The organism is Bacillus sp. JJ1474, assembly GCF_036965225.1.
Lineage (GTDB): Bacteria > Bacillota > Bacilli > Bacillales > Cytobacillaceae > Cytobacillus.
The window spans coordinates 9099-55407 of the sequence record NZ_JBALPC010000028.1; the positions used below are offsets into that span (position 1 = coordinate 9099).

The 46309-nt window shown below is 37.8% G+C and carries 48 protein-coding genes and 1 pseudogene; 13 read left to right on the forward strand and 36 right to left on the reverse strand.

Going from position 1 to position 46309, the window contains the following annotated elements; translation table 11 throughout:
- Positions 1–513: 513 nt before the first annotated feature.
- Positions 514–1473, forward strand: a complete 960-nt coding sequence (locus V7164_RS04240) for a DMT family transporter (RefSeq protein WP_335345777.1) — start codon at positions 514–516, stop codon at positions 1471–1473.
- 539 nt (positions 1474–2012) lie between these two features.
- Here the strand turns inward: V7164_RS04240 and V7164_RS04245 are convergent.
- From V7164_RS04245 to V7164_RS04255, 3 genes and pseudogenes are all read right to left on the reverse strand, one after another.
- Positions 2013–3218 (reverse strand): Ger(x)C family spore germination protein, encoded by a 1206-nt coding sequence (locus tag V7164_RS04245; RefSeq protein WP_335353472.1) that lies wholly within the window; start codon positions 3216–3218, stop codon positions 2013–2015.
- Positions 3211–4317, reverse strand: coding sequence for a GerAB/ArcD/ProY family transporter (locus V7164_RS04250; protein WP_335353473.1), 1107 nt, complete (start codon positions 4315–4317; stop codon positions 3211–3213). The genes V7164_RS04245 and V7164_RS04250 overlap by 8 nt, the downstream gene beginning before the upstream one ends.
- Positions 4314–5979, reverse strand: a pseudogene (locus V7164_RS04255) (spore germination protein). Before V7164_RS04255 ends, V7164_RS04250 begins: the two are co-directional and overlap by 4 nt.
- A 576-nt stretch (positions 5980–6555) precedes the next feature.
- On the opposite strand from V7164_RS04255, the gene V7164_RS04260 reads away from it, so the two are divergent.
- Positions 6556–7053 carry an SRPBCC family protein gene (locus V7164_RS04260; RefSeq protein ID WP_335353474.1) on the forward strand — a complete coding sequence of 166 codons (498 nt, stop codon included), beginning with the start codon at positions 6556–6558 and terminating at the stop codon, positions 7051–7053.
- An 81-nt stretch (positions 7054–7134) separates the two neighbouring features.
- Here the strand turns inward: V7164_RS04260 and V7164_RS04265 are convergent, their stop codons facing one another.
- The 4 genes from V7164_RS04265 to V7164_RS04280 form a co-directional block, all read right to left on the reverse strand.
- Positions 7135–8334 (reverse strand): MFS transporter, encoded by a 1200-nt coding sequence (locus V7164_RS04265; protein WP_335353475.1) that lies wholly within the window; start codon positions 8332–8334, stop codon positions 7135–7137.
- 172 nt (positions 8335–8506) lie between these two features.
- Positions 8507–8782 (reverse strand): DUF2277 domain-containing protein, encoded by a 276-nt coding sequence (locus V7164_RS04270; RefSeq protein ID WP_335353476.1) that lies wholly within the window; start codon positions 8780–8782, stop codon positions 8507–8509.
- Between the two features lie 528 nt (positions 8783–9310).
- On the reverse strand, positions 9311–9520 hold the full coding sequence (locus tag V7164_RS04275) for a hypothetical protein (RefSeq protein ID WP_335353477.1): 210 nt from the start codon (positions 9518–9520) through the stop codon (positions 9311–9313).
- A gap of 214 nt (positions 9521–9734) precedes the next feature.
- Entirely contained in the window at positions 9735–10964 is a 1230-nt protein-coding gene (locus V7164_RS04280) for an MFS transporter (protein WP_335353488.1), read from the reverse strand.
- A 462-nt stretch (positions 10965–11426) separates the two neighbouring features.
- Between V7164_RS04280 and V7164_RS04285 the strand changes: the two genes are divergently transcribed.
- Positions 11427–11855, forward strand: a complete 429-nt coding sequence (locus V7164_RS04285) for an SRPBCC family protein (RefSeq protein ID WP_335353478.1) — start codon at positions 11427–11429, stop codon at positions 11853–11855.
- Positions 11855–12193, forward strand: a complete 339-nt coding sequence (locus tag V7164_RS04290) for an ArsR/SmtB family transcription factor (RefSeq protein WP_335353479.1) — start codon at positions 11855–11857, stop codon at positions 12191–12193. Before V7164_RS04285 ends, V7164_RS04290 begins: the two co-directional genes overlap by 1 nt.
- 55 nt (positions 12194–12248) lie before the next feature.
- On the opposite strand, the gene V7164_RS04295 is transcribed toward V7164_RS04290, so the two are convergent.
- From V7164_RS04295 to V7164_RS04355, 13 genes are all read right to left on the reverse strand, one after another.
- A complete protein-coding gene (locus V7164_RS04295) occupies positions 12249–13241 on the reverse strand; it encodes an ABC transporter ATP-binding protein (protein ID WP_335343819.1) in 993 nt (330 codons plus the stop codon).
- A 12-nt stretch (positions 13242–13253) separates the two neighbouring features.
- A complete protein-coding gene (locus V7164_RS04300; protein WP_335343818.1) occupies positions 13254–14216 on the reverse strand; it encodes an ABC transporter ATP-binding protein in 963 nt (320 codons plus the stop codon).
- A gap of 9 nt (positions 14217–14225) precedes the next feature.
- Positions 14226–15152 carry an ABC transporter permease gene (locus tag V7164_RS04305; protein ID WP_335343817.1) on the reverse strand — a complete coding sequence of 309 codons (927 nt, stop codon included), beginning with the start codon at positions 15150–15152 and terminating at the stop codon, positions 14226–14228.
- Between the two features lie 17 nt (positions 15153–15169).
- A complete protein-coding gene (locus tag V7164_RS04310; protein ID WP_335343816.1) occupies positions 15170–16087 on the reverse strand; it encodes an ABC transporter permease in 918 nt (305 codons plus the stop codon).
- 214 nt (positions 16088–16301) lie between these two features.
- A complete protein-coding gene (locus tag V7164_RS04315; RefSeq protein WP_335343815.1) occupies positions 16302–17870 on the reverse strand; it encodes an ABC transporter substrate-binding protein in 1569 nt (522 codons plus the stop codon).
- Positions 17867–19078 carry a M20 metallopeptidase family protein gene (locus V7164_RS04320; protein WP_335343814.1) on the reverse strand — a complete coding sequence of 404 codons (1212 nt, stop codon included), beginning with the start codon at positions 19076–19078 and terminating at the stop codon, positions 17867–17869. Before V7164_RS04320 ends, V7164_RS04315 begins: the two co-directional genes overlap by 4 nt.
- A gap of 144 nt (positions 19079–19222) precedes the next feature.
- Complete coding sequence (locus V7164_RS04325; RefSeq protein WP_335353480.1) at positions 19223–20404, reverse strand: M20 family metallopeptidase; 1182 nt, start codon at positions 20402–20404, stop codon at positions 19223–19225.
- A 230-nt stretch (positions 20405–20634) separates the two neighbouring features.
- Complete coding sequence (locus V7164_RS04330; RefSeq protein ID WP_335344595.1) at positions 20635–21396, reverse strand: MerR family transcriptional regulator; 762 nt, start codon at positions 21394–21396, stop codon at positions 20635–20637.
- A 115-nt stretch (positions 21397–21511) separates the two neighbouring features.
- On the reverse strand, positions 21512–22801 hold the full coding sequence (locus tag V7164_RS04335; protein ID WP_335344594.1) for a polysaccharide deacetylase family protein: 1290 nt from the start codon (positions 22799–22801) through the stop codon (positions 21512–21514).
- A 239-nt stretch (positions 22802–23040) separates the two neighbouring features.
- Positions 23041–23691 carry a TetR/AcrR family transcriptional regulator gene (locus V7164_RS04340; protein WP_335344593.1) on the reverse strand — a complete coding sequence of 217 codons (651 nt, stop codon included), beginning with the start codon at positions 23689–23691 and terminating at the stop codon, positions 23041–23043.
- An 18-nt stretch (positions 23692–23709) separates the two neighbouring features.
- Positions 23710–24507, reverse strand: coding sequence for an ABC transporter permease subunit (locus V7164_RS04345; RefSeq protein ID WP_335344592.1), 798 nt, complete (start codon positions 24505–24507; stop codon positions 23710–23712).
- Between the two features lie 14 nt (positions 24508–24521).
- Positions 24522–25394 (reverse strand): ABC transporter ATP-binding protein, encoded by an 873-nt coding sequence (locus V7164_RS04350; protein WP_335344591.1) that lies wholly within the window; start codon positions 25392–25394, stop codon positions 24522–24524.
- 176 nt (positions 25395–25570) lie between these two features.
- Entirely contained in the window at positions 25571–26869 is a 1299-nt protein-coding gene (locus V7164_RS04355; protein ID WP_335353489.1) for a HAMP domain-containing sensor histidine kinase, read from the reverse strand.
- A 280-nt stretch (positions 26870–27149) separates the two neighbouring features.
- On the opposite strand from V7164_RS04355, the gene V7164_RS04360 reads away from it, so the two are divergent.
- Genes V7164_RS04360 through V7164_RS04370 form a run of 3 tightly spaced genes read left to right on the forward strand, consistent with a single transcriptional unit; the run spans position 27150 to position 28963 of the window.
- Positions 27150–27710: an IMEF encapsulin system ferritin-like cargo protein gene (locus V7164_RS04360; RefSeq protein WP_335344590.1), complete on the forward strand. Its 561-nt coding sequence runs from the start codon at positions 27150–27152 to the stop codon at positions 27708–27710.
- A 20-nt stretch (positions 27711–27730) separates the two neighbouring features.
- On the forward strand, positions 27731–28570 hold the full coding sequence (locus tag V7164_RS04365) for a family 1 encapsulin nanocompartment shell protein (RefSeq protein ID WP_335344589.1): 840 nt from the start codon (positions 27731–27733) through the stop codon (positions 28568–28570).
- Positions 28571–28582: 12 nt separating this feature from the next.
- Positions 28583–28963 (forward strand): 2Fe-2S iron-sulfur cluster-binding protein, encoded by a 381-nt coding sequence (locus V7164_RS04370; RefSeq protein WP_335344588.1) that lies wholly within the window; start codon positions 28583–28585, stop codon positions 28961–28963.
- A gap of 35 nt (positions 28964–28998) precedes the next feature.
- Here the strand turns inward: V7164_RS04370 and V7164_RS04375 are convergent, their stop codons facing one another.
- From V7164_RS04375 to V7164_RS04420, 10 genes are all read right to left on the reverse strand, one after another.
- Positions 28999–29472: a hypothetical protein gene (locus V7164_RS04375; RefSeq protein ID WP_335344587.1), complete on the reverse strand. Its 474-nt coding sequence runs from the start codon at positions 29470–29472 to the stop codon at positions 28999–29001.
- Positions 29473–29772: 300 nt separating this feature from the next.
- Positions 29773–30549, reverse strand: a complete 777-nt coding sequence (locus tag V7164_RS04380) for a sulfite exporter TauE/SafE family protein (protein ID WP_335344586.1) — start codon at positions 30547–30549, stop codon at positions 29773–29775.
- Between the two features lie 48 nt (positions 30550–30597).
- On the reverse strand, positions 30598–30828 hold the full coding sequence (locus V7164_RS04385) for a sulfurtransferase TusA family protein (protein WP_335344585.1): 231 nt from the start codon (positions 30826–30828) through the stop codon (positions 30598–30600).
- A 58-nt stretch (positions 30829–30886) separates the two neighbouring features.
- Positions 30887–31999, reverse strand: coding sequence for an MBL fold metallo-hydrolase (locus V7164_RS04390; protein WP_335344598.1), 1113 nt, complete (start codon positions 31997–31999; stop codon positions 30887–30889).
- 428 nt (positions 32000–32427) lie between these two features.
- Positions 32428–33012 (reverse strand): sulfurtransferase TusA family protein, encoded by a 585-nt coding sequence (locus V7164_RS04395; protein WP_335344597.1) that lies wholly within the window; start codon positions 33010–33012, stop codon positions 32428–32430.
- 50 nt (positions 33013–33062) lie between these two features.
- Positions 33063–33359, reverse strand: a complete 297-nt coding sequence (locus V7164_RS04400) for a rhodanese-like domain-containing protein (protein WP_335344584.1) — start codon at positions 33357–33359, stop codon at positions 33063–33065.
- A gap of 20 nt (positions 33360–33379) precedes the next feature.
- The gene (locus V7164_RS04405; protein ID WP_335353481.1) at positions 33380–33859 is read right to left on the reverse strand and encodes a DsrE/DsrF/DrsH-like family protein; all 480 of its coding nucleotides are present in this window, start codon (positions 33857–33859) and stop codon (positions 33380–33382) included.
- An 86-nt stretch (positions 33860–33945) separates the two neighbouring features.
- Positions 33946–34209: a metal-sensitive transcriptional regulator gene (locus V7164_RS04410; protein WP_335344582.1), complete on the reverse strand. Its 264-nt coding sequence runs from the start codon at positions 34207–34209 to the stop codon at positions 33946–33948.
- Positions 34210–34223: 14 nt separating this feature from the next.
- Positions 34224–34571: a hypothetical protein gene (locus V7164_RS04415; protein ID WP_335344581.1), complete on the reverse strand. Its 348-nt coding sequence runs from the start codon at positions 34569–34571 to the stop codon at positions 34224–34226.
- A gap of 118 nt (positions 34572–34689) precedes the next feature.
- Positions 34690–35736 (reverse strand): YeiH family protein, encoded by a 1047-nt coding sequence (locus tag V7164_RS04420; protein WP_335344580.1) that lies wholly within the window; start codon positions 35734–35736, stop codon positions 34690–34692.
- A 119-nt stretch (positions 35737–35855) separates the two neighbouring features.
- Here V7164_RS04420 and V7164_RS04425 point away from each other — a divergent pair, with 119 nt between their 5' ends.
- The 5 genes from V7164_RS04425 (at position 35856) to V7164_RS04445 (ending at position 41455) form a co-directional block, all read left to right on the forward strand.
- Positions 35856–36743 carry a LysR family transcriptional regulator gene (locus tag V7164_RS04425; RefSeq protein ID WP_335344579.1) on the forward strand — a complete coding sequence of 296 codons (888 nt, stop codon included), beginning with the start codon at positions 35856–35858 and terminating at the stop codon, positions 36741–36743.
- Positions 36744–36908: 165 nt separating this feature from the next.
- A complete protein-coding gene (locus V7164_RS04430; RefSeq protein WP_335353490.1) occupies positions 36909–37496 on the forward strand; it encodes a TetR/AcrR family transcriptional regulator in 588 nt (195 codons plus the stop codon).
- A 103-nt stretch (positions 37497–37599) separates the two neighbouring features.
- Positions 37600–39711 (forward strand): MMPL family transporter, encoded by a 2112-nt coding sequence (locus V7164_RS04435; protein ID WP_335353482.1) that lies wholly within the window; start codon positions 37600–37602, stop codon positions 39709–39711.
- A 138-nt stretch (positions 39712–39849) separates the two neighbouring features.
- On the forward strand, positions 39850–40476 hold the full coding sequence (locus V7164_RS04440; protein ID WP_335353483.1) for a TVP38/TMEM64 family protein: 627 nt from the start codon (positions 39850–39852) through the stop codon (positions 40474–40476).
- 127 nt (positions 40477–40603) lie between these two features.
- Positions 40604–41455, forward strand: coding sequence for a metallophosphoesterase (locus tag V7164_RS04445; RefSeq protein ID WP_335344311.1), 852 nt, complete (start codon positions 40604–40606; stop codon positions 41453–41455).
- 43 nt (positions 41456–41498) lie between these two features.
- Here V7164_RS04445 and V7164_RS04450 read toward each other — a convergent pair whose 3' ends face one another.
- The 3 genes from V7164_RS04450 to V7164_RS04460 all read right to left on the reverse strand — a co-directional run bounded on the left by V7164_RS04450 (position 41499) and on the right by V7164_RS04460 (position 43404).
- Positions 41499–42056: a YkoP family protein gene (locus tag V7164_RS04450; RefSeq protein ID WP_335344310.1), complete on the reverse strand. Its 558-nt coding sequence runs from the start codon at positions 42054–42056 to the stop codon at positions 41499–41501.
- A gap of 99 nt (positions 42057–42155) precedes the next feature.
- Positions 42156–42617 carry a hypothetical protein gene (locus V7164_RS04455; RefSeq protein ID WP_335344309.1) on the reverse strand — a complete coding sequence of 154 codons (462 nt, stop codon included), beginning with the start codon at positions 42615–42617 and terminating at the stop codon, positions 42156–42158.
- An 82-nt stretch (positions 42618–42699) separates the two neighbouring features.
- Entirely contained in the window at positions 42700–43404 is a 705-nt protein-coding gene (locus V7164_RS04460; protein WP_335344308.1) for a DUF421 domain-containing protein, read from the reverse strand.
- A gap of 255 nt (positions 43405–43659) precedes the next feature.
- Between V7164_RS04460 and V7164_RS04465 the strand changes: the two genes are divergently transcribed.
- Positions 43660–44427, forward strand: coding sequence for an alpha/beta fold hydrolase (locus V7164_RS04465; RefSeq protein ID WP_335344307.1), 768 nt, complete (start codon positions 43660–43662; stop codon positions 44425–44427).
- 69 nt (positions 44428–44496) lie between these two features.
- Here V7164_RS04465 and V7164_RS04470 read toward each other — a convergent pair whose 3' ends face one another.
- The 3 genes from V7164_RS04470 to V7164_RS04480 form a co-directional block, all read right to left on the reverse strand.
- Entirely contained in the window at positions 44497–45093 is a 597-nt protein-coding gene (locus tag V7164_RS04470; protein WP_335353484.1) for a cell wall hydrolase, read from the reverse strand.
- 460 nt (positions 45094–45553) lie between these two features.
- Positions 45554–45760 (reverse strand): copper chaperone CopZ, encoded by a 207-nt coding sequence (gene copZ, locus V7164_RS04475; RefSeq protein WP_335344305.1) that lies wholly within the window; start codon positions 45758–45760, stop codon positions 45554–45556.
- 14 nt (positions 45761–45774) lie between these two features.
- The gene (locus V7164_RS04480) at positions 45775–46122 is read right to left on the reverse strand and encodes a metal-sensitive transcriptional regulator (protein WP_335344304.1); all 348 of its coding nucleotides are present in this window, start codon (positions 46120–46122) and stop codon (positions 45775–45777) included.
- Positions 46123–46309 lie beyond the last annotated feature (187 nt).

Genomic DNA, 46309 nt, shown 5'->3' on the forward strand with positions numbered 1-46309 from the left:
TGATGACCGTTGACGGCAATTTTCGATGCAGACGGGCACCTAACAAGGAGATTGATGACCATTGACGGCAATTTTCGGTGCAGACGGGCACCTATCAGGGTGATTGATGACCGTTGACGGCTAATTCCCATGCAGACGGGCATCTAACGGGGCGATTGATGACCGTGATGAGCTATTTTTTCTCGAGACGGGCTCAATATGATGATCTAATGACTACCAATAGCAAATATTAGATAAAAAACCTGTTTTCCTAACCTTACATTAATCTGCCATAAAAAGCAGTTGCATATTTCACTTTTGTATTACAAAGTTTACGCGCCTACCTAAGGTGAAATTTCCTATTTTTTACTTAAATCAAACTTCGTTAAAAATTGCTGAGTATTTTTCAAAAAACGTGTCCCGCTATTCCTTATTGACTAAATTGAAGGCACACTGTAAGATACATCTAAAAATTCAATCTAAATTAACTGATAATCTAGTAGAATGAATGATACATGATTGCGAGGAAAATTTATGAGTTCCAGTAATGCTTTATTAATAAATTCACGAAAAAAGGGGATCATCCTAGTCCTTATCGGGGCTCTCCTGTGGGGAGTTTCCGGTACCGTTGCCCAGTTTCTTTTTCAGCATCAAGGTTTTAGTCCCGAGTGGCTCGTAGTAACAAGGCTATTAATATCTGGAACTCTTTTACTAGGCATCGCATATAAAAAAGAGAAACATAGAATCTGGGCTATATGGAGGGTTAAGCATGATGCTTTCAGTATTATCCTCTTTGGAATCCTTGGAATGCTGGCTGTTCAGTACACATTTTTCGCGGCCATCCACCACGGAAATGCAGCGACCGCTACGGTTCTTCAATATTTAGCTCCAGTATTGATTATGTGCTATTCGGCCTTTCGTTCGAAACGAATGCCTACTCTAATGGAAGGTTTCGCGTTAATACTTGCCATTACCGGCACGTTTTTGCTTGTAACGAGAGGGAGTCTCCATACACTTTCTATATCTGGTCTAGCCCTTTTTTGGGGTCTGACCTCAGCTGTTGCTTTAGCCTATTATACGCTTCAGCCTCTTAAGCTTCTTGCTAATTGGGGATCCGCCATCGTGGTAGGCTGGGGAATGTTAATTGGCGGCATTTTCTTTAGCTTCATTCATCCTCCATGGGTTTTCGTGGGAGAGTGGTCTTTGCCGTCTATTTTTGGAGTTGTATTTATTGTAGCTTTTGGAACAATTATTGCGTTTTATTGCTATTTAGAAAGTTTAAAGTATATTAGTGCTTCAGATACGAGTTTACTTGCCTGTGCAGAGCCATTAACAGCCGCATTCTTAGCCATCGTTTGGCTTCATGTTACATTCGGCTATGCCGAATGGCTCGGAACTATTTGTATTTTGAGTACGATTGCGCTACTGTCGGTTAAAAAAGAAAAAAGACCTGTGCAGGTGATGGAGAATGTGAAATATAATGTTCATCAATAATAGTAAGGACCGACCATATTTGGGCGTTTTTTTTTGTTGGACAGCTTCCGCACTTCCTTCAAAAACCTGTCCAATAAACCCAACTTGTTGGACAGCTTCCGCACTTCCTTCAAAAACCTGTCCAATAAATCCAACTTGTTGGACAGCTTCAGCACTTTCTTCAAAAACCTGTCCAATAAACCAGACTTCTTGGATAGCTTCAGCACTTTCCCCAAAAACCCGTCCAATAAACCAGACTTCTTGGATAGCTTCAGCACTTTCCCCAAAAACCCGTCCAATAAACTAATTCCTAAGATAATGAAATCACAATACCTATCCATCGAACCTGTTGTTTCCTTTTATTTCTTTCGTATATACACAAACTGCCTTTTTGACGGTTACCCCTTTCTTTTCCACGGAGGATCGGCTCGATCGTGTAAAGTTCGGTTGAGTTTGTATATCCCCCAAGGAATAACCGATGTCATGGCGGCAAGGAGGATTGTAGGAATGGATGGAATTCTATCGATGATTACGTTCCACATTCTTGTATTCTCTCCTTTCTATTTTACTGTTTCAATGGAAGCACCGATTTGTCTTATCTTGAATTTGACCTGAACGTCAATTTTACTTTTTTCAAAGTAGTTCTTCCCTCTGTCCCAATCTTTTTCGAGCTTTGTCCAAGTTTGGTGATGCTCCTCTTTTAAATGACTTCCTAAACCAAGGACATCAGCCTTATACTCTTTTTGGACTTTTTCAATCGTTTGAAGAATAATTTGTTCGATTTCCTTGGATGTTTCTTCTTCAAACGTGGCTATTGTTGATGGGTTTGCTAATTTTTGATTTCCGAATGATTCACCAACATTCCCTTCTGCTTCTAATTCGATTATAAATTGAATTTGGTCTAAGTCTGAAACACTCGCTTTCATGTTACTTTTACCACTTTTAATTTCAACAGTTACAAACTGGTCATCCATCACAAGATCTATTGATGCACTTTTAACCTCGCCTATGATAAAGTTTAAACCCAATGTTTCTCTTTCATTTAAGGTTCCTATCATTTTTAGATCCTCTGAGTTAAAAACAGCTGCTCCAGAAATCCTTGCATCCTTTTCATTTACAAAAATTCTTGGAACGACAAAGCTCTTTCCTTTTAATAAATCGCTATGAATTTCGCCTATATTTGTAAATGGTAAAAACCTAGCTGATTTTTTAACATTTTCACTGATAGAATTAATAAACATAATAGGAAGTTTTTCGTTTTGTGCATTTATTTCCAACGCCCTTTTAGCCTCCCCTTCCGTAATTACTACCTTTGCCGCCCTCCGCATTTCATGATCACGAACAAAAATATCTAAGGCATCATAAAGATATCCCTTTTGGGTAAGCTCTTCGGAAAGCAGGATAACCTTTAGATGCTGCATATATGGAATGCGGCTTGTTTCAGAAGCCATTTGTCTTGTTATTTGAAAAATGGTTTTTCCTTCTGAAGTAAGATTAAGGTATGGTTTATCGCCAGACGCTCCATTGTTTGTTTGCTTGCCTCCACTTGAATTTCCTTGAATATTCCCGGGTACTACAAATTGATAGGTCAACCGATAATTTTCTTTTCGCTTACCTTCAATTTTTATATCACTCTCTTGATCATTAGCAGTATCAATAGCAGCACCAATTACAAAGCCCCTCTCTTCAATTTCAACCCTATCCCAACAGCCAGCCAATAATAATACAAGGACCGTAACCAACAGACTTTTTCCTATTTTACCCATCCGCTCTCACCCCGCGAATCGTAGCAATGACAAGTAAAACGAATGGGATGACTGTACTAAATATGATCCCCGCATAGCCAATCCATTCCCCAAAAGCAGAAATCTCAAGAAAGTTTTGCGGAGTCATGGCAATGATAAAAATCAATGGCGATATGATAAAAATTAGTATCATTCGATCTGCCTTTTTAAAAATAGAACTTAACGCTAATAGGGTAATATCTAAAGCCATGGCAGCTGTGCTAAACAGGGTCATTACCCAAATGGTGAAAAATATAGATTCAAATCTTTCAAAGAACCCTCCTGGTATTTCAACCACCTTTGCTAATTCTGCTGTTGGATATAACGTGTTAGCTGCCACTTCCACCCCAAACACACCAATGACGAATACAAATACGAGTAAATATAAAAACAGCGGGATGCTCATTCCAATCATAGCTGCCTTTTTTGTATTTTTTGGATTATTTATATAAGTGTTGTAAAATAAGAGAATTTCAAAGCCTAAGAATGAAAAAACTGTTTCCTTTGACCCTTTTAAAATGTCCTTCCAGCCTGTAATAAAAAATGGCTTTATATGTTTATAATCAAAAAAACCAATATTCATTATGATCAAAATAAGAACGATAAGTAATACTACAGGCATGAACATGAGATTCACACGGAGAAGAACTGCACTTGAATCTGAAACAGCATAGATAACAACTAATAAAAAGACAAAACAAATGACTTCAACAGGAGTCCGATCAAATAAGTATAATTTGGAAATGTCAGCAACTCCTCTCGTCTCATAACTAACAAAGAGCATCGTGAACATTGAAAATAATAAGGTCAGGATTGTTGCAACTGGTTTATTAATGATTAGAGACGTAAACTCATGGAAATTCTTCTTTGGAAATCTAGCGAGCAATGTGGCTAATACCCCTACAAAACAAATAGCAGTAACTCCCCCTAACACAATAGATATCCAACCATCTATTGAATTTGTGGCTTTTACAATTGTCCGAGGGAGGGTAAGGACGCCAAATCCAATGACCATATTTGCAACTGCCATCATAACTTCTTTTCTGCCAACTTCTCTGTCACCATATTCAAAGGATTTCATGATTGCTCATCCCCTTTATTTGCTCGAGTGTCATCCTCTGTCTGTAAATATTGCGGCCTTTTTGTCAACAGTGTAATAGGAGCACGAAAAACGATATCCTTCCAATCATCCTTAAATGTCGGCGAATACGGAGCAGAATATGGGATTCCAAAACTCGTTAATCTAGCGATATGAGTGCTAATCATAATATAAACAAGAACTATGCCGTAAAGTCCGAAGAATCCCGCTGCAAGCATTGTGCCGAATCTCAGTATCCTAAACGCAATACCCGCACTGTAGGATGGAATGGCAAAAGAAGAAATAGCTGTAACAGCAACAACCATGATCATAATGGGACTTACGATACCAGCTTGTACGGCTGCATCCAATTACTAAACCTCCGACAATTCCAATCGTTTGGCCAATTGGTTTTGGCAGCCGAACCCCTGCCTCTCGGAGCAGCTCCAATGTTGCTTCCATCATAAATGCCTCGATAATTGCCGGGAAAGGGACACCTTCTCTAGAAGCAGCAATTGAAAAAGCTAATTTTGAAGGGATCATCCCTTGATGGAATGACACCAAGGAAATATAGATAGCCGGTAAAAAAATCGCAAAAAAAGCGGCAAAAAATCTTAGTATTCTCAGCAATGACCCGATAAACCAACGTTCATAATAATCTTCTGGAGATTGAAAGAGTGACACTAAGGTCGTTGGGGCAATTAAAACAAAAGGGGTACCATCTAATAGGATCGCCACCTTCCCTTGTAAGAGGGCGCTTGTTGTCTTATCTGGTCTCTCAGTGTGAAGCACTTGTGGAAAAGGAGACAAAAAGCTATCCTCAATCCACTGCTCAATTGTTCCACTTTCAGGAGCATCATCAATATCGATTGCCTTTAGCCTTCTCTTCACTTCAGCCAGAATATCCGTATGAACAATCCCTTCAACATAGCATACGATCAGATCTTTTTTTGATCGCCTGCCAACCTTATAAGATTCGAAGCGAAGATTTGGATCCCGTATATGCCTGCGGATCAGCATTGTATTAGTCCGAATATTTTCGTTGAATCCTTCCCTTGGTCCTCTTACTAATGATTCAGTTGCTGGTTCTTCTATTGATCGTTTCTCCCATCCCTTGCTCCCAACAATCAATACTTTATTCGTGCCGTTAACTAGTAATGCTGTGTCCCCGGACAAGATAGCCAACATCACCTGATCAAATGTATCTGCAGTCTGAAGTCCATCATTAGATATAACCCCATTCTTCAGTTCTTTTAAAATATCTTCTCCAGATGTTGGAATGTCCTCTTTCACATTTGGAATGCCAAGTTGAATATTTTTAATAATTTGGTTATTTATGATGTCTTTATCTACTAATCCATCAATACAAACGATGGCACACCTATGTTCACTATTACCTAAAGTGAAAACTCTTTGTATGAGATCATCCGGTGAGTTTAATAACCTTTTAATGCTGTCAAGATTTGCCTGGAGATTTGAGTAAATCGTACTTGGAATATCTCCTTGCTTATGATCAGTAAGCTTCCTTTGACTTTTGAATGGTTTTTTAAATAATTGCCTAAACATGCCGATGTCCTCCATGGAAAACAAAAAGGGATATACTCCCTCGTTGTGGAAAGATAAACATATCTTCCCCAGGAAAAACAAGGATATGTGGAATTTCATACACTTAGTACTTTGGAAGGATAACAAAAGGACAGTCCATAGATTTGAACTGTCCTTTTTTACTATATTAAAATGTTCAAAGCCCTTCTTTACCTTTTTTCAACATGTAGGCATCGCCGAGGAATTATGTTTAATCATGCTTTGGTCGTAAGTGGCAAACGAAGATGACTATGAATGGATAAGTTCCCCATCCTGTTCGTATAAATTTTAGTCAAGGAATATTATATTAATAAATCGTGGTGTAAAGATGAATACTAAATTATTAAGTGCTCTTGCCGAGCCAAATCGATTAAGGATTGTTGAATCCTTAGAGACGGCCCGCTTTCCATGAAGAAATTGCAGACCGCTTCAGATTCACTAGCTATTGGCATCTAAACATTAAGTGGGCATTATAAATCAGGTGGGGTGGAATTTTATGCTGAAGCAAATCATTGAATCTATAAGCTCCATCCAGAACCCTTTAGGCATTTAACATTTAGTTAGAACAGTATCGTGAAATCTGGGAAGAAAATCTCAAAAGTTTGGAACCTCATCTAAAAGAACTGCAAAATAAAACACAATCATTGGAGGAATAAAATGTTTACAATAACCGAAATCACTCATACATTCAACGCTCCTCGTGAGCTTGTATTTAAAGCATTTACCGAATCAGAACATTTGCAGAACTGGTGGGCCCCAAAAGGATGGACTTTTGAGATTTCTAAGTTTGAGCTTCGCCAGGATGGTGTCTTTCATTACAGTCAGACATCTCCTGACGGTAACGTAATGTGGGTCAAATTTATTTATCATGAAATAAATGCTCCAGAGAAACTCGTTTATACTTCTTTCTTTTCTGATGAGATTGGTAACATCGTACGTGCTCCTTTTAACAACAACTGGCCTCTAAAAATTAGCAATACTTTTACATTTACTGAGTTTGAAGGAAAAACAATTCTTACGATGATTGGGACTCCTGTATCTCCAACTGAGGAAGAAATTAAAACTTACGAGGAGATGCAAGAAATAGTTCATGAGGGCTTTTCAGGAACCTTCGTTCAACTGGCTAATTACCTATCAAATATTTCAAGAAACTAAAATAGGTCGATATAGAACAAAGTGAAAAGTCCTCTATTCAATGATATGTTTATTTAACTGTTAATTTAAGAAAATCATTTCCTATATCACCTTATGATTTACCAGTTTATTATTTTGAGCTAACCGTTTCTGCCAAACAATTGTTACTAACATTGTCAAAACTAAGAAAAATAGACCCATAATGAATGGATAGATTATATTAACATCATATAACATTCCGGCCAGTGTTGGCCCGAGAACATTCCCGATACTCATGTAAGCATTATTCATTCCCATTGCGAAGCCTTGTTCATTCCCAGCCATTTTGGAGATAAGGGTATTTAGGACGGGACGAAGAACAGAAGTGGCAAGGAAGATTAAAAGAGTAATCCCAAAGAAAAGTGCATATGAAGACGCAAACAAAGAGAGAAGGAAACCAATTGCTGCTACTCCTAAAAAAATATTTAGGACAACACCTTCTCCATAAAGACTAACGATCCGATCAACTACGAAAAGCTGCACAATGACGCTTACAATACCCGTAGATGTTACCATCATCGCAATTTGCTGCGGAGTTGCACCAAATTGATTATCAACAAATAGACCAAGAACTGATTCGAATGCCATTAATCCAAAACTCATTACGAGCGTTATAATCAACGGAATAAAGTAAGGCATCTTCACAGATCGAATCATTTTTCTAGCCATGGATTCTTCATCTTCGGAAAAATCCTTTATTTCTGATGTTTTACTTTCCTTTAGGATATAGATGGAAAATAATACGGCAACAAGTGATACAAGTGCAGAAATCAAAAGTGGAACCTTTAATCCAAAATCCGCCAAAAAACCGCCTACGCCCGGGCCAATAACAATACCTAGTGACATTGAGGCTGATACTAAGCTATTTCCTTTTGCTCGTTGATCCAACGTAGTAATATCCGCTATATAAGCAAAAATAGCCGGTACGAGCAATGCTGCGCCAATGCCTCCAATGATTCGAGAAGTATATAGCCACCAAATAGAATCAAAACCATAAAATACAAACATTGAAAGCGTCAGCCCTATTAAACCATAAATAATCATCTTTCTGCGTCCGTATTGATCAGCCCATTTCCCTGCAATCGGAGAAAAGATTAATTGTGCTCCTGCAAATAGTGCAATCATTAAACCCGCGGCTGTACCACCTTGATTAATGGATTCTAAATACGCAGGCAAAATTGGGATAATAATCCCAAAACTTCCAATAGCAATGAACATATTTATCATCAATATCAATATTTTTTTCCGTTGTTCTGCATTCATGATTGTTACCCTCTCATTCTCTATTACATGTCAACCTAATAATTAACTTCACTTATTACCTGAGTTGATTCACCTTGGAAAGAACTTTTCTGCTATTCAAGACAAATAATAATTTTTACATTAATACTAGGCAATTGTCAATAATCCGATATCCTTTTTATGATCAGCCAAACTAGCTTGTTGTTCCAAATCGCTTAGCGTTTCTGGCTCGAGCACGTTCCGCTTCGATTTCACGATTGCGCGGGTCGGCACTCGTTTCAAGGGAGCAAAATAATTCCCTAGAAATTCTTGCTACCTCATTAACCGCACGATTAAACGCTTCATCGTTCACCTTTGACGGTTTGTTAAAGCCTGTTATCTTTCTTACGTACTGAAGAGCTGCTGCGTAAATTTCTTCTTCGGTAGCTGGGGGATCAAAATTAAATAAGGTTTTAATATTTCTGCACATAAGTTTCTCCTCTTTCTTTCATTAATAACTACTTCCCATTCTACAAATGGCGATGAATATCCTTTTATTCTCAAAATGCATTATTTAGAAAGGAACTGATCCGAGTAGTAATTCGTTCCGCAAATGGGGGCTTTGAAATGCAGCTAAAATAGCAAAAACGCCCAGATCATGTGCTCGGAGCGTTGATTTATTCAATACTTCACTATTACTTTGCAAAAGTTTAACGGACTCCCATTCCGCTATTTACTTAAAATCCCCCAACTTCCAAATGTGAACGAACACCAGTGCCGTTAATCGATGAAAATCATACAAAATTAACACTTTTGAACCTTATTAACGGAACCTTAGTCCGATAAGACTATGAAATAAAGGTGATTTTGTGAAATAGCGGAACCACAGTCCAAAATTTTCCTCAACCTGAACAATTCGATGAATTTACTACTTCTATTTCCATATTAAATTTAAGGTTAGATTCTACCTTGTCTGGGACCAGACACCACATGACAAAACTAAGCAAAGGCGGAACTTCTACTCCTGCTCTCGATTCGCCGTCTGATCCATAGCATCATCGGCACCTTCGCCCGCCTTGTTGCCTAGTGCACCGCCAGCAATAGCGCCCGCAACTGTGCCAAGCGGACCTAACACAGAACCCACTGCAGCACCAGCAGCAGCACCGGCTCCCGTTCCAAGTGCCTCACCAGCATCGATGTCATTACGATTTCGCTTTTCGTCTGCCAATTATTTCACCTCCATGTTTGGGAAGTGCTATTGCTTTCACAATTAAACACATCCCTCAAATGTATTTTGCACTTCAATTTGTACTATTAATTAAAAATCATCTAATTAACTTCTGGTAAGTTTAGTCACTAAACTTTTCGCATTGATTTGAGCCAAAGTGTACTTGTTAAATTGAAAGAACGCTTCAAATTTGAAGCGTTCTTTCTATCTTCATTTATTCCTTTGCTAACATTCCTTGTGCCGGAGCTTTCATATTGTAAATTGGCAAAATGACGAGAAGGCCAATAACAAATAGAACAGCTGCAAACTCGAACATCGTAACAATCGATGTCATTTCTTTTAGGATACCTGCCAAACTCATTGTTATTACCATAGCCCCACTGAAAAGCGGACTTAATGTTCCATTAACTCTTCCAATGAATTCAGATTGGGTATTTTGAAGGATTAGCGTATTAATCCCAATTTGGATGCATGGAAAGAATAAACCGTTCACAAATTCTGCTCCAAGCGTAAGCGGTAAATTAGTAGAGAAACCAATCACACTCATCCCTACAGCATTTGCTAGCATACCAATGACCAATAGTTTTTGCGGCGGAACAGACTTTGAGAACATAACTGAGATCGCTCCACCTACTATCATCCCGATTCCGTTTGCCATTAATAGCCATTGTAAGCTTTCTTTTGCTAATTCCAATCGTTCTGTCACGAGAAAAATGGATAAAGGGTGGATCAACCCAATCGCAAGCCCTGCAGCCATAAAACAAAGTCCAAGAAGCTTCAATTCCTTTTTGGCAAGAACATAACGAATTCCGCTTTTCATTTCTTCCATTAAAGTCGATTCTTTCTTTTCGCTTTCCATCGAATGGTCAGCTGGAATAAAGGCTAGCATGACTGCGGAAAGGAGGAACGCAACGCCAGTAATGGCAATGGACACATCTATTCCAAATTGCTGGAATACAAACGTTCCAAGCACAGGTCCAAAGACCATGAAAACGGCAAAAATCGTTTGGTAGATGGACATGGCCGATTGGATCAATTTTTCATCCAAGTGCATTTTAAATAATTTCATTCCTGACGGCTGGGAAAATTGCGATAAAATGGCTGAAATTAATGTAGCGAAGAAAATGATTTTCCAGGAGCCGATCACTAGAGTGATTAATACGGCAAATACGGAAACCGCACTTAATATATCACACCAAATCATCGTTCTCTTTGGCCGCCAGCGATCGGCGAATGTCCCGCCAATAAAGGAGAAAATAAAGATTGGAGCAAACTCGGCAACAGATATCATCGAAACGGCAAAGGCATCTCCATTTGTTTTTTCCATGACGAATAGAAGAACAGCAAAATTTCGAACCCAAATTCCGATTTGAAGGAATAAGGATGATAGAAAAATAGCCTGAACAAAACGGTTTTTAAATAATTGTGACATAACATTCCTCATTTCTAGTAGTGAGAGGTAGGATAGGAGGAAAAAGGCGAAAGCACCGATTTCTTGTTTGAAACCCCTTTTCAATAATTACTTAAAGACGCAAAAGACTCCCATCCGCCATGTTTGGATAGGAGTTCATCTAAAACCATAGAAAAAGACATAGTACGGCTGTACTACTGCAACGATCATCTTTTTTCTATAAAAGTATAGACTAATCCCATTCAAATATGACTTCGCAATTTACGAATGTACGTTTGAAAACAGGATTAGTAGATCATCGCCCTATGGTCACCCTCTCGTGTAATGTGTTAATATCGTACACAATTTCATTCTAGGTTTCAAGCACTTATTTAATTTTTTTACAAAAAAAGGGTAAATTATTTACAAAAGACAGTTCTTGACATGAAACCAAATGGTTTTATATAATTCAAAAAGAGAAACCAAATGGTTTTATATTAACTAGAAAGAAGGATTATGACTATGCAAACTAAAGTAGCGGATATTAAGAAGACTATTGTATTTGAAGCGCCCATTCAAAAAGTATGGGAAGCCGTATCAACAGCAGAAGGCATTGCATCTTGGTTCATGCCAAATGACTTCCAGCTAGAGGTAGGCCATGAATTTCATATACAATCTCCATTCGGGCCATCTCCGTGTAAAGTATTGGAAATTAATGCTCCGAATCATTTATCTTTTTCTTGGGATACAGATGGCTGGTTTGTTTCTTTCGATTTAAAGGATTTAGGAGATAAAACTGAATTTACAATGGTTCATGGCGGCTGGAAACAAACAGATGAAATTGTACCTAAAGCCGGAAGAAGTGCAGCCGAAATCCGCGATACAATGAACGGCGGCTGGGAGGCGCTTGTTAAACAAAAACTACGCAAAGTTGTGGAAGGGTAATGTCAGCTTTACAAAAGTATGATGTTTTCCAGGCGATTGCCGATCCAACTCGCAGAGAAGTGCTTAAGTTATTGGCAGAAAAAGAACGGCCCATTTCAGAAATTACTGCCCATTTCTCCATGAGCCGAACGGCAATTGCAAAGCATCTACACGTGTTGTCAGAAGCAGAACTTGTAAGCGGGCAAAAAGTAGGTCGAGAAAAGCGCTATAGTCTGCAGCCCGAATCGTTCACAGAATTAAAACAATGGCTCGCCTACTTCGATCAGTTCTGGGATAATAAGCTATCGATGCTAAAATATCTCGTTGAAGGTCAAGAGAATGAGCGCGGGCACGATTGAGGCAAAAAACCCGATTCTTTTAAAACAGAATCGGGTTTATGCATGATTATTCAATCTATTTTTTCAAAGGGAAATGACAGGCTGCAAAATGTCCATCGAGATGTTCCATTAGTTCAGGTTCCTTTTGCTTGCAAAGATCTGTTGCATACGGACACCTAGTATGAAAAGTACAGCCGCTTGGCGGATTTGCAGGGCTTGGCAAATCTCCTGTTAGCCTAATTTGCTTCTTCTGAAACTCTGGATTTGGTCTTGGTATAGCAGACAGCAGAGCCTCGGTATACGGGTGTGAAGTATTTTCAAATAAGGAATCACGGCTTGCAATTTCAACAATTTTCCCTAGATACATAACTGCAATTCGATCACTAATATGTTTTACAGCTGGTAAACCATGTGCAATAAATATATATGTTAGGTTGTATTTCTTCTGTAAATCCTTTAAAAGATTTAAGATTTGAGATTGGATTGAAACATCAAGTGCAGAAACTGGCTCATCACAAACGATCAATTTAGGATTTAATGCCAAAGCACGGGCAATTCCAATCCGCTGTCTTTGACCTCCACTAAACTCATGTGGGTACCTATTATAATGATGTTCGCCAAGACCAACGACCTCAAGTAATTCTATCACCTTTTGCTTAATCTCTTGACTTGAAGAATAAACCTTATGAACCTTTAATGGTTCACCTATTAACTGCCCAACAGTCATCCTTGGATTGAGGGATGAAAATGGATCTTGAAAAATAATCTGAAGATCGCGGCGAATTTTTCTAATTTGTTCTTTATTCAGGTCATTTAAGTTCTGATTATTAAACCAAATTTCGCCTTCAGTAGGTTCTAAAAGTTTCATAATCATTTGTCCTGTTGTAGATTTTCCACAACCAGACTCTCCTACAATACCAAGTGTTTCACCTTGTTTCACAAAGAAGTTAAGGCCATCAACAGCACGGACTGTTGTTTTTTCACTTGAAAAGAATCCTTTGCTTGAGATGAAATGTTTTTTCAGCCCTTTGACTTCAAGAAGTATTTTCTCTTCAGTATTTACCGACATGCCATAACCTCCTTACGTATTAAAACAGCGTTTTTTATGAACTTCGTTTATTTGTTCCAATTTTGGCTTACTTAATTTACATTGTTCTGTTGCTAATGGGCAACGAGGATGGAAAGCACATCCTGTAGGCATTTGAAGAGGATTAGGTACAGAACCGGTAATCGAATCTAAATATTCCTGCTGGACTTCAAGCTTTGGAATGGAGTTAATTAAGCCTTCTGTATATGGATGCTTCGGATTTGCAAAGATTTCTTTAACTGGCGCTTCTTCCACTACTTCCCCTGCATACATAACAACTACTTTATCAGCCATTTCAGCTACCACACCTAGATCATGAGTAATCAGAATCATACCTGTATTTGACTCTTCTTTTAATTCCTTCATTAAATCTAAAATTTGTGCCTGAATCGTCACATCTAGTGCAGTAGTTGGCTCATCAGCAATCAATAATTTCGGATTACAAGAAAGTGCCATGGCAATCATTACCCTTTGCCTCATTCCACCTGAAAGCTGATGAGGGAAATTATTGACTACTTTTTCCGCATTTGGAATCCCAACTCGGTTTAGCATGTCAATGCTTTTTTCCTTTGCTTCATTTTTAGAAAGATTTTGGTGGACTCGAAATACTTCGCTCATCTGATTTCCAATTGTAAAGACTGGATTCAATGAAGTCATCGGCTCTTGGAAGATCATAGCAATTTCATTTCCGCGAATTTTCCGTAGCTGCTTTTTATTTATAGTTGTTAAATCCTTATCTTCAAAACCAATTTTACCGCCTGTAATCTTGCCTGGAGAAGAAATCAACCCTAGAATCGATAATGATGTTACACTTTTTCCACAGCCAGATTCACCAACGACAGCCACGGTTTCTCCTTTATCTACCGAGAATGTTACGTTATTTACTGAATTAACTATGCCGCCTTCAGTTTTGAATTGTACTTGTAGTTCTTGAATGTCTAATAGTTTAGTTGTCACAAAACCACCCTACCCCTTCTTCGCTTTCAAACGAGGATCAAGTGTGTCTCGCAGCCAGTCACCTAGGAAAATGATTCCCAGGACCGTAATTGTAATGGCTATGCCTGGGAATGTTGCGATCCACCAGCTTGTAGCTAAATATTCTCTTCCGTCACTTAACATTAGTCCCCATGAAACATCAGGAGGCTGTATGCCTAATCCTAAAAAGCTTAATGAGGCTTCCAAAATGATTGTAGAGGCGACATTTAGAGTAGCAATGACAATAAAGGATGAAATAATATTTGGCAAAATATAAGTCGCTATGATTCGGCTATCCTTTGCTCCGATTGCCTTAGCTGAACGAACAAAGTCCCTTGCCTTAATGCTTAATGTTTCACTTCGTACCATTCTTGCATAAGTGACCCAAGTAATTCCGCCTAATACAAGAATTAATGTTGGTAGACTTGGACCCAAAATCGCTAAAACAATTAACATAAATAGAATATTCGGGATTGCCAAAAAGGAATCTACTAATCTCATGATGATTGTATCTACAATTCCACCGTAATAACCAGATATTAACCCCATTACCATTCCGATCAAGCCCGCTAATAAAACGGCTGAAAATCCTACTAATAATGAAACCCTTGATCCATAGAGAATTCTGCTCAAAATATCTCTGCCAAGGTTATCTGTCCCCAAAAGATGGCCAGCGACAGCGCCATCCATCCAAAAAGGGGGTTTCAGCCTGTTTGCTACATTTGTGACCGCAGGATCAAATGGTGCAAGGAGAGGTGCAAAAATTGCTCCTATTACAACTAGAATCACAATTAGTAATCCTACTGTTCCTGTTTTACTTTTTAACAATTGGGATAAAAACTTTGAAAATCTTCCTACTTCTTTAGTTTTACTTAGATTTGAAGCGTTTATTTTTTCCATATGAGTTGGTAAAGACATGAAATCCCCCCTATACTTTAATCATATTTAATTCTTGGATCTAGAAAACGATAAGCTAAATCGGCTAATAAATTACTGAAAATAACAAACAATGCAATGATAAATGTTGCTGCTTGAACTACTGCCATGTCACGGGCATTCACTGATTGTATTAAAAGCTGACCCATTCCCGGCCACGCAAATACAGTCTCAGTAATAAGTGTTCCTCCAATTAAAGTTGAAGTTTGCAAGGCCATAATCGTAATAACAGGAATTAAGGCATTACGCAGCCCATGCTTATTAATAACGATTGCTTCAACCAAGCCCTTTGCTCTAGCCGTTCGAATATAGTCTTGTCCCAAGATATCAAGCATGCTTGAACGAATTAATCTGGTCATCTGTGCTGCTATTCCAGCTCCTAAAGTTATAGCTGGCAAAACAAGATGAGCCATCGTTCCTCTTCCTGACACTGGGAACATGCCTAAAGTAACTGAGAATAATAAAATAAGCATGATTCCTAACCAGAAGTTAGGCATTGCTTTTCCAAGCACAGAGCCACCTGTAATAAATAAATCCAAGAAAGAATTTCTTCTTGTTGCAGATAAAATTCCTAACGGGACAGAAATAATGATCGCTACTACCATAGAGGCAGTTGCCAATTCTAATGTCGCAGGCAAACGATCCAGAATGATAGGAAGTGCTGCCTCTTGATATTTAAATGAATTTCCAAAATCCCCTTGAACAAGATTACTTATAAAAACTCCATATTGCACAAGGAGAGGTTTGTCTAAGCCTAGTGCACGGGTTAATTCTTCGCGTTCTTCTTCTGTAGCATCCATTGGTAATGCTAATGTAACAGGATCACCCGTTACATTAACGAGTATAAAAACAATTAATGTAATTAAAAACAGAACAGGTATGATCTGTAATATTTGTTTGAATAGAAATTTCTTCATCCTTTCACCTCATTGTAAATGGTAAATATCGTATTGCCTGTAGACGGCGTTTTAGTAAAAGGTCTAATATATGTGGCGCATTCTTCAGATGTAAGTCCCTGACTATAACAATTTGTTTAAATTAGTCACTCACTGAATGTAGTTTGAGGTTACTTTATTAATATTGATAAGGGAAAAGGTCCCATTAACGAGACCTTTTCACTAGACAAGTTTATTATTTGACTACTTCAACATCATCTACAACATACCATTCATCAATGTGTGTCTCATATGTTAGCTTGTCACTCATTCCAAGGAATTGGTCTAGTGTGTATAAATAAACACGAGGGCGTTCTTCTGCCACGATTTCTTGAACTTGTTTATATTGCTCAGCACGTGCCTCTTCATTCATATTATACATCGCTTCATCTAAAAGCTTTTCAATCTCAGGGTTCTTATAGTCCGTTTCACCTGCAGTAATGGCAGGGTGAACTTGTCCTAAAGGATTGGAAGCATCACCTAAAGAATTTGCAAAGCCAACCATGTACACTTCTTTAAACGTTTTTCCACTCACGTTTTCTAAAAACTTACTCCATTCTAATGGTTCAAGAGTTACGTTGACGCCCACTTCCGCTAACATCGCTTGGATTAATTCAGCGGATTCCTTATCCTTTAAATAACGTCCATTTGAAACACTTAATGTAAGATCAAGCCCTTTTTCATACCCTGCTTCTTTTAATAATTTCTTCGCTTTTTCAGGATCAAATAAACTTTTCCCATATAAATCTTCATTCCCGCCAAATGAATATGGAGTTACTCCCGTTCTCGTCGGTGTTCCTGCTCCTCCATAAATTGTGTCAATGATCAATTGTTTATCGATGGCTAAATCAATGGCTTCCCTTACTCGAGGATCAGCTGTTGCATTTCCATCAGTTAAGCGGAGAACCAGCTGCATGATACGATGTGTTGGTCCTGATACCATTTGTGTGCCTTCATTATTTTTTACTCGCTCCCAATCACTTGGAGGGATATTTACCGCCATATCTACACCACCCGTTAGAAGCTCCGCTACACGGGTAGAATCTTCAGGGATAATACGGAAAACAACTTTTTCCCATTTCGGATCATATTTATGATACTCAGCAAATTTTTCAAGCACGATACGATCATCTTTTTTCCATTCAACAAATTTATACGGTCCTGCACCTACTGGATTTTTCAAGAAATGCTCCCAGCCGTTTTCTTCGATATATTTTGCAGGCAAGATCCCAGATCCTTGTCTGGATACACGATTAAGCAATACTGGGTCTGGCCCATTTGTAATAACTTGAAACGTATGATCATCAATTACTTTTACTTCTTTAATTTGTTTAAAATATTTATTTTCTAATAATGATGTATCAGTTGCAGCGCGCTCTAATGAAAATTTCACATCATTAGAAGTCACCGGGTCACCATTGTGGAATTTTGCCTTTGGATTTAAGGTGAACTCCCAAGTTAATTCGTCAATATTTTTCCAAGAGTCAGCTAAATCAGGAACAAATTCACCATCACGATTCTTCTCAATTAAGGAATCAAACATATTCACATGGATAGCTTGTGTTTGTGTTGCTTGGTGGTTATGAACATCAAAACTCGCCACATCAGCACTAACTGCGATGGTTAAATCCTTATCACTATTTTCAGTACCCTTACTTCCTTTTGAGCCATTGGCAGTTGAGGCATTATCACCATTACTGCAGCCCGCAATAATAACCATTAAAACCATTAAAACTATAAAACTAGCATTTCTAAGCTTTTTCATGATTGTCCTCCATTATGTTGTTTTGTTTCATTATTAAGAAAATTTAGAGCCAACTGAACTAATGCAGCAGATCCTAGCGGCAATATTTCATCATTAATATCAAATAGCGGATGATGGAGCGGATAGCTTCCATCCTTACTCGCTCCCAATCGGAAAAATACGCCTGGTATATGTTTTGTATAATAGGAAAAATCTTCTCCGCCCATCGATGGTTTAATATAATTAAAGTTTGAATCACCAACTAATTCCTTAGCGGTTTGATCAAGCAAATCAACCATTTGGTCATCATTGATTACACTTGGGTAACCCATGTCGTAATTAAATTCATAATTTGCACCAAAGGCTTCTGTTACACCTTTAATAATACTTTCCATTTTATTCGGCATCGCTTCCCTTACTTCGGGGTTTAAAGTTCTGACAGTTCCAATAAAAGTAACCTCTGGAGCTATAATATTGTAAGCACTGCCGCCCTCAATTTTCCCAATGGTTAATACCGCAGGATCTAACGGATCAATTTGTCTGCTTACAACATGCTGCAATGCTGAAATTACTTCACTTGCTACAGTAATAGAGTCAACAGTTTGATGTGGTCTAGCAGCATGACCGCCTACTCCAATTATTTTTACCTCAAACGTATCAGCTGCAGCCATTGCCTGATTCCGAACTACAGCTAGAGTTCCAGATGGCAGCATAGGATCTATATGTAACCCTGCAATTCTATTAACTGTCGGATTAGATAACACCCCATCCTCAATCATTGCCGGAGCTCCGCCTAATCCCTCTTCAGCAGGTTGGAAAATAAATTTAATGTTCCCCTTCTCTGGTCCTCCCATTTCAGCCAAAACTTTCGCGGCTCCCATAAGCATACTCGTGTGAGCATCATGACCACAGGCATGAGCCTTTCCCGGAACCTTTGAACGATAATCGACTGTTTTCCGATCTTCCATCGGTAAAGCATCCATATCTGCTCTTAATGCAATCGTAGGGCCTTCGCTTTTCCCTTTTATCAATCCAACAACACCAGTTTTTCCGATATTTCTTGTTGTTTCGATTCCTAAAGACTCTAAATGTTCGGCAACAATTTTTGATGTTCTAACTTCTTCAAAACCCAATTCTGGATGCTGGTGAAAATCGCGTCTCCATGTTATTAACTGATTTTTAAGCTCATAGGCTTTTTCAAGAATTTCTGATTTCATTGAAGTTCCCATAGCCAAAATTACCCCCTACTTACTTTTTAATATAATTTTATAAATATATTAAAATTTTTTCTCTTTATTAAAATTGTCTGTCTTTTTAATAGTATTACTATAATACGTTAATGCGTTAATAGTCAAACAATTTTTTTAATATAATTATTCCGACTTATTAAGATAGTCTAATGAGACCATTGCTAATGTCTTCGCAGCAACAAGCATAGCTCTTTCATCAATATCAAACTTAGGATGGTGATGCGGAAAGTTAGCACTAATATCCGCCTTCCCTGCACATGTATAGAAAAATGAACCAGGCACATGCTTTAAGTAGTAAGAAAAGTCCTCTCCACCCATGATTGGTGTAATCTCAAACACATTTTCAGGCGCAATCACTTTATTTGCTGCTTCTACAACAAGATTTGTTTCATTCGGATGATTCCATAGTGATGGGTAGCCACGGGTATATGTATATTCACACGATCCACCTGCCGACATACAAATCCCTTTAGCAATATTTCCAATCTCTTCTTCAATTTTAGTTCGTACTGTTTCATCAAAAGTTCTAACGGTTCCCTCAATAACTGCCCTATCTGAAATGACATTAAAGGCATTTCCCGCATGAAATGACCCTACCGTTACAACTGCAGTGTCTAGTGGATTCAACTTGCGGCTTACAATATTTTGTAGATTAGCAACAATCTGGCTACCTAGTACTATTGCATCTACCGTTTCGTGCGGATATGCACCATGCCCGCCTTTTCCGATCACGTTAATGCTGAATTTATCAGGAGCTGCCATCATATATCCAGATCGATAGCCAATTTTTCCATTCGGAATCGTTGACCTAACATGCGTACCAAAAATCGCATCAACGTTTTCAAGGCAGCCGTCTTCAATCATGGCAATTGCCCCTCCTGGAAGTACCTCTTCTGCATGCTGATGAATAAATACAATATTTCCTGCAATTTCTTCTTTCACACTAGTTAATGCTCTTGCCAAGACAAGCAGGCTCGCAGTATGCGCATCATGTCCACACGCATGCATGACTCCTTCAACTTTTGATTTATATTCAACTTGTTTCTCATCTTGTATGGGCAGGGCATCAAAGTCTGCTCTTAAAGCAACTGTTTTTCCCGGCTTTCCGCCTCTTAATGTTGAAACTACACCTCTCCCTCCAACCCCTGTCTTAACTTCTAATCCTAGTTCTTTATGAAACTCGGCAATCTTATTAGGGGTTCTTACCTCTTTAAATGAAAGTTCTGGATGCATATGAAAATCTCGGCGAATTTGTACCATTAAAGGATAGTCACTTTCAAGAATACGGAATATTTCGTTTTTCATAAAAACCTCCTTAAAACATTGATAAACTTTTCACATTCAGAAAGTAAAAATAAAAAATGCTCCTTAATTAGCAAGCATTCTTTAGAAACATGACCATTAATTACTTTTTTATTATTATTTGAATATAAAGATATCACTTTTATCACATTGACGCAATAAAGTTTTGTTATTTTTCTAAAAAGTTATTTTTAAATAATTAACAAAAAAGTCTGACAATGAATCCATTCTCTTTACTTTATCCCCGTATAAATGTAGATAGCATCCCTTAAAAACTCAGCTGTGCCTGGCTGCTCCTTATCGTAATATGCCGTAAATCTCTCATCATCCACATACATTTGGGCAAGACCCGCATGCGCTTCCTTACTGTATTCTTTCCAATAATAGCATAGCCATTGTTTATGCAAATCTGCTGCTTTTTGGGCTAGGTCACCTGCTGGATCTCCTATTGCGAACGCTGCTGCTAAAGTAGCGGTAACCTCATTTGCCAGATTTGTGACCTTTTCATAGTCCTCTTCTGTCATATTCATGAGCTTTGCATTAGATTGATCGATTGTATCATTGCCATACTTTTCTCGCATTTCCTTCCCATATTTCTTCTCGTTATCCTCAATCATTTTCTTCTTAAATCCACTAAATTTTTCTTTATCCGTCATTTGAATTCTCCCTTCTGTTTGTTCAATGGTTTTCTCCACATTAGTAATTAAGGCATCTAGCTGTTTTCTTTTTTCCAGGAGTTTTTCGCGATGCTCTCTTAGTGCATGGGCCCCATCAAAGGCTGGTGATGTTATGATGTTTTTTATATCGTCCAAACTCACATCTAATTCCCTGTAAAAAAGTATCTGCTGCAATCTATCAACCTCTGACTTCCCGTAAATCCGATATCCTGATGAATTCATTCTTGCCGGCTTTAGAATGCCAATTTCATCATAATATCGTAATGTCCGGGTACTGACCCCAGCTAATTTTGCCAATCCCTGCACCGTATATTCCATTCGCAAAACCTCCTCTTAAATTAAATTTACACCTTGACGCAACGTTAAGGTCAATAGCTTTTTTCAAAAAGAAAAACCCTTACCGAATATCGAGGTAATGGGCCCATTCAAACACCTATTTATAAGCTTTTACATGTAATAATGTTTCCAAGTCAACAATTTCAAATCCCTGTTCCAGCAATGCTTCAATTATATATGGAAGAGCTCTTTGAGTCTCCGTCTTATCAGAATCAGAGTGCATGAGAATAATATCGCCATTTCGAACATTTTCCACCACATTGTTTGTAATGTTTTCGGCTTCCTTTTGTGACCAATCCAGCGTATCAATGGACCAAAGTATAATCGAATAGCCTTTTTCTTGCGCAACAGCAGCAACTTGGTCATTCGTTTCCCCATATGGTGACCGGAGAATTGCCGGCTCTTTGCCTATTACCGACTTTATCGCTTCTCCTGCTTTATCCATTTCCATTCGAATCTCTTCAATATTCAGCCGAGTTAAGTCTAAATGATTATAGCTATGGCTTAAGATCAAGTTTCCTTTCTCAAAAGCATCCTTTACCACATCTGGGTGCTTCACAACTTCTTTCCCTAAAAAGAAGAAGCTGCCTGGTACCTGATATTCATCTAATATATCAATAATGGCTGGAGTGACAGTTTCATCAGGCCCATCATCGAAGGTTAACGCAACCATTTTTCTATTGGGACCATTTATATAGACATTTTTCTGCTCGTGCGAAAAAAGGACGATTTGCTCTCGCCAATTTTTCATTTTTCTCCAAGCTGCAGCCGTCAATTGATTCGATGCCCCTTTAATATCGAGAGAATACTCATTATCTGCTTGACTTTTTACCATAGCTCTTTGCGGATTAAAAACAGATATGTGATTGACTCCAGTTTTATTTTTCGGAATCACAAATTTTAATTCAATGTTTTCTTTTAAAATGTAAACATAAATTTTCTCATTACTAAGCTCTCTTATATCCGATGGCTCACCAAATGCTTCTTCCAAATGTTCAAGTGTAACTTCATTTAAATTCTTCCTATAGGAACGGACATCAAAGATTTCATCCTGCATATTAAACCCTAGTACGACATTTTTATTATGATAGGAAGCATAGGAACCGTAGCCTGCTTTGTCTACTTTGTCGGGTTCTCCCCATTGGGCTTTAACCTGCTCTATATTGCTATTCAATACATTAAATGGACTATCAATGATCATCCCAGTTTGAGCCTTTTCCAGCACTTCATCCAAATTTATTGCGGAAGGCTTTACCTCTTTTGGTTGTAAGGCATTCTCTTTTTGATGGATATTTTCAGGTGGGGGGTTCTTTACAAAATTACAAGCGGATATGACAAAGAGCAAAGATAAATATACTGTGAGCTTTATGATATTCTGCATCGTCATAGAACATACCCCCTGGATCTATTAATGCCTTATAAAGTGAAACTTCAATCAGTGGGGGTTTACCTTCATCCCCCACTGATTGTTAGTTGAACCAATCGGGCCTTTACGGGCTGTTGATCCCCCACTGAGTAATTTTTTGTTTTACTCAACTTCTTGAAGTGGGTGTCTTACAGCCCGTTAATCTGCGATAAATAGTCTATTTATACAGAACCGCTGGGCCAATTGCAACATTTTATCTTTTATTTATATACCCCATTTTTCACAATTTCTAGGTAATCATTTAACTCCTGAGCAAGGGGATCTGGCTCTGTGAAAAAGTCATAAAGCTTATTTTTATAGAGTGCTTGATATTTATTTCCTAATTGATCACCAATAAACATCGTCATATTAATAACTGTATCAACAGAAATTCCTTCTCTTAGCTTATCTATATGAATAAGCTCTTTAAGATAAATATGCTCCAGCATGAATTCCTTTTGATAAGTTTCAAAATGTTTATTAAGAATGTCCTGCATTTCCTTACTCATTGCAACAGGGGGATTTAATAAGGCATCAGTGATAAGCAGCGTTTCCTGCATAAAGGGCGCAATGATTTCATGCTTCAATAGAAAAATTTCTTTTACCCTTTCAAAAAAGTCATCTGATTTCACCTTTCTTAGTGCTTCCATTGTTATTTCGGTAAGGAGATCGACACAATAACTTACCAGATAAATATATAAATTTTTCTTGCTTTTAAAATAATGAAAAAGAATCCCCTTTGAAATGCCTGCTCTGCTCGTAATCGTATCGGTAGACGCTTTTTCAAAGCCATTTTTTACAAATTCCTCAATCGCCACTTTTAAAATTAGATCCTTTTTCTCCTGTGGCTGCTTTTCAAAAACTGAATACAAGAATGAGCACCTACTTTTTTAGACTGAAATATCCTTCTTTTTATATATCATAAATGAGACGATGATACTAATAAGGATAATTGCTCCCATTAGTAGCAAGAAAATTGATTCAATAATATGTTCATTAATTATATTAGCTGCGTCAACATATTTAAACGGGCTGAAATATTTAAGGATATCCAAATCCTCGGATAAACCTGACATGATATTGATAAAGTAAGAAACAATCACAACCGCTAGTGATATCGATAGGACGTTCCTTGTTTTTCTCAAAATCGAAGAGAACATAAAGGCTAGCGCAGCAAAAGTTACATGCAATAACAGAGTTGATATGGTCAGCAATGCAAAAGTGCTCCACGGGATCGCTTCTTCTTTAGCAAACTGAAAGCCAATGATACTCGATATCGTGGATACGATGTTTAAGATTACTATATTGACAATCACAGCCATAAGCTTCTCCGCTACAATTTGGCTTCTTGACACAGGCTTAGATAGTAAAAATTCAATCGTTTTTTCATTTTCTTCTTTGGCAAGAATGTTTGAGGCGAGCATTGCTGCATAAATACTTCCTAAAAGAGTCGTCATCATGTAGACCTCAATGCCGTAAAAACCAATTAATGTTCCCAGATTAAGCCGGTCCATCCCAAACATTTGCTTCATGGATTCTGGATAGGCATCAAACAAAGCCTGAATTGACTTCTGCCCCTCGGCAAACTGAGGAAAAATGCTCAATAGCCAGATAATTAATCCCGCAAGCACCAAGCTCCAAATGATGAGTGACTTTTGCCCGCGTCTAAACTCCCTTTTAAAAATCATTGATCTCCCTCCCTCTATTCATAATAGTGCATGAATACTTCTTCAAGAGTCGGCTCTTCTATAAGCACATCTTGAACAGGTAAATCAATAAGATGCTGAAGAAGTGCTTTAATCTCCCCGCTATAAAGCAGAGTTACTTCTTTTCCATTTACTTCTCGTTTTAATATCCCATCCACTGTAAAAGAAAACTGTTCAGACTGTTCAAATGTAATCGTAATATTTTTCACTTTATTTTTCGTCAGATGTTCAATCGTTTCAACTGCCACGAGCTTACCTTCTTTAATAATCGCCACTCGATCACACATTTTCTGAACTTCACTTAAAATATGGGAGGAGAAAAAGATGGTCGCCCCCTTATCCCTCTCTTCTGCAAGGAGCTCGAAAAAGTGATTCTGAATTAAAGGATCAAGCCCGCTCGTTGGTTCATCTAAAATGATCAGCTTTGGTTCATGAAGCAAGGCTTGCACTATTCCTACTTTTTTGCGATTTCCAAAAGAGAGGTCTTCAATTTTCCGATTGATATCAAGATCAAGTCTAGCAGCCAAATCCTTCATTCTGGTGCTGTTAAAATTTCCATGAAAACGTGCCGAGTATATTAATAAATCAACAACCTTCATATCATCATAATAATGAACCTCAGATGGCAAATAACCAACGTTTTGCCTAATTTCCTTTGAATGTTTAATGATATCCTTGCCAAAAATTGTTGCACTGCCGCTCGTCGGATAGATGAAATTCAATAGGGTTCTAATTGTTGTACTTTTCCCTGCACCATTCGGACCGATAAACCCAAAAATCTCAGCTTCTTCAATGGAAAAAGAAACATCCATAATCCCTCGATTCTTTTTATAGGATTTCGTTAAATTCTTAAGCTCTACAATACCCACATCTAAACCCTCCTTTTGAGTGCAAACAGATATTGACTGAATAGTCAATTTAATCTTAATATCAATTGACTGATGAGTCAATATTTTCCCTAACATCTATACATATATGACGGATTATAAAAAAAGTGAGAACGCTATTGTAAAATCATTAGCGTTCTCACTTTCACATAAAGGCATTAACCAACCCTCGGGATCATTATCTTCATTTTTTCACAAGTGGATGTAGGGATTTCAAGGATGACCTCCGTTCCAACACCTAGTTTACTTTTTATATTTATTTTTCCGTTCATGCTTTCAATGATTCGAAAAACAACCATCATGCCGAGACCAGTACCATTGCCTGTCATCGTAAAATAAGGTTCTCCTAATTTGCCAAGGATGGTTTCACTCATTCCAGCACCGTTATCTTTTATTGAAATTATGCATAAATCTTCTTTTATTTCAGTTCTTACCTTTATTTGTCCTCCAATAGTCGAGGCTTCTATGCTGTTTTTTAAAATATTTACTAAGGCTTGTACAAATTTAGAGTGATCTCCAGAAACGTGACAAGGGCAACAGCTGGATATATCAAGTTGAATTTTTGCCTGTTCTGCCAAAGGCTTTACAATGTCAACAGACTCAGATAAAACCTTTTGTACCGATATCTGTTCAATTTTATCAGGATATGGCCTTGCAAACGTTAAATAGTCAGATACAACTTTATCAATTCTATCTATCTCCTGCGATGCAATTTCAAAAAAAGCTTCCCTTTTTTCAGTCGGAAGAGACTGATCTTCTTTCAGTAAATGCATCATTCCGCGAACGGTAGTAAGGGGATTCTTCACCTCATGATTAACAGCAGCAGCTAAATGTCCGACAACATCTATCTTAGCTGAATGTAGAAGCTTCATCCGAAGTAAATAGTTCCTCCTAATTGCTTCCAATGATAGATGAACAAGAATAATTCCTATCAGATTGGTAAGCAAGAAGTCCGACCAAAGTTTAAATGAAAACAATTCATTATTATAAAATGAAACCGTTACTAAAATGATAAAGGAAAACATCGTAATCATCGTTGATGCGATCAGTACTTTATTAAAAGTTCTCAAACGAAAATAAAAGGGTCGAATCAAGATCGTTATCGCGGTAAAAAGAAGAGTAGTGATTAAAGTAATAATCACACCAGTAGCTCCGTTAGTTCCTCCGGTAAATAGACGTACGAGAATCGTTTCCACTGTAAGTATAATCCCTACCATTGGACCGCCATAAATAGTTCCGAACCAAAGGGGTACTCTTCTCAAATCAAATTGAACGCCCCCTTCCACATAAAAGGAAAAGACCATACATAGAAGAATAGCTGCAGCAGATGTAAATAAGATGGCATATTTTTGGACAAAAGAACAGTTTGGTTTACTTTCTACCCAAAATTGATGAACAGTCATCGTAATAAGAATAACTAATAAGTTTAAGAGTAAATTGCTGCTTCCATCAATCATCACGCTAATTCCTCCCCCAATAAGATTTAAATTCCAACTCACTTTCCTGCTGCGATTTACCTTTTTCCAATTACTAGTGGCAAGAACAGACCCAATCTAACATAGGAAAAAGGTATGAGGGAAATAAATTTGAATATTAAAATAATAGCATGGATAAAAAAAAATGCCTATAAGGAAATTCCCTGAAATATTTATTTTAATCTTTTCTTTGTATGTATGAATACCTGCCGTCATGGACCATAATGAGTAACAGTGAAAAGCGCAGGAGGTGTAATGGTTTTTGAGAGATGAGTTAACGATATTCTATCGGATTTTTTCAACAACGAAGGAAGCGATTGAAAAATTTATGAGTATGCTGGATCCTGTCATAGAGTTTGCTAAAGATGATCATGAGCGACTATATTACCACCATATTTACGAGGAAGAGGAACAAAGACTTTCTCGACTGGAAATATTAATTCCCCTTATTGCTAAGTTCGAAGGCATAAAAGACGATCATGCATTTACCCCAACAAACAATGAATTTAATCGACTTCTGCAGGAATTAAACCTTGAAAAGTTCGGCTTACATAATTTTGTTGAACACCTGGATTTAGCACTCTTTCAATTTACGGATGAAGAACGGAGCACGTTACTAAAAAAATTAAGAACGGATGCCTATGCTGATTATCAGCAAGTAAAAGAAATGCTGATGGGAATAAATAAGCAATTCGACCATGATTATGTGGATCCACATGCCCATCATGATGAACACCATGACCATTTAGCCACTCCTGTCACGGTACAGGAGATGAAAATGAGTTCAGGAAAAAAAGGATTTACGGTAGGTAGTTTAAGATAATTTTAAAGTGAGGAGAAGAAATGAGTTATTCACCAGATTTGCCTTTTTCTAGTTCAGAGTACAATCATCTTCAGCAGATTGTCATAGATGCTGCCCGGAGACAGTTAATAGGGCGCCGATTTATCGAATTATATGGGCCGCTTGGCAGAGGCGTGCAAAGCATTTTTAACGATATTTACACTGAAAGCCATGAAGCGAAAATTGATTTCCAAGGGTCCTTTGACACAATTATCGAATCAAGCAAACGCGTTAATTATACGATCCCCATGCTCTATAAGGATTTTGTTCTTTATTGGCGTGATATTGAGCAGGCAAAGGTACTGGACATTCCCATCGATTTTTCCAGTGCGGCCAATGCCTCACGTGATGTCGCTATTTTAGAGGATCAGATGATTTTTCACGGATCAAAGGAATTTGATATTCCAGGATTAATGAGTGTAAGAGGACGGCTCACCCACTTAATCAGAAATTGGTATGAGTCAGGAAGCGCCTTTCAGGATGTCGTGGATGCCAGAAATAAATTGCTTGATATGAACCATAATGGACCTTATGCACTTGTCTTGTCCCCAGAGCTTTACTCCCTTTTGCATCGTGTACATAAGGATACGAATGTACTGGAAATTGAGCATGTTCGCGAGCTTGTCACAGACGGTGTTTTTCAATCACCTGTTTTAAAAGGAAAAACAGGCGTACTTGTTAACACTGGCAGGAATAATTTAGATTTAGCCATCTCTGAGGATTTTGATATTGCCTATCTTGGGGATGAAGGCATGAATCATCCATTCCGCGTTTATGAAACAGTCGTTCTTAGAATCAAACAGCCTTCCGCAATTTGTACACTGGATAATCCGGAGAAATAAGGAGTAAGTTTCTTGAATAGAAGGATGCTGACGGTTGGCTCGCTTATTCCGAAAGAAGTGGCAGCGGACTTTGTCGTTCATACGAAAAGCTTAGGTAACAATGATGAAAAAAAATTACCAGTTGCGAAAATAACACCAAAAATAATCGTCTCACAAAATGGGAAAAGTTTTGCCATTCATTTAGTTAAAGGAAGAGTTCTCTTAGATACTGCTCTCAAGCAAGGACAAGCATTGCAATATAAATGCCGCAAAGGAACCTGTGGCCAATGTATAGTGAAAATTGATGCTGGCTCTTTCCTTTTGCAGTCGCCAAATGAACTGGAGCGTAAGAAATTAAAGAATTCATTGAGTGAGGGATTTCGTCTTGCATGCCAGTCAGAATTCAGGGTATAGAAAAAAACGAGGCGGCGACCTCGTTTTTTTCGTATTTAGGCAAATTTTCTATTGAATTGTATTAAATTATCATCTACTGAAAAAGGCAAGGTGATTTCTTTCTTTTCAAGTACTTTTACACTAATATCCCGAACAAGAACCAATGCTTCTCTTTTAAATGTTGGTGTTACAAAGCCATCGTTAATTTCGCATAATCTTTGCAAGTATTGCAATGTATCAGTTAGCATGAGTTGCTTTACTTTTTCGTTGTTTAATTGACAGATCAATTTATATTCTAAGCCCTTCATTATGGCAATTTGATCGACATGAATACAAACATTCATACCTTCTTCGTCAATAAAGCAAAGGGAAACATACTGTCCTTTTGACTTGTCGATATTTGTAAATACGGGGTGTTGGAAGACTTCACCTGAAGTTAACTTCAGCATCGCGGCTTCCGCTGCTCCTCCAATTTTACGCTTATTAGAAATAACCGTTTCAATATCCTTCAAGCCATGCAGCATACTCATGTTGTTCCTCCCAAGAGTGAATTAACTTATTTTCATTGTAGAGAAAATGATAATCATTGTCAATAAGACTTGAACAAGAAGATCATATGCAAAAAATACCGGAAAACTGTATCCGGTATCTGGTGCAAGTTATTCTGTATACGGCTAATCTTTATGGAACCTAGATATTATGAGTCAGATTATTGGACAGATTTGGGGCAGTTTATCAGATTTCCGAAAAAAACTAGTTATCTAGACAGGTTTTGATGTTTTCTCATATTCCTGTCCAAATAAAATCATCTTCCCTTTTTGAACCCATTATTATAATATATCAATCCATATTTTTAACGCAGTTGCAAAAATTAATAAAGCTAATATTATTTGCAAAATTTTTGTATTTACTTTTTTTCCCGCTATTGCTCCTAAAGGGGAGGCAATTAAACTTGCAACTACCATAATGAACGCCGGACCATAATCCACCTGTCCAGTTGTAATCTTTCCAACTGTTGCTCCGATTGAAGAAATAAAAGTAATCGCTAAAGATGAAGCAATGGTCATTCTAGTTGGAATCTTTAATATAACAAGCATAATGGGCACTAATAAAAATGCACCAGCAGCACCAACAATCCCAGCCCCAAGACCAACAACTAATGCAAGTACAGCTGCTAGCCATTTATTAAATTTAACTTGATCTAAAGGGATATCATCAATTCCCTTTTTAGGAATAAACATCATGATAGCTGCAATTAATGCTAATATTCCATAGATCACATTAATTCCGCCCTCTGACATAAGCTTAGAACCGAATCCACCCACAAAGCTTCCAATTAATATACTAACACCCATATAACCAATTAAGGTTTTATTTAAGTAGCCGCCTTTACGATAGGCCCAAACGCCTCCGATTGTTGCGAAGAAAACCTGTACAGCACTGATCCCCGACACTTCGTGAGCACTAAATGCCACTAAACCAAATAATGGCGGGATGTATAGCAGCATCGGGTATTTAATAATCGAACCTCCTATTCCGAGCATCCCGGAAATATATGATCCGATAAACCCAATGAGAAAGATCGTTATAATAAATGATAAGTCCATGTTAAACACCCCTTAAGAAAAGGGAACCATTTTGGCTCCCTTTAGTTTTTACTCCCCTTTTTTAATCCAGAACTTATATACGCCGTTCTCTTCGTCATTTTTCACCAATTCATGCCCACCTGATTTTGACCATGCCGAAATGTCGTTGATAGAGCCTTTGTCTGTTGTATGAACCTCCAGTACTTGCCCAGCTACAAGTTCATTCATCGCCTTTTTCGTTCTTACGATTGGCATTGGACATGCTAATCCTTTTGCGTCTAAAAATTTTGCTGTTTCCATATTGTGATTCCTCCTGATATTTTTATTGTCTAGCCGCAGCATCAAGGCCTTCCACTTGTTATCTCACCGCACAGCGATTTGGACCAATTTCCATTTCACGCTGTTCTTCTTCGGAAGGGGTGATTTTCCCCATATTGGTTTTGCGAATTTCCTGATAAGCATTTGGTTGCGGCGGTAAGTTTTCAGTGACAAGCTTTCTAAATTCATTTTCATCTTCAATATTTAGTCCATGGTTTTTAGCGAATAATGTGCCAAGCTTTTCCGCAACACTGCCATCTTCATTTAATTCTTCAATAATCATAAAGTGTGCTGGCAGAACGATTAGCTCTTCTGATAGTTCACGATAGCGTTTGTATAAGCTTTCACGTAAATCCCCTACCCAGTCTTCCGCAAGTCCAGCCAAATCTGGTCTTCCGATCGAATCAATGAATAAAATATCTCCTGAAAGCAAGTACTTTTCATCCACCACAAAGGAGGTTGAGCCGATTGTATGACCTGGGGTATATAGAGCATGAACATTGATTGCTGTATGTCCAATTGTCACAACATTGCCGTCTTCTAATGGGTTGAATTCAAAAGTTACCTCGGATGCATCCTTTGGCGGCAGCCAGTAAGTTGCACTTGATTTTTCAGCAATCATACGTCCACCGGAGATATGGTCAGCATGCAAGTGTGTATCGAAAACATGGGTGATATTTACGTTCTTACTTTTTGCAAAGTCGAGAAACACATCTGTCATCCGAGTTGCGTCAATGATGACCGCTTCGCCGTTTGAAATAACCATGTAAGATAAGCATCCCTTCCCAATGCGGACAAACTGATAAATCTCTCCTCCGTCATTTAGATCCCCGATTTTGATGGGTTCTAAATGCTCGCTCCATGCCTTCATTCCTCCTTCTAGATATGAAACTTCCCGGCCGGCTTCTGAAAGCATTTCTGCTACAAAAATGGATGAGCCTTCTTTTGCACACGCTACTAAAATATCTTTATCAGCAGGTAGTTTATCAAGGATACCCTCCACCCCATCAAGTAAATCAAAGTATGGGATATTTAAGTATTCGAATTTTTCCCCTTCGATTTTCCAGTCTTGAAAATCTCCTTCATTGCGAACATCTAAAATAAATAATTCTTCTTTGTTTACAACCTTCTTTGCTGCTTCTTTAGCTGTCATGATATTTACAGACACCTCTCGATTACCCCCTATGGTATTATTTATTTTAAAAAAATTTAGCTTGGAGCCATTTTATTAATTCCGATTAGACCCATGATGTCAGGGACGCTCCTTGACACCCTTTCGCTCAGTAAAACTGTTCTGAAGGGCGTTATAAACACTTCTTAACTACCTTCCTTTCGGAAATACTGTCCTGAAGGTCGTTATAGACACTTCTTAGCCACCTTCCACTCAGAAAAGCTGCCCTGAAGGTCGTTATAATCACTTCTTAACTACCTTCCACTCAGAAAAGCCGCTCTGAAGGTCGTTATAATCACTTCTTAACTACTTTCCACTCAGAAATACTGCCCTAAAGGTCGTTATAGACACTTCTTAACCACCCTTCGTTCTTGAAAAACTCCTCCCGCGGTCGTTATGAACCCTCTACACTAACTTTTAGTCTCCTCGATACCTGTTGTTTTGCCAGACCATTCACTCATGCCTGGGACAACATTGAATACTTTTGTAAAACCCTTCTCAGAGAGTTTTTGTGCAGCAAAGTCACTGCGATTTCCGGTACGGCATACAACATAAATTTCATTTTCCAGTTGTAGCTCACCTATACGTTCATCCAATTCACCTAGCGAGATAGAGATTGCTTGAGGAATATGGTTAAAGACAAATTCCGCTGATTCTCTTACATCTAGTACAACTATGCTCTCATCTCCTCCAAGCTTTTGTTCAAGCTCCTCATTAGATACAACATCTGGATGTTTTCTTTCAACAGATTCCTCTCCATCTGACTTTCTTAAGTAATGCTTTAGTACCGCCCCTTCCTCTAACGTTCCTAAATAATGGTGACCCGAGCTTTTAGCCCAAGCTTGAATATCCGCTTTCGATCCATTGTCTGTTGCTTGGACCTCAAGAACCTGGCCTTCTTCAAGATTCGTCATAGCCTTCTTTGTTTTCACAATTGGCATCGGGCAAGCAAGACCCTTAGCATCTAGTACCACGTCTGTTTTAATTGATTTCATCATTAAACCTCCCATTTTTACCCATAGGGGTATTGTTTTGTGTAAAAAAATTATTCCATTTCGCCTTCCCAATCAAGCATTCCGCCTACCATATTGATAACTTTAAAGCCATAGCGTTCAAGCAGCTGGCAAGCACGTCCGCTTCTTCCTCCTGAACGGCAAACTATGATATATTCCTTCGATTTATCAAGTTCATGCATACGGAACTCAAGTAATCCCAATGGAATATGCTGTGCTCCCGGAATTTTTCCTGCAGCTACCTCATCCACTTCGCGTACATCAATAAGATTTAGCGGCTGAGCCTCCATTATTAATTCTTTCACTTCATTTGCAGTTAGCTGTTTCATTACATTCACTCCTCGTATCTTTAGATAAACAGGTTCACATTTCCATTTTCTGCATCAGCAAGATAAGCTGCAACACCGGCATATTCAACATTGTCGAGCAGCTCTTCTTCCTTTAGTCCAAGCAAATCCATTGTCATTGTACATGCAACAAGCTTAACATCTAATTCTTGAGCCATTTCAATCAGCTGTGGCAATGTCATGGCATTATGCTTCTTAATTACATCCTTAATCATTTTAGGCCCAAATCCGGCAAAATTCATTTTCGATAAGCCCATTTTATCAGCGCCTTTAGGCATCATTTTTGCAAACATCTTCTCGATAAAGCCTTTCTTAATCATCCGTTCTTCATCTGTTCGCAGGGCATTTAATCCCCAAAACGTATGGAAAATCGTTACTTCATGATCGTATGCCGCAGCACCATTTGCAATAATATAAGCAGCCATTGCTTTATCGTAATCCCCACTGAACAGGATAATATTTGTTGATTTTTTCTGAGTCATTGTAACCCTCCTAATTTTATTTTTACCCTTACCCCTATGGGTATAATATTAATGAAAATAAAAAAGAGTGTCAACCCTTTTTTAATCTATCTGCTTTTTACAAGCAGATTTACTGCTTCCTTAACTAATTCTTCTGTATTTCCCTCACCATTTTCTTCTGCATTTCTCACACATTCTACTAAATTTGAACTAACGATGACCCCAATTGTACGATCAATCGCAGATCTAGCAGCAGAGAGTTGTGTAATTACATCCTTACAGTCCTTTTCCTCTTCCATCATCTTTAGGATTCCCCTCAGCTGCCCTTCAATGCGCTTAACCCTATTTTTCATTTGATCATTGAAATCCATGATTATTCTCCTTTCTAATAATCTTTGCAGGGGCAATCTGTTAATGTATACCCTGCAATTGTATACCCTCTTTTTCTTAAAAAGCGGATACTCATGTTTCTTTCCAAATAATCTGATGCGATCACATGAATGGTTTTACTGGATATATCAGAATAATGCCTCTTCATATATGCGTATGGAATATTAATAGCTCCTGAAACAGGATCTTTATATGATTGATTATAATCTCTAACATCAACAATTTCTATTGAATCTGCAGGATGGCTGAGTGACTCCGTACACTTAACATTTCCAACTGGGCAGTATCTTATATACAAAGCACCAATAATGATGCTGAATGATAGTATAAATAAAATGACCATTTGAATCACCCTTGTTTATTTTTTTAATGACTAGCCTTATCTTATACCCCTATAGGTATAATGTCAACAATTAAAAAGAATCCAGCTTATACAAAGTTGGATTCTCTTCCTATCTTNNCTAAATAATAAAATAAGCTAATACAGATAGAATAATAGACGTAATCCCCATCGCAATTAATGGCTTTAGTGCTTTCGTACGCAGATCGCGAAGGCTGACATTTAGCCCTAGTCCGACCATCGCTGCTGTTAAGCACCAAGTTGTCAGAGTCGCTACTCCATTCATAAATCCATCTGAAACCGGAATTTTCGGGCCAAGTATATAGCTTCCAATTACACTCATAATGATAAAACCAATTAAGAACCATGGGAATTCAATTTTCGCGTTATTATCACCCGTGTTTTTTTTCCTCATCAAATACATGAAAACAAAACAGAGAGGAACGAGCAAGAATACCCTGCCGAGTTTTGCCAACAGCCCAATTGCCAGTGCATCCTGGCCGCCAGGTGCTGCTGCCAATGCAACGTGTGCAATTTCATGCAGACTAATGCCGGACCAAATGCCATATTCTACATCTGTCAAAGGCAGAATCGGACGCAGGATGGTATAAATAATCGCAAAAATCGTACCAACTAGTGCGATTATTCCTACGCCAATTGCTGTTTCTTCATCCTTCGATTTAATAATCGGCGCGATTGCAGCAATGGCAGCGGCTCCACATACCCCCGTCCCTACCCCGACAAGAAGGGAGATGTTTTTATCCGCTTTCATTAAACGAGCGAGCCAAACTGTTAAGAGAATCGCAAAAATAATGACACCTGCATCTCGTATGAGCAAGCCTAAACCATCACTTAGCACGGTTCCAATATTTAGCTTGAGCCCATATAAAATAATGGCAAAACGTAATAATTTCTTTGATGAAAATGTAATTCCTGCACGAAAAAACTCTGGATACCCTAATAAATTTCGATACAAAATAGCAATTACAATTGCCGATGCTAGCTGCCCAACATGATCAAATCCAGGTGCCTTTGCTAATAAAAAGCCTAAAAAGGCAATTAGAAATGTAAAAGCGATGCCGCCAGCCCATTTTCCCAACGGGGCTGGTTTTTTTTCTGGCTGAATTGGCTCCTTACTAGTTGTAAGTGCTCTTGCGTGTGCTCCCATATTTTCACCACCAAAATATCATCTGTTCATTCAGCATAATACTTTTTTTACAATAAGAAAAATAATAATTTATAATAGTGATGATAAGTAAATTCATATAGTAAATGGGTGGTGTGAAGATGGATCAGCAGTTAGCAGTTTTTGTGATGGTCGCGGAAAAGCAGAATTTCTCTCGTGCAGCGGAAGAATTACATATGACACAGCCAGCAGTCAGTCAATATATTCAAGCATTAGAACGAACAATGGGAACGATTCTTTTAGAGCGCAGCAATAAATATGTCCGCTTAAATAAAGCAGGGGAAATTGTTTACCATCATGCAAAGGAAATTATCGGACTCTATTCAAAAATGAACTTTCTTATTGATGATTTAACGAATAAACCGAGTGGGGCACTTTCTATCGGAGCAAGCTATTCTTACGGTGAGTATATCTTGCCTCATTTGATTGCAAAAATGCAAAAAAAATACCCTCTGATCAACCCTTCCATTACGATTGGGAATACAAAGGAAATTGCTGAATTGGTACTTGGACACCAATTAGATATTGGGATTGTAGAAGGGGAATACAAAAATAACCACTTAGTCGTAGAGCCATTTGCTGTAGATACGATGAGCATTGTAGCTTCTCCTCAAAATAGGTTTGCCCAAATAAAGGGAGAAGTTCCCCTGACTGAATTAGAAAATGAAACATGGATTTGCCGGGAAACTGGTTCTGGGACGAGAGAAGCTGCTGAAAAAATGTTTTCAAACTATGAAATAACTCCAAAAAAACTTTTAGTGTTCGGCAGTACACAAATAATCAAGGAATCGGTTGAAGCTGGTTTAGGCATTAGCTTATTATCTGATTGGACGATTCGAAAGGAACTTTCTCTTGGGACATTAAAAGTATTAAAGGTGAAGGACCTTTCCATTACTCGTGACTTTTCAACTGTGTTAAGTTCTCCCTTTGAGACAAAAGCATTGAAGGTTTTCCTGGAAATTATTAAACAGAATACGAAAATAAAATAGAAAAGTTTTAAAGGACATACAACTAGTGATTTCTTGTCTCTATATCCTTTAACAGTGATTTAAAGTACATACATTGGATGATTTCTTGATTCTATGTCCTTTAACCGGATTGTTTTGGTGATGTTCTGTTGTGAATCTATCTTTTTGTTCTATAATAAAAGAGAGGTGAGCAGCTTGGCACGGGAACGGAAATTTTCGATTGATGAACTTTTTAGAACAACGAAGGAGTTATTGCTTCTTCATGGATATGAAGGGTTTACCTTTAGTCTTCTAGCAGATCGCCTAGAGATTTCTAGAGGCACATTGTATAAATACTACGATAATAAAGAAGAGCTAATTACCGATTACATGCTCGATGAAATGGAAAAGTTTCTTCTAAAGCTGCAGAAGATTACGGAATTCGATGGCTTTGAAGCCCAATTCAATGAACTCCTCGCGCTTATTTTTGAGCATTCGGAAATCCATCAAATTATTATCATTGCACTGCAGATACCAGCAAATATATCTAAAAAAGTAACATTAAATAAAGCAAAACTGGATGTACAGCATCTTGATATGTATAAACATTTACAAAATTTTATTGATTTAGGGAGAGCAGAAAAAATATTAAATCCTCAAATTCCGGACGGTCTTATCCTAGGCTTTATTTTTCAAACCATTGCAATTCCGAATCACACAAGAGTACCCGCTGAGGAATGGGTGAGCTCGATTAAAGAAATTATTTGTCACGGAATGTTTACAAAAAACAATTGACACTACTGTCACCTTTAAAAGATAATATTGGTGACAATAGTGTCTTTTATTTTTCATTAAAGTGACAGTTGTGTCACTAGCTTAAAAAGAAAGGGTTGTATAAATGAAAACCTTCCTGCATTTCATTACCGACCGAGTCACAACAAGAAAAGGCATGTGGATCACCCTAGCCATATGGCTTGTATTGACAATGGGCTTAGCTCTATTTGCTCCTAGCGCAAAAGATTACCAGGTTTCTTCTATCGATACACTGCCAAAGGATGCACAATCGGTTATTGCCCAAAATAAATTGGACACATATTTTAAAGACAATGATGGTCTGCCTGCTATATTAGTCTTTCAATCTAAGGATGGGGAAATTGAATATCAGCAACTTGCTGATCTTTTTGACAGGATTGCTGGGGAAAATATTAAAGGTGTACAGCAAGTTATTCCTTTATCCTCCATCCCTCCACAAGCAGCGGGCGGATTTTTCTCGGATGATAAACAGACAGCTGTTGTTCCGTTAATATTCGATTCTTCGTTTGAAATTAAAGAAATTAAACAATCGAAGGAAAAAATCGAGAAGCTTGTTAAAGATCATTCAGATTTAACCTTATATGTCACAGGCCCTGCTGGTATTGGAATTGATACGCTGGATTTATTCTCAAGGGCCGATGTCGTGCTTATTTTATCAACAGTGGGATTAATTTTAGTTCTTTTGGTTATTATTTATCGTTCTCCATTGCTGGCTCTAATTCCGCTTCTTGCAGCCGCCTTCGTCTATGAAGTGGTCATGCAAACGCTTGGATTAATGGGTGCAGCCGGGCTCATTATGAGTAATCAAACACTTTCTATTATGACCATCCTTTTATTCGCGGCAGTTATTGATTATTCCCTTTTCGTATTTTCAAGATACCGTGAAGAGTTAAAAAACTTTGAAAGTAAATATGATGCAATGCAAGCGGCAATGCGTGAAACTGGGATGCCTGTTTTCTTTTCAGGGGGAACGGTGTTAGCTGCCATGCTCGTACTATTCTTTGCTCAATTTGGAGATTACAAAAATTTCGCTCCGACCTTTGGAACAACGATGGTCATTATTATGCTCGCATCCGTTACGCTCATTCCAGCGTTATTTACACTTTTCGGAAGGAAATCATTTTGGCCGAAGATTCCTCGTGTCGGAGAGACCTTCATTCCAAAGCATTCCTTTTGGAGCCGGACTGGACGATTTGTTGTCCAAAAACCTGGTCTTTCTGTTGCCGTCATTGGGATCGTTCTCCTTGTTTCAGCAAGTAATATGTTCAATATGCAATACGAATTTGACACAATGAAGTCCTTCCCAGACGATATGCCATCAAGGGTAGGCTATGATATTCTTGAGGAAAACTTCCATAAAGGAGATCTCGCGCCTACCACTGTATTATTTGAGTCACCTGACATCGTAGCAGACGAACAGCAGGAGGCATTGAAAAAAGCGTTAGAAGGTCAGCCTTTAGTTAATAATGTCCGTATAAATGGAATATCAGATAACCAAAAGGTAATTAATTATAGCCTAACTTTCGATGAAAGCCCGTATGCTATTGAAACAATGGACGCCTTAGAGAAAATTAGGGATGACGCTAAGGAAATTGTGGCTAAAAGCCAAATGACAGGAAACCTTTATTTTGCTGGGGAAACGGCATCAAAAGTTGATGAGCGTGCCATTAATGATCGAGATTTGATTGTTATTGTCGTATTAGAAACAATACTCATCTTTGGCTTGCTTATCCTTTTAACAAAATCAGTTAAAATGCCCATTTATATGATGGGGACCATCTTAATCTCCTTCCTGGCTGCTTTAGGTTTAGGAATGTTTCTAACCAATCTTTTCTTTGATATTCATACAATAAGTGACCGTGTTCCACTATACTCCTTTGTTTTCCTAGTTGCGCTCGGAATCGATTACAATATTATTCTAATCTCAAGGTATCAAGAGGAAAGACGAAAGCATTCCGTGAAGGAAGCAGTTGAAATAGCCGTTGCGAATACTGGCGGCGTCATATCTTCAGCTGGTATTATTTTAGCGGCAACCTTTGCCGTCCTAATGACTCAGCCGGTTGAATTATTATTTGTCTTTGGATTTATTGTCGCTGTCGGCATTTTATTAGATACGTTTTTAATCAGAGGTATATTACTTCCTGGGCTTATTGTTTTATTTGAAAAAGAAAAAGCAAGTAAAAGTAAAGCAAATTAATTTTTCAAAGCCGGTATCGGCAGCCTGAAAGCAGATGCCGGCTTTCTCAATGCCAATTTTTTCACATTAACATTCATAGGAATGTCATCGTCCTTAGTGCGGAAAATAAAATGTAAATACATAGGACGGAGCTAAATAATGAAAAAATGGTGGGTTCTTTCGTTTTATTTAGTGATCTTAATAATCGGTTTATTTAATAAAGATTTGATTTTTGCATGGATTCAAAAGAGTGACCCAAGTGACCTTCCCCTCATGTTTTTCCTTTCTGTATTGACAGCAGCCATCCCGTTTATTCCCTTTACCTTATTTGCAGGTTTAATGGGAGCAAAATATGGGGTGCTGATTGGTACATTAATCAATTGGACTGGTGGATTTTTAGCAGCCATTCTCTATTTTTTCTTAGCACGCATTTTCTTTCGAAACCATTTCAGTCATTATTTAAAGCGAATTAATAGAATTCAAAGATTTCAGCATATGCTTGAGAAAAATGCTTTTATCGCCATCCTCCTTGTTCGGCTGTCGGCTATTTTGCCTCCGCCAGTTGTTAATATATATACAGGAGTGAGCAATATTTCCTTTGGCACTTACTTTACTGCCACTGCATTTGGGCTCATGCCGCCCATGTTTATGGTCGCCTTCAGCGGGAAACAAATTTTCTCATCGATCCTGTTTCTTTCAATCGGATTATGTATTTACGTATTATTTTTGCTTTGCATTTTTTTAGTTTATAGGTATTGGTCTATGCAGACATCCAAACTAAATTAGATCATCAAGCTATCCTTTAATCCCTATTATATGGGAAATTCCGCCATGGTGCTGCTGCCATCAATTGCATGTAATAATGGCGATATTTTTCCTGTATAATCGGGGATATGGAAGGAGTGATTTAATTTTGATGATTGTACTTTTCGCTGTATTGGCGGGTTTTCTTTATTACCTTCTAAAAATGGCTAATAGAAACACGAAAGATATCGTGATTAATAAAGTTAAAGTTCATAATGAATCAACAAATAGACATGCTCCAAAGCTAAATATTCTTCATCTATCTGATTTGCATCTTGAAAATATTTCAATTTCCCCTGACGAGCTTTATGTAAAGTTGAAAGCTGAATCCATTGATCTCATTGCTCTTACTGGAGATTTCCTCGACCGTAAACGTACGATTCCTAAGCTAGTGCCTTATTTAAAAATTCTTAATCAATTACAACCTAAACATGGCATTTATGCTGTATTGGGGAACCATGACTATGTTCTGCGGAATCAAAACTTGCAAGCATTATTAGATACACTCGAAACCTATAACTGCAAAGTATTGAAAAATGAAAATGATGTAATCATGGTTGATGGGTGTCCAGTCAATATTATTGGCATTGATGACTTTAGTACAAAGCGAAGTGACCTTGATGTCTCATACAATGGAATTAAGCAAGGGACAAATTTAGTTTTAACCCATGACCCTAATATTGTTCTGCATATGAAGAAATACCATTTTGATTATTTGTTAGCCGGTCATTTCCATGGAGGGCAAATTTGCTATCCGAAAGCCTATCATCTTGTGAAAATGGGGAAGCTCGCAAGGATGAATATTACAAAAGGATTTCATACCCAGGATGGAAAGCCTTATTATATTAGCGAGGGGCTTGGTCAAACTGGCGTGAATATCCGTGTCGGAAGCCGACCAGAAATAACGTTTCATGAGTTAACCTTAGCTGCAAACGATAGAAGGGCTGCAGCGGCTATATAAGAAAAAAGCTGTTCTTTTATAACAGCTTTTTCTTATTCCTTCATTAATTTCTATACATTTCGGATAGTTTGTTTGTGGACATAAATAAGTAATTTGGCTTTCGATTTTTTAGAGACTCCCAGGAGGTATGTTTGTTGGATAGAAGCTCTATCGGGAAAAAGGCAAACCATTTAAACCATTTATAAACGGGGCTGTATATATCTACAACCTCAAAACCGAGCCGTTCACAGCCTTTATTCAGCATCGTAATGCCGACGATCCCTTTAACCATATATGCTTGACGGCATTCCCGAATATAAATCTCCACCTCAGGAAGAGATTTTTGGACATATTGATAAATAAATTTCGCTTTTTTCAAATCACTCTTTATGTCTTTTAGTTCTATTAATAACTTGGCATTGTGGAGATGAATTTTGACTAGCGTGTCATTTTTATTGATTCGAGTTCCGTCAGATAGGACCACATTTCTCCCTTTGTATTTTGTTATTCGAATCCTGAAAATATTGCTTTTTGCCCCTTCACACGGAAGTAAGGTAAGGCGTGAAAAGAAATAATAAATCGGATCAAACCAATTCCAAATCGAAAGAACATATCCTCTCATACTTCCTGTTTCTCCTTCATCTGTTTCCTTTTCCCACTTATTTTTCTTCGATAAGTCAAATATTATTTGTGGAAAAATATCGCTAGAAGAGACAAGAAATCAAGGGACAAATTCTGTAACTCCTGTTTGTTCATCCTTAATAATACCGATTCCGCCTATTACTTCTATTTGCGCACCAAATGATTGAAAAAAGTCCCCTGCCACAGCTATTCTCTGTGCATTTATAAACTGTTCTCTATCTAGCGCTGACAATTCTTTTGTAACCCCTAATGCTTCTAACAATTGTCCAATAGCTTGCACCCATAAACCAAACAGGAGCTTTTTCTCCGGCTCTGAATCATGTTTGTCGTCTGATATACTAAATAGCTTCGATACCAAAATGGCTTTACTAAATGCTGCCGTAGCTTGAAACCAAACGACTGCCTCTATTTGCTCTTCCAGCTGAAGCTTTAAGCTCTCAATATCTGCATTTGTTTGCTTTTCCGTTTTTGTTTGATTTTCGGTTTTTTTTTGCTTTTCCGCTTTTGTTTGATTTTCAGCTTTTGTGTTTTTACCGGTCATCTTTATCCACTCCATTACATCAACGGGCTTACATCATTACTATTCGAACTGGGGTGTTTTCGTGATTAACAGTAAAAGTGCATTATTTATATAAAAAGACTTTTAATTGGCTGCTCTTATCTATGGTTACTAATAATACATCGTTAAGCTCAACATTATGATTGGTTTTCAAGGCAGATAGGAGCCAGCTTTCATCTTTGCCCATTTGCTGCAATGCCGACTTTTCAATATTCCCTTCCTTCACAACCGTTTTTGGAAAATCAAACGGCTCCGTTATGATATTCAAATCACCCCGAGTAACCGTTTGAAAGTTGGGACTTACGAAAAAGGAGATGGTTCCATCAGGCTCCCATAAAGCGAGTGCTACTTTTTTTACATCATCAATTTTTTCTTTTCTGGCTTCAGATAATATATAGTCTACTGACACTCTTGCTTTCGTTAAGTTTTTATAAATGAATTGTCCGTTTTTAATCAAGGGAAATGGGTTAGGCAAAACAAATTTTCTTAGTTTTTTTGATTTTAATACTAAGAAAACGCTTGATACATATAAAATGACAAGTGCACTCATCGAAATCATTGATCCTTTTAGGCCTAATCGTTCATCTGACAGAGGGTGAGCTATGATATTGCCAAAGACTACAGCAATAGCAAAATCGAGCAAATTTAGCTGTGAAATAGATCGCTGCCCCATTAGTTTTGCAATAATAATCATAAAAAAATAGATTACAACAGCTCTTAAAATCCATTGCATGGCAGTAAGTGTTTCTTGACCATAAAAAAAGTCCATATGAACTTCTCCCTCCGGACATCTTCGGTATGTACATATTGATAACATACCCGAAAAGCACAAGGCTGATTACTTCTTTAGTAATCAGCTCCTTCTAGCTATCACTTTAATTATTCAATTTCACCGATGAAAATGTCCGTTATCCAGTTTATTAAGGACATTTTAGTAAAAGAATGAAATCCAGTATTTTAAGCCCATACTAATATGAATGTTTATTTAATGTTCAGTAATAACTCCTTAGAGGTGATTCACATCATGCCAATGCTTAAACTGGATAACGATGTTAATCTTTATTATTCAATTAACGGAAAAGGAACTCCTATTGTTTTTATTCATCCCCCAGTCATCACTTCAGTTAATTTTACATACCAAATGGAGGATCTATCTCAACATTTCCAAATCATCACTTTTGATATTCGGGGCCATGGGCTGAGTGATTTTTCCAAATCCCCCCTTACATACCCGCTTATTGCAAAAGATATTCAAGCTTTATTAGATCATTTGCAAATTGAGAAAGCCTATATATGCGGATATTCTTCTGGTGGTTCGATTGTTCTGGAATATTTGCTGACTTTTCCTGATCGAGCATTAGGCGGAATATTGGTTAGTGGTATGCCCGATGTGAATGATGAATATTTAAGAAAACGGATTTCTATGGCCATTAAACTAGCAGAGGCTGGGGCGAAAAAGGTATTAGCTTGGACGATTTCTATTGGCAATGCCAACACCAAAGACTTATTCAAAATCATGTTCTCTGAGGCTTGCAAAGGGGACATCAGAAATATGGAGCAATATTTTCGTTATAGCTTGCAATATAATTGTACAAACCGGCTCGAAGAAATTCCGCATCCAATTTTACTCGTTTATGGCAATAAAGATAAACCCTTTCATCAATATGCCCAGCTTCTGCATGAAAAATTGACGAACAATGTAATACGGTTTATTGAAGAAAATCATCGTATTCCTACAAAGGCAGCTAAGGAGCTAAATGAATGTATCAAGCAGTTTTGTCTCTCACACTAGCCAAATCTAGACGGAAACTCGTAAAAAAAAACACCAATCAGCTGTACATGATTGGTGCTTTCCTTTACCTTATTTTGCAAATCGATGTTTTCCAATCGTTACAGTCACTTGTCTTGAAAAAACCCATTTGCTTGTTGATGTTTTTGGATTAAAGAAATACAACGATCCTCTTCCTTGCCCTCTAAATGCTAATGCCTCATCGACTGCTTTCTTTGAGGACAGGTCAGCGGGTTGGTTAATCGCTCCATTTTGAACAGGTGTAAAGGCATAGTGCCCGCTTACTTTTTCATAGATGACACCTGAAACTGTATTTGGGAAAAGTGGACTATCAAGACGGTTTAAGACAACGGTTGCCACTGCCACTTTTCCTGCGTAAGGCTCACCCTTAGCTTCGGCATGGACAAGACGAGCGATTAGTTCTTTTTCTGCAGCAGTAATTTTTGAATTGGGGATCAGGATTTTCTCGCCAGCATAAAGTAAATCACTAGTCCTGTTATTTACTTTTTTCAAGTGAGGCACGGAAATTCCATATTGATTTGCAATCGTCCAATAGGATTGTCCTTTATGTACGATATGGGTATTCGTTGCTGCATTCGACTCAGCTGCAAATCCAAAAAGTGATAATGATAGTGCACCCGTGATGAATAGCTTCTTCATTTTTTTCATGCTAGTTTTCCTCCTACTTCCGTAAAGAATCTCTAATTAAAGGCTAGCATATGTAACATTATGAATCCTCGTCCAAAATGTGGCATCTTAGGCAACGGCTGATTTGTGCCTGTCGTTACTAAGGCGAGCTATTCAGTGGTAAAAAGATGAAATATGTTTTGAAGTGCACCGATTACAAAACTTGGATGATATATGACATTATTATTTCGTATATGTAACAGACCTCTGGCCTTTTGGAGGGATATTACTATTTGGCTGACAAACTACCTAATCTGGCTGATAAATCATTTAACCTCACGGACAAAATGTAATATCCTAAGAAATTTAACAATAAACCCGAATCGTATCAAATTTGAAATTGACTTTCGAGGATTTTTTTACTCATAACGCCGCCCTCTTATACCTATATAGGGTATATTGTTGTAAAAAGAAACCGTGCTATTGCTAGCACGGTTTCTTTTTACTTCACATCATAGCCTTGGTCATCAATAGCTTCTTTAATATTATCCAAAGATACTTCATTAGATCTGTACTCTACATCCACAGTCCCATTTTTCAGATCTACTTTCACGCTTTCAACACCAGCTAATTCTCCTACACCGACTTCTACAGCCTTAACGCAGTGACCACATGACATCCCAGCTACATTTAATGTTACTTTTTCCATTATTCAACAGCTCCTTATTTTTTCATTAATTTTTGAATCGTAATTAGGACTTCATCCAGAACTTCCATGTCCCCTTCATTAAGTCGATCCACTACACAAGTTTTCAAGTGACCTTCAAGCAGAATTTTTGCAACGCTATTTAAGGCAGATTGAGTAGCGGATATTTGTGTAATTACATCATCGCAATAAGTGTCTCTTTCGATCAGCCCTTTAATCCCGCGGATTTGGCCTTCAATTCGGTTTAATCGAGTGACTAGATTTTTCTTTACTTTATCTGAATGGTGACTTTTTCGCTCACTATGTGAATTACAGCAGCTTTCATCTTCTGAAAACAACTTTTCATCTTCTTGATTGGATACCATAGGATCCCTCCTTAATTCGAATTATATTATACCCCCGTATAGTATGTAAAGCTCAAATAAAGTTTTTCTGAAAAAAATGGAATTTTTGTGAACTTAGCCATAATCAAGGGTATTAATTCATTATAATTAATATTATTTTACTTCCCGCTAAATTTCTTCAAACTTATAAAGTAAAATAGATATATTA

Bases quoted from the DNA above. Each gene is read 5' to 3' on its own strand.
- V7164_RS04295 (WP_335343819.1), bottom strand. From the start codon at position 13,241: ATGTCGGTAAATACTGAAGAGAAAATACTTCTTGAAGTCAAAGGGCTG.
- V7164_RS04390 (WP_335344598.1), bottom strand. From the start codon at position 31,999: ATGACAGCTAAAGAAGCAGCAAAGAAGGTTGTAAACAAAGAAGAATTA.
- V7164_RS04270 (WP_335353476.1), bottom strand. From the start codon at position 8,782: ATGTGCAGAAATATTAAAACCTTATTTAATTTTGATCCCCCAGCTACC.
- V7164_RS04385 (WP_335344585.1), bottom strand. From the start codon at position 30,828: ATGGAAACAGCAAAATTTTTAGACGCAAAAGGATTAGCATGTCCAATG.
- V7164_RS04400 (WP_335344584.1), bottom strand. From the start codon at position 33,359: ATGAAACAGCTAACTGCAAATGAAGTGAAAGAATTAATAATGGAGGCT.
- V7164_RS04480 (WP_335344304.1), bottom strand. From the start codon at position 46,122: ATGGTATCCAATCAAGAAGATGAAAAGTTGTTTTCAGAAGATGAAAGC.
- V7164_RS04435 (WP_335353482.1), top strand. From the start codon at position 37,600: ATGAAAACCTTCCTGCATTTCATTACCGACCGAGTCACAACAAGAAAA.
- V7164_RS04355 (WP_335353489.1), bottom strand. From the start codon at position 26,869: ATGATTGATGGAAGCAGCAATTTACTCTTAAACTTATTAGTTATTCTT.
- V7164_RS04330 (WP_335344595.1), bottom strand. From the start codon at position 21,396: ATGGAATATACGGTGCAGGGATTGGCAAAATTAGCTGGGGTCAGTACC.
- V7164_RS04240 (WP_335345777.1), top strand. From the start codon at position 514: ATGAGTTCCAGTAATGCTTTATTAATAAATTCACGAAAAAAGGGGATC.
- V7164_RS04345 (WP_335344592.1), bottom strand. From the start codon at position 24,507: ATGATTTTTAAAAGGGAGTTTAGACGCGGGCAAAAGTCACTCATCATT.
- V7164_RS04365 (WP_335344589.1), top strand. From the start codon at position 27,731: ATGAGTTATTCACCAGATTTGCCTTTTTCTAGTTCAGAGTACAATCAT.
- V7164_RS04320 (WP_335343814.1), bottom strand. From the start codon at position 19,078: ATGGGAACTTCAATGAAATCAGAAATTCTTGAAAAAGCCTATGAGCTT.
- V7164_RS04250 (WP_335353473.1), bottom strand. From the start codon at position 4,317: ATGAAATCCTTTGAATATGGTGACAGAGAAGTTGGCAGAAAAGAAGTT.
- V7164_RS04455 (WP_335344309.1), bottom strand. From the start codon at position 42,617: ATGACCGGTAAAAACACAAAAGCTGAAAATCAAACAAAAGCGGAAAAG.
- V7164_RS04305 (WP_335343817.1), bottom strand. From the start codon at position 15,152: ATGTCTTTACCAACTCATATGGAAAAAATAAACGCTTCAAATCTAAGT.
- V7164_RS04420 (WP_335344580.1), bottom strand. From the start codon at position 35,736: ATGGGAGCACACGCAAGAGCACTTACAACTAGTAAGGAGCCAATTCAG.
- V7164_RS04375 (WP_335344587.1), bottom strand. From the start codon at position 29,472: ATGAGTATGCTGCATGGCTTGAAGGATATTGAAACGGTTATTTCTAAT.
- V7164_RS04410 (WP_335344582.1), bottom strand. From the start codon at position 34,209: ATGGATTTCAATGATCAAATGAAAAATAGGGTTAAGCGCATTGAAGGG.
- V7164_RS04395 (WP_335344597.1), bottom strand. From the start codon at position 33,012: ATGAAATCAATTAAAACAGACGTGGTACTAGATGCTAAGGGTCTTGCT.
- V7164_RS04245 (WP_335353472.1), bottom strand. From the start codon at position 3,218: ATGGGTAAAATAGGAAAAAGTCTGTTGGTTACGGTCCTTGTATTATTA.
- V7164_RS04465 (WP_335344307.1), top strand. From the start codon at position 43,660: ATGCCAATGCTTAAACTGGATAACGATGTTAATCTTTATTATTCAATT.
- V7164_RS04450 (WP_335344310.1), bottom strand. From the start codon at position 42,056: ATGAGAGGATATGTTCTTTCGATTTGGAATTGGTTTGATCCGATTTAT.
- V7164_RS04470 (WP_335353484.1), bottom strand. From the start codon at position 45,093: ATGAAAAAAATGAAGAAGCTATTCATCACGGGTGCACTATCATTATCA.
- V7164_RS04335 (WP_335344594.1), bottom strand. From the start codon at position 22,801: ATGACGATGCAGAATATCATAAAGCTCACAGTATATTTATCTTTGCTC.
- V7164_RS04460 (WP_335344308.1), bottom strand. From the start codon at position 43,404: ATGGACTTTTTTTATGGTCAAGAAACACTTACTGCCATGCAATGGATT.
- V7164_RS04310 (WP_335343816.1), bottom strand. From the start codon at position 16,087: ATGAAGAAATTTCTATTCAAACAAATATTACAGATCATACCTGTTCTG.
- V7164_RS04315 (WP_335343815.1), bottom strand. From the start codon at position 17,870: ATGAAAAAGCTTAGAAATGCTAGTTTTATAGTTTTAATGGTTTTAATG.
- V7164_RS04440 (WP_335353483.1), top strand. From the start codon at position 39,850: ATGAAAAAATGGTGGGTTCTTTCGTTTTATTTAGTGATCTTAATAATC.
- V7164_RS04290 (WP_335353479.1), top strand. From the start codon at position 11,855: ATGTCAGCTTTACAAAAGTATGATGTTTTCCAGGCGATTGCCGATCCA.
- V7164_RS04380 (WP_335344586.1), bottom strand. From the start codon at position 30,549: ATGGACTTATCATTTATTATAACGATCTTTCTCATTGGGTTTATCGGA.
- V7164_RS04285 (WP_335353478.1), top strand. From the start codon at position 11,427: ATGACTATGCAAACTAAAGTAGCGGATATTAAGAAGACTATTGTATTT.
- copZ (WP_335344305.1), bottom strand. From the start codon at position 45,760: ATGGAAAAAGTAACATTAAATGTAGCTGGGATGTCATGTGGTCACTGC.
- V7164_RS04325 (WP_335353480.1), bottom strand. From the start codon at position 20,404: ATGAAAAACGAAATATTCCGTATTCTTGAAAGTGACTATCCTTTAATG.
- V7164_RS04425 (WP_335344579.1), top strand. From the start codon at position 35,856: ATGGATCAGCAGTTAGCAGTTTTTGTGATGGTCGCGGAAAAGCAGAAT.
- V7164_RS04265 (WP_335353475.1), bottom strand. From the start codon at position 8,334: ATGAATGCAGAACAACGGAAAAAAATATTGATATTGATGATAAATATG.
- V7164_RS04260 (WP_335353474.1), top strand. From the start codon at position 6,556: ATGTTTACAATAACCGAAATCACTCATACATTCAACGCTCCTCGTGAG.
- V7164_RS04415 (WP_335344581.1), bottom strand. From the start codon at position 34,571: ATGGTCATTTTATTTATACTATCATTCAGCATCATTATTGGTGCTTTG.
- V7164_RS04280 (WP_335353488.1), bottom strand. From the start codon at position 10,964: ATGAGGAATGTTATGTCACAATTATTTAAAAACCGTTTTGTTCAGGCT.
- V7164_RS04405 (WP_335353481.1), bottom strand. From the start codon at position 33,859: ATGACTCAGAAAAAATCAACAAATATTATCCTGTTCAGTGGGGATTAC.